The organism is Bradyrhizobium sp. INPA03-11B (genome assembly GCF_040446015.1).
Lineage (GTDB): Bacteria > Pseudomonadota > Alphaproteobacteria > Rhizobiales > Xanthobacteraceae > Bradyrhizobium > Bradyrhizobium macuxiense_A.
The window spans coordinates 1-57,123 of the sequence record NZ_JASGSR010000047.1; the positions used below are offsets into that span (position 1 = coordinate 1).

A 57,123-nucleotide genomic window follows, 5' to 3' on the forward strand; every position below is an offset into this window, starting at 1 on the left:
TGACGTGTCCCATCGTCCCCCCGAATCAATCTCAGCCGCCAAAATCCACCATCAGAGCGTGGTTTTTGCACGGCCTGCTTCGCCGGGACGACGACGAGGGGATAGCTGTCTAGCCCCTCGGCACCACCAGCGCGTCGACGATCGTGACGCCCTGCCCCTCCGGATGCACCAGCACCGGATTGACCTCAATCTCGGCGATCTCGCCTGCGTGCTGCGCCGCCAGCACTGAAATCTGCGAGATCAGCCGCGCCAGCGCCGCAACGTCAGCCGTCGGCGCGCCGCGGAAGCCGTGCAGCAGCGGCGCGGCTTTCAGCGTCTCCAGCATCGCGGCCGCCTCCTCCGGGCTCACCGGCGCCGGGCGATAGACCACATCCTTGAACAGCTCGGTCGTGATGCCGCCGAGCCCCACCATCACCATCGGCCCGAACGTCGCATCCAGCATGGTGCCGACGATGATCTCGACGCCTTTCCTGGCCATCGGCCCGACCAGCACGCCCTGGATCGCAGCATCCGGCCGCGCCTTCTGCACGGTCTCCAGGATGTCGCGATAGGCCGTGAACGCCGCGCCCTTGGCCGCGATGTTGACGCGGACGCCGCCGACCTCGCTCTTGTGCGTGATCGCGGGCGACTGGATCTTCATGACCAGCGGAAATCCGGCGCGCTCGATCGCTGCGTCGAGCCCGTCGCGATCTGTCACCAAGATCTCGTCGGGCAGCGCGATGCCGGCGGCGCGCAGCAGCGACTTGCTGTCATGTTCGGAGAGCGTCTTCGCCTTCAGATGCGCGGAGAGATCGTGCGCCGGCGGCGCCGATGCCGCCAGCTCGAGCGCGGGCTTGAAGCTGGCATAGTCCGCCAGCCGCCGCATCGCGACGACGACATGGGTCAATCCTGAGAGCACCACAACGCCCGATTTCGCCAGCTCCTGCCGCGCGTATTGCGACGGCAGCGTGTAGGAGTAGAACACCACCGGCTTGTTCTGCGCGGAGATCAGCGGCTTCAGCTCGGCCTCCTTGAACGGCATCCGCGTCTCGCTCGACAGCGATAGCACGACCAGCGTCGCATCTACTTCATCGGACGCATCGAACAGCTCGATGCTCTTCTGCAGGCCGCCGGAGGAAACGCCCTGCGCCGTGACGTCGACCGGATTGCCCGCGGCGCCGTAGGACGGCATCCATTGCTTGATCTGGCTCTGGATATCGGCGGAAAGCTCCGGCACGCGCAGGCCCTGCATCGACACGGTGTCGGCGCCCCAGATGCCGGCGCCGCCGGACACCGTCAGCACCGCGACCCGATCGCCCTTCGGCAGGGGATTGGTGGTCAACACGGCGGCAATCGTCACCGCTTCGTCGAGATCGTTGGAGACGATGAAGCCGTATTTCGCGAACACCGCATCATAGGCCGCCGACCAGCCCGCCATGCTCGCGGTGTGCGAGGCTGCCGCGCGTTCGCCGGCGCCGGAGCGGCCCACTTTCGTGACGATGACGGGCTTCCTGAGTTCCGCCGCGCGCTTCGCCGCCGCCAGGCACTTGTCGACGTCACGAATGCCTTCGATGAACAGCAGGATCACGTCGGTCGAGGCATCCTGCACCATGTAGTCGAGGAATTCGCCGGCGCCGAGATCGCTCTCATTGCCGGCGCTGACGACATAGCTGAGCGCGACGCCGAGCGCCTTGGCGCGATGATAGATCGCAAAGCCGATGCCACCGCTCTGCGCGACGATGCCGATCCGCCGTTTGCTCGCGACCAGATCGGGCACATCCGGCTTGACGTCGACGGTCGGGCTGAAGGTCGCGGCCACCTTCTGCACCTGGCTGTAGAAGCCTTCCGCGTTCGGACCGGAGATTCGCATCCCGGTCCGCTTCGCCAACGCCACGATCGCATCCTGCATGTCCGCGCTGTCGCCGCCCTCCTCGGCAAAGCCTGAGGAGATGATGACCGCGTTCTTCACGCCGGCCGCCGCGCACTGTTCCAGCGCCGGCAGCACCGCACGCGCGGGAATCACGATGACGGCGAGGTCGATCGGCGCGCCGATCTCGGCGATCGACCTGAAGCATTTCAAGCCGTCGATCTCGTCATAGTTCGGATTGATCGGGTAGAGCGCGCCCGGATAGCCGTTCTTGCGCAGCATCGCGAGCAGCCGCCCGGGAATCTTCTCGTGATCGCGCGAGGCGCCGATCAGCGCGATGCTCTTTGGGGCGAAGAAGGAATCGAGCGGATGCGGCATGGGCGTTTCCGGTTGTTGTTATTGTGAGCCACGGTATTGGATCGTTGGGGCGAGCTCAATCGTTCATCCCGCAAGTCAATCGTTCACCGTCATCCTGAGGTGCGAGCGGAGCGAGCCTCGAAGGATGGACGGCCACCAGCCGGGCTGCGCATCCTTCGAGGCTCGCCGAAGAGGCTCGCACCTCAGGATGACGGGTTGGGGAGATGTTTGTGTCTACGTAGCCCGGTGGAGCGCAGCGCAATCCGGGGACAGTCCATCCGCGGAGAGCGCAGTCCCGGATTTCGCTTCGCTTCATCCGGGCTACGAGAGCTAGGCGGTAAGACGAAACGTCACGCCGCAAAGCCGGAACTCACCGCCATCAACCGCGCAGCCCCTGGCTTTTGCGGCATCCAGCACCTTGGCCCTGTCGGCGACCTTGAACGTCAAACCGCTCATGATCTCGCTGTCGCCCTTGACGAAGCGGAAGCTGCTGTTGGGCAGCTTCACCACGGTGCCGTCGGCGGGCACGCCAACGATCGTTCCCCAATGCGCCGCCAACGCCTCGGGCTCGGGGCTCTGCATCTCGACCTCGGTCAGCGCCAAAGTCGTGTCCTTGCGGATCGACTTCTGCCAGTCCGGGCCGGCGGGCGGATATGGCCCGAGGATGTCGTCGCTGCCGTCGGTGTGGTTGAACTCGATGAAGGCGGCGCGGCAGTCGCGCGGATGCAGTTGCACGCCGTGATACGGCGCATGCGTGATCACGTTCGCGGTGCGCACGCCCATCGCATTGGCCTTGGCGCCGCGCGCGTCGGGATCCTCGCAGCAGAAGATCGCCATGTAGCCGCCGCGGCCGCCGGTCTTCTCGATGAAGCGGCCGGCCGCGGTGCCCGGCCCCGGCTGGAACGGCGCGACGACTTCCAGCAGGATGGTATCGACCGGCAGCAGCGCGTTCTCGAGGCCATATTTGGCGACATTGCCGTCGCGATAGCAGACGTCGAGGCCCATGATCGCGGAGATATCAGCGATCACGGGCTTGAGCTGCGGCGCCACCAGGCAGATCTGGCGCAGCCGCATGTAATCGGCCATGTGATTGGTCACGGCTTACTGACCCTGGAAGGTGGGCTTGCGCTTCTCGACGAACGCCTTGGCCGCTTCCTTGTGGTCGGTGGTCTCGCCGGCGCGGGTGTGGTGGATCGCCTCGCCGTCGAAGCAGGCCTCCAGCGTCATGGTCTCGGCATTGTTGATGTTGCGCTTGATGTAGCCGAGCGCCACCGACGGTCCTTGCGCCAGCGAGCGCGCGAGCTCCAGCGTCTCGGCCTCGACGTCGGCATCGGGCACCACCTTGGAGACCATGCCGAGGTGGTAGGCCTCCTGCGCCGACAGCACCGGCGACATCATGTAGAGCTCGCGCGCTTTCGCGCTGCCGAGCATCTTGGTCAGGAAATAAGTGCCGCCGTAGTCGCCGGAGAAGCCGACCTTGGCAAAGGCTGTCGTGATCTTGCAGGAGGCGCTGGCGACGCGGAGATCGCAGGACAGCGCGATCGAGAGACCTGCGCCGGCCGCAGCACCATCGAGCTGCGCCACCACGGGCTTCGGCATCGTGTGCAGGATGCGCGAGACCTCCATGCCACGGCGCAGATTGGCCATCTTGGCCTCGAACGGCAACGGCGCGCGGCCCTCTGCCATCGACTTGACGTCGCCGCCGACGCAGAAGGTGCCGCCGGCACCCCGGATCAGCACCGCACGCACCTCGGTATCGTCCTGCGCCCGCCGCGCCGCCTCGACGAGGCCGCGCGTCATGTCGGGATTGAGCGCATTGCGCCGATCCGGGCGGTTCATGGTGATGGTGAGCAGACCCTTGTCGAGGGATTGGAGAACCATCTGATTGTCGCTCATGGCGTTTTGCCTTTCGTTGTTTGTTGGTTGTTGCCTCGTCGTTCCGGGATGGTGCGCAAGCACCAGACCCGGAACCTCGAGATCCCGGGTTCGATGCTAACGCATCGCCCCGGGATGACTGCGTGACTTCGTCACTTCTTCACCAGCGGGCAGCGCGACTCCGACAGCGGCTGGAACGCCTGGTCGCCCGGCACGGTCGCGAGCAGCTTGTAGTCGTCCCAGCGGCCTTTCGATTCCGAGGGCTTCTTGACCTCGAACAGATACATGTCGTGCACCATGCGGCCGTCCTCGCGAATCCGGCCGTTCTTGGCGAACATGTCGTTGATCGGGGTCTCCTTCATCACTTTCATGACGGCGGCGGCATCCGTGGTGCCGGCCGCCTGCACCGCCTGCAGATAATGCATCACCGAGGAATAGACACCGGCCTGCGCCGAGGTCGGCACCCGCTTGGTCCGCTCCATGAAGCGCTTTGAGAACGCGCGGGTGTCGTCATTGAGGTCCCAATAGAACGCTTCCGCCAGCAGCAAGCCCTGCGCGGTCTCGAGCCCGACGCTGTCGATGTCGGTCACGAAAGCCAAGAGCGGCGAGATCTTCTGGCCGCCTTTGGTGATGCCGAACTCGGCGCCCTGCTTGATCGCGTTGATGGTGTCGCCGCCGGCATTGGCAAGCCCGATCACCTTGGCCTTCGAGGCCTGCGCCTGCAGCAGGAAGGACGAGAAATCCGAGGTATTGATCGGATGGCGCACGCTGCCGAGCACCTTGCCGCCCGACTTCACCACGACATTGCTGGTGTCCTTTTCGAGGTCCTGGCCGAACGCATAGTCCGCGGTCAGGAAGAACCAGGTGTCGAGACCGGATTTCACGGCAGCAAGGCCGGTCACATTGGCCTGCGCGAAGGTGTCGAACACGTAGTGCACGGTGTAGGGGCCGCAGGCCTCGTTGGAGAGACGGATCGAGCCCGGGCCGTTAAACATGATGATCTTGCCGCGCGCCTTGGCGATCTCGGCCGCGGCGAGCGCCGTTGCCGACGCCGCGACGTCGAAGATCATCTCGACGCCCTGGTTGTCGATCATGTCGCGGGCGATGTTGGCGGAAAGGTCGGCCTTGTTGAGATGGTCGCCGACCACGATCTCAATCTTGCGGCCGAGCACGGTGCCGCCGAAATCCTCCGCCGCCATCTTTGCTGCGGTTTCGCTGCCGGAGCCGGTGATGTCGGCATAGAGGCTCGACATATCGAGGATGCCGCCGAGCTTCAGCGGAGGCTTGTCCTGCGCCAGCGACGCATTCGCCGAGATCGCAAACACACAGGCCAACACGCCGGCCAAAACCCGTCTCATTCAAATCCTCCCTCGAAGGCCGTGCCGCATTCCATCGCCGCCGGTCCGTTTCACGCGCGCGGGATCATGCCGCATGCCATGCACAGCGGCAAGCCGCGGAGCTGACACGTGTTTTCCGCTGAACGGAATGGTCAATATGTGCGAAGATCGGTTCATGCAGATTTTATCGATGCAGATTCTACCGAGGCTGGCTCGCAGCACCCTCCTCGCGTGCACGACGTTGCTTGCTTGCGGCGCAAGCCATGCAGCGGGATGCAATTTCGAGATTCAGGGCGAAGGCCGCGTCGCCGCGGTGGTCGATGCGCGCAGCCTGCGGCTCGACGACGGCCGTGAGGTCAGGCTCGCCGGCATCGAGGTGGCGGACAAGGCGAAGGCCACCGCAACTCTGTCGGCACTGCTGGTCGGTCGCGACGTGACACTACACGGACAAGACGACACGCCGGACCGCTATGGCCGGCAGCCGGCCTACGCATTCCTCCAAGGCGGCGAGACGCCGGTACAGAGCGAACTGCTGCGCCAGGGCCTCGCGCTGGTGTCGTCCGAGATCGCCGACAAGGACTGCGCCGCGGCGCTGATGGCGGCGGAAAGAGAGGCGCGGACCGCCCGATCGGGAACCTGGGCGGAGGCCACGGTCATAAAAAACGCTGAAAGTCCGGACGATATTTTGGCCGGGATCGGGCGTTTTACGGTGGTCGAGGGCAGGGTTTTGTCCGTGCGTCAAGCGGGCGCGACGACCTACCTGAATTTCGGCCGGAACTGGACTAGGGACTTTGCTCTGACTATTTCAAGGCGCATAGTCCCTGCGTTCGAGGCGGCCGGGCTTTCGCCCAAGTCTCTGGAAAATCGCAGGATTCGTGTCCGAGGCTGGGTGGAAGCACGACGTGGGCCGCGAATCGAGTTGCTCCGGGTGGGGCAGATTGAACTGCTCGGCGGGAACTAGGGGGCCTTTGGCCACACCCCGGCCGATTCATGAGACAATTTGTGAGTTTTTGACGTGATTGAGCGCGCAGGACGGCGTGAAGATGGGACTGGCCGCCGTCTTTCGGCAGCGCCTGTGCTCGTCTGCGCGGCCCTGACGCTGTCGGCCTGCGGCAATGTCGGCCGATTCGAGCAGGTCACGCCCACTGCAACAGCGGCGCCGGTGAAGCCGAATCGGGTGGTGCAGCAGACCCCCAACAGCGAGCGCGAGCACGAGCGGATCCTGTCGTCCTATGGCGGCGCCTATGACGACCCCAAGCTCGAGGCCCTGATCAGCAAGACCGTCGAGCGGCTGGTCGCCGCCTCCGAACGGCCCGACCAGGCCTACAAGGTCACGATCCTCAATTCCGGCGCGGTGAACGCCTTCGCGCTGCCGACCGGCCAGCTCTACGTCACGCGCGGCCTGATCGCGCTCGCCAGCGACACCTCCGAGCTCTCCTCGGTGCTGAGCCACGAGATGGCGCATGTGCTGGCCAAGCACGCTGCGATGCGCGAGGACCAGGCGCGCCAGGCGGCGGTGGTGACGCGCGTCGTCACCGACATGAGCACCGATCCCGATCTCACGGCGCTGGCGCTCGCCAAGACCAAGCTGACGATGGCGAGCTTCTCGCGGCAGCAGGAGTTCGAAGCCGACGGCATCGGCGTCGGGATCGCCGCGCGCGCGCATTTCGATCCCTATGGCGCGTCGCGCTTCCTGACCGCGATGGAGCGCAACGCCGCGCTCAAGATCGGCAAGACCGCGCTCGATCCGCGCGCGCAGGACTTCACCTCGTCGCATCCGGCAACGCCCGAGCGCATCAACAATGCGCAGACCACCGCGCGGCAATATTCGTCGCCCGAGAGCAACGAGCGCGACCGCGAGACCTATCTCGCCGCGATCGACAACATCGTCTATGGCGAGGATCCCAGCGAAGGCTTCGTGCGCGGCCGCAGATTTCTGCATCCCAAGCTCGGCTTCACCTTCACCGCACCTGATAATTTCACGCTCGACAACACCGCGCAGGCGGTGATCGGCGTGCGCGAGGGCGGCAGCCAGGCGATGCGCTTCGACGTGGTGCGGGTTCCGGCCGAACAGACGCTCGGCGACTATCTGAACTCCGGCTGGATGGAAGGCGTCGAGAGATCCTCGACCGAGGACCTCAACATCAACGGCTTTCCGGCAGCCTCGGCCACCGCGCATGGCGACCAGTGGCAGTTCAAGGTCTACGCACTGCGCTTCGGCAGCGACGTCTACCGCTTCATCTTCGCCGCCAAGCAGAAATCCACCGAGAGCGAGCGCAACGCGCGCGAGACCGTCAATTCATTCCGTCGCCTGACCCTCGACGAGATCCAGGCCGCGCGCCCGCTGCGCATCAAGGTCATCAACGTGCAGCCCGGCGACACCGTCGAATCGCTGTCACACCGCATGGCCGGCGTCGATCATCCAGCCGAGCGCTTCCGGGTGCTCAACGGCCTCGACGCCCACGCCCAGGTGAAGCCGCGCGACCGCGTCAAGATCGTGGTGGATTGAGGCTGCACGCACCCTCACCACTGTCGTCCCGGCGAAAGCCGGGACCCATAACCACAATTATCGATTGATGGAAAAAGCTGGGGCCACGGCGCGTTCGAACAACGCAACCCTGTGGTTATGGGTCCCGGCCTTCGCCGGGACGACGGGTGGAGAAGGTTGGTACCCTACTTCGCCTTCTCCTTGAGGAAGGCGATGATGTCGGCCCGATCCTTCGGATCCTGAACCTCGTAGAACATCTTGGTGCCCGGAACCATCGCGTCGGGACCGGTCAGCCATTTGTCGAGATTGGCCTCGGTCCACACGATCTTGGAGTCCTTCAGCGCCGGCGAGTAATTATAGCCCGCGACCGAGCCGGCGAGGCGGCCGACGACCCCCTTGTGCATCGGCCCGACGTCGTTCTTCTCGATCGAATGGCAATCGCCGCAGCCCTGGTACAGGGTGGCGCCACGCGCGGCATCGCCCGCCGCACGGGCGCTGTTCAGGGCGAGCAGGATCGCGATCGCCGCCATTGCGGCTGTTTTGGCGTGCCGCGGCGCCAGGACGCCTGCGATCGAACGGATGGTCATTCCCGGGGTCTCCTGTTGGTCACCGCAACAGGAGCAGCCTGACCGGCGATCTATTCCCGGAAATTCCGCGGGTTCCCAATTGTGCTGGACGCGAGCCGGATCGATCGCTGAGAATGGCAGTTGTTGCTGAAGTTTATTCCCGCCCGCGTGGAATATCCGCGCGGCCCCGCCGATCTCGATTCGCAGCTGCCACCTCCGCAGCGGCGCCAGGCTATTGGAGCATCCCCAGTGTTTCGCAATCGGCTCGGCGCCGTCGCTCGACTTGCCGGACTCGCGTGCATGCTGCTCGCTGCGCTCACAGCCGCAGCAGCCACCACCGCCGCACGCGCGGACGGCTGCCCCAAGCCGAGCGACGAAATTGCGACCGACCGGCCCGACGTCACCAATTCAAGTATCGTCGTGCCGGTCGGGAGCCTGCAGAGCGAGAACGGCGTCAACCTGACCGGCCGCGACGCCGGCCGCAGCATCGACGGCAGCAACAGCCGCTGGCGGCTCGGGATTGCGCCCTGCCTCGAGGTTCTGGTCGACCTGCCGACCTGGTTCGGCAGCGTGAAATCGCCCGGCGTCTCGGGCTTCTCCGACGTCGCGCCCGCGATCAAATGGCAAATCAGCCCGCTGCCGGGGAAGATCGACCTGTCGATCACCGCCGGCGTCGCGCTGCCGACCGGCGCGGCTGCGATCGCCGGGCGCGGCGCGCAGCCCTACATCCAGCTGCCATGGTCATGGGAGTTGCATGACGGCTGGGGCGTCAGCGGCATGTTCACGGAGTTCTTCCGCCCCGCCGAACTGACCGGCCAGCACATGTCGGAAGCGACGTTCGTGATCGAGAAGAAGCTGACCGAGCGGATCAGCATGTTCACCGAATATGTCGGCGACTGTCCCGACGGCGCGCGGCCGACCCAGCTGATCAACTCCGGCGGCGTCTACCGGATCACGCCGACCCAGCAGGTCGACCTCCACGTCGCGTTCGGGCTCAACCGCAACTCGCCGAACTACATCGTCGGCCTGGGCTATTCGTTCCGCGTCGACGGGCTGTTTCGGTAGCGAGGGTCCGTAGCCCGGATGGAGCGTAGCGCAATCCGGGGAGGACTATCCGCGGTGAAAGCGGTCCCGGATTTCGCTTCGCTGCATTCGGGCTACAAGAGAGACGAGAGGCGCGAGATCAGCCTTCCGCTTCGCGCAGGCCGCTCAGCCACAGCGCCAGCAGCGTCCACACCGCGCCCGACAACAGATACGCACCGGCCGAGATCAGGCCGAAATGCGTCGCCAGCAAGAGCGCGGCGAGCGGCGCGAAGCCGGCGCCGAACAGCCAGGCGAAATCCGAGGTCAGCGCCGAGGCGGTGTAGCGATAGGTCCGCGCGAAGTTCGAAGCGATCGCGCCCGACGACTGGCCGAACGACAGGCCGAGCAGCACGAAGCCGAGCACCATGTACACCGTTTCGCCGAACGCACCGGCATCGAGCAGCTGCGGGGCGAAGCCGCTGTAGACCGCGATCGCGACCGCCGAGCCCAGCAGCAGCGGCTTGCGCCCGACGCGGTCGGCGATCATGCCGGAGGCGATGATCGCGGCGACGCCGACCATGGCGCCGATCATCTCGATGATGAGGAAGCGCACCGGGCTTTCCTTGGTGAACAGGAACACCCAGGACAGCGGAAACACCGTGACCATGTGGAACAGGGCGAAGCTCGCCAGCGGCGCAAACGCGCCGAGCAGGATGTTGCGGCCCTCCTGCGCGATGGTCTCGCCGACCCGCGCCGGCTCGAGGTCGCGGCTCTCGAACAGCTCGGAATACTCGTCGGTCGCCACCATGCGCAGCCGCGCGAACAGCGCCACCACGTTGATGGCGAAGGCGACGAAGAACGGATAGCGCCAGCCCCAGTCGAAGAAATCATCCGCCGAGAGGTTGCCGGCGAAGAACGCGAACAGCGCGCTCGCCACGATCAGCCCGAGCGGCGCGCCGAGCTGCGGCACCATCGCGTACCAGCCGCGCTTGTTGGCCGGCGAATTCATCGCGAGCAGCGAGGCGAGCCCGTCCCACGCGCCGCCCCAGGCGATGCCTTGCAGCACGCGCGCGGCAGCGAGCAGCCAGATCGCCGCAACGCCGATCGTGTCGTAGCCGGGAAGGAAGGCGAGCGCGACCGTTGCGGTGCCGAGCAAGAACAGCGCGATAACGAGCTTGGCGCCCTTGCCGTGGCGACGGTCGACGGCCATGAAGATGACGGTGCCGAGCGGCCGCGCGGCAAACGCCAGCGCGAAGATGCCGAACGAATAGAGCGTGCCGGTCAGTTCATTGACGAACGGAAACACCAGCTTCGGGAACACGATCACCGAGGCGATCGCATAGACGAAGAAGTCGAAGAACTCCGACGTGCGTCCGATGATGACGCCGATCGCGATTTCGCCGGGTTTCGCCTGCCCGTGACCTGACGCGGTCGGGGTGCCGTGAGCCATTGCTGGGGCCTGTGCCATCGCCGGAGAACCGTCCTTTGGAGCATGACCCGGAAAAGTGGAAACCGGTTTTCCGAACCGCATGCTCAAGCAAGAGATGAGGCCACGGGCACTTTGCCACGCGGTCCACCTCACCTTCTGAGCTTCTATCCCGCAGTGCAACATTGGACAAATTGTCCAATGTCAACTTTGCTGCATCGCAGCTACCCCTTGGCGGAACTCATAAAATTCCAGTGGGGTGAGCCGTGCGCGCCTTGAAATTATTGGCCTTATTGCCGTTCGCGGCCCTTCTTGGCGGGTGCGATTTCGTCGTCCTGGCCCCTGCCGGCGACGTCGCCGTCCAGCAGCGCGACCTCGTCGTGATCTCCACCGTCCTAATGCTCATCATCGTGCTTCCGGTGATGGCGCTGACCGTCTTCTTCGCCTGGCGCTACCGCCAGTCCAACACCCAGGCCCCCTATGAGCCGGAGTGGGATCACTCCACCCAGCTCGAGCTCGTGATCTGGTCGGCGCCGCTGCTGATCATCATCTGCTTGGGTGCGCTGACCTGGATGGGCACCCACCTGCTCGATCCCTACCGCTCGCTCGGCCGCATCGCCGCCGACAAGCCGATCGAAAGCAAGGACGCCCCGCTCAATGTCGAGGTGGTCGCGCTCGACTGGAAGTGGCTGTTCATCTACCCGGATTACGGCGTCGCCGCCGTCAACGAGCTCGCGGCTCCCGTCGACCGCCCGATCCGCTTCCGCATCACGGCGTCGTCCGTGATGAACTCGTTCTACGTCCCCGCCCTTGCCGGCCAGATCTACGCGATGCCCGGGATGGAGACCAAGCTGCACGCGGTCGCCAACAAGGCGGGCACCTTCCGCGGCTTCTCCGCCAATTACAGCGGCGCCGGCTTCTCCGGCATGCACTTCGAGTTCAAGAGCCTGTCGAACGCCGATTTCGACAAGTGGATCGGCACCGCCAAGACCAGCGCCAACATGCTCGGCCGCACCGACTATCTGCAGCTCGAGCGTCCGAGCCAGAACGATCCGGTCCGGCTCTACCGCTCGGTCGATCGCGATCTCTACAAGGCGATCCTCAACATGTGCGTCGAGCCCGGCAAGATGTGCATGAGCGAGATGATGGCAATCGACGCCAAGGGCGGCCTCGGCCGCGAAGGCTTCAACAACACGCTGCCGCTCACTTACGACAAATACGCCCGCCGCGGCGCGCCGCTCGGCACGGAGCCGACCTTCGTCGCCGGCATCTGCTCGATGGATGAGATCAAGGACGCGCCGTCGCGCGAGGTCACGGCGCCGCTCGATTTGACGCCGCTGCGCGGCTTCGGGCTGAAACGCCCGCCGTTCTCGCCCGCGTCATCGACGTCCTTGCTGCTCGGCCAGCGTCCGAAATCAGAGTCCTGAGGAGGACCGCATGAATCCCGATCTCGTCAAGATGATCTTCGGCCGCCTCAATCTGGAAGCGCTGCCGCTGCATGAGCCGATCCTGGTCGGCACCTTCGCGGTGGTGGCGACCGGCGGCCTCGCGCTGTTCGCCATCGTCACCTACTTCCGGCTCTGGAGCTATCTGTGGCGCGAGTGGTTCACCACCGTGGACCACAAGCGCATCGGCATCATGTACATGATCCTCGGCATCGTGATGCTGCTGCGTGGCTTCGCGGACGCGCTGATGATGCGCCTGCAACAGGCGATCGCCTTTGGCGGCTCCGACGGCTACCTGCCGGCGCATCACTACGACCAGATCTTCACCGCCCACGGCGTGATCATGATCTTCTTCGTGGCAATGCCGCTGGTGACCGGCCTGATGAACTACGTGGTGCCGCTGCAGATCGGCGCCCGCGACGTCTCCTTCCCCTTCCTCAACAATTTCAGCTTCTGGATGACGGTCGGCGGCGCCGTGCTGGTGATGATGTCGCTGTTCGTCGGCGAATTCGCCCGCACCGGCTGGCTCGCCTACCCGCCGCTCTCGAACATCGGCTACAGTCCAGACGTCGGCGTCGACTACTACATATGGGGACTACAGGTCGCCGGCGTCGGCACCACGCTATCGGGCATCAACCTGATCTGCACCATCGTCAAGCTGCGCGCGCCGGGCATGACGATGATGAAGATGCCGGTGTTCACCTGGACCTCGCTCTGCACCAACGTCCTGATCGTCGCCTCCTTCCCGGTCCTGACCGCTGTGCTGGCGCTGCTGTCGCTCGACCGTTACGTCGGCACCAACTTCTTCACGAACGACTTCGGCGGCAACCCGATGATGTACGTGAACCTGATCTGGATCTGGGGCCATCCCGAGGTCTACATCCTGGTGCTGCCGGCCTTCGGCATTTTCTCCGAGGTGACCGCGACGTTCTCCGGCAAGCGGCTGTTCGGCTACACCTCGATGGTCTACGCCACGGTCGTCATCACCATCCTGTCCTACCTGGTCTGGCTGCACCACTTCTTCACGATGGGCTCCGGCGCCAGCGTGAACTCGTTCTTCGGCATCACCACCATGATCATCTCGATCCCGACGGGCGCGAAGATGTTCAACTGGCTGTTCACGATGTATCGCGGCCGCATCCGCTTCGAGCTACCGATGATGTGGACGGTGGCGTTCATGCTGACCTTCGTGATCGGCGGCATGACCGGCGTGCTGCTCGCGGTGCCGCCGGCCGATTTCGTGCTGCATAACAGCCTGTTCCTGATCGCGCATTTCCACAACGTGATCATCGGCGGCGTGCTGTTCGGTCTGTTCGCCGGCATCAACTACTGGTTCCCGAAGGCGTTCGGGTTCAGGCTCGATCCGTTCTGGGGCAAGCTGTCGTTCTGGTTCTGGGTCGTCGGCTTCTACTTCGCCTTCATGCCGCTCTACGTGCTCGGCCTGATGGGCGTGACGAGGCGGCTCCGCGTGTTCGACGATCCGTCCTTGCAGATCTGGTTCATCATCGCGGGCTTCGGTGCCTTCCTGATCCTGCTCGGCATCGGCGCGATGCTGGTGCAGTTCGCGGTCAGCATCCTCAAACGCGAGCAGCTGAAGGACACCACCGGCGATCCCTGGAACGCGCGCACGCTGGAATGGGCGACCTCGTCGCCGCCGCCGGACTACAACTTCGCGTTCACGCCCGTCGTCTACGACAACGACGCCTGGTGGGACATGAAGCGCCGCGGCTACAAGCGTCCGCTGACCGGCTTCAGGCCGATCCACATGCCGTCCAACACCGGCACCGGCATCATCCTCGCCGGCCTCGCCACCGCGATGGGGTTCGGCCTGATCTGGTACATCTGGTGGCTCGCCGCCGTCAGCTTCGTTGCGCTGCTCGCGGTCGCGATCGGCCACACCTTCAACTATCACCGCGACTTCCACATCCCGGCGGATGAGGTGGTGCGGACCGAAGATGCGCGGACGCGCGTTCTCGCCGCGGGAGCCCAGACATGAGCGTAGCAACCAGCCAAATCTCCATCCAAGGCTCCGAGCCGATCTTCCACGTCATCGACGAGCACGATCATCCGGAAGGCGCCAGCACCATGCTGGGCTTCTGGATCTACCTGATGAGCGACTGCCTCATCTTCGCGATGCTGTTTGCGACCTATGGCGTGCTCGGCGGCAACTATGCCGCCGGCCCGGCGCCGAAGGACCTGTTCGACCTCAAGCTGGTCGCGCTCAACACCACGATGCTGCTGCTCTCCTCGATCACCTATGGCTTTGCCATGCTGACGATGGAGAAGTCGAAGATCGGCCAGACGCAGCTCTGGCTCGCGATCACCGGACTGTTCGGCCTCGCCTTCCTCGGCATCGAGCTCACCGAGTTCGCCCACATGATCCATGAGGGCGCGACGCCGCAGCGCAGCGCCTTCCTGTCGTCGTTCTTCACGCTGGTCGGCACCCACGGCCTGCACGTCACCTTCGGCCTGGTCTGGCTGGTGACGCTGATGGTGCAGACCGCGCGCTTCGGCCTGACCACAGCCAACCGGCGCCGACTGATGTGCCTCTCGATGTTCTGGCACTTCCTCGACGTGGTCTGGATCGGCGTCTTCACCTTCGTCTACCTCCTGGGAATGCTGCGATGACAACAGACTCTCACGCCGAATCTCAGATCTTGCACTCCGACGGCGGTCACGGCCATGATGACCATGGCGGCGCCGCCCACGGCTCGCTGAAGAGCTATCTGATCGGCTTCGGCCTCTCGGTGATCCTCACCGCGGTGCCGTTCTGGCTGGTGATGACGGGAACCATCGCCGACAAGGCGGTCACCGCACTGATCGTGCTGGTGCTCGCAGCGGTGCAGATCGTCGTGCACATGGTGTACTTCCTGCACATGAACACCCGGTCCGAGAACGGCTGGACCATGATGGCGATGATCTTCACCGTGGTCATGGTGGTGATCGCGCTGACCGGCTCGCTGTGGGTCATGCATCATCTCAACATCAACATGATGCCGATGCACGACATGAGCCAGATGCCGTGACGATGCGGTCTGCCAGACCATCGCTTGTGCTGCTCACGCTCGGCATGCTGGGCGTGGTGCTGCTGAGCGCACTCGGCGTCTGGCAGGTCGAACGCAGGGTCTGGAAGCTGGCGCTGATCGAACGGGTCGAGCAGCGCATGCATGCGGCCCCGGTCGCACCGCCGCCGCCCTCGTCATGGCCTGAAGTCAGCGCAGCGAGCGATGAGTACCGCCGCGTCACCGTCGACGGCACCTTTCTGAACACCGACGAGACGGTGGTGCAGGCCGTGACGAACGAAGGCCCCGGCTTCTGGGTGCTGACGCCGCTGCGCATGGCCGACGGAACCACTGTGTTGGTCAATCGCGGCTTTGTTCCGCCTGACCGGCGCGAACCCGCGACCCGGCGCGACGGCGAGCCGCAAGGCACCGTCAGCGTGACCGGGCTGCTGCGGATGTCGGAGCCCAAGGGTGGCTTCCTGCGCAGCAACGACGCTTCGGCCGGCCGCTGGTATTCCCGCGACGTCGCCGCGATCGCCGCCGCGCGCGGATTGTCGCACACCGCCCCCTTCTTCATTGACGCCGATGCGACGCCAAACCCTGGCGGCTACCCCGTCGGCGGGCTCACGATCGTGCGGTTTCCGAACAACCACCTGATTTACGCGCTGACATGGTTCGCGCTGGCCCTTATGCTGGCGGGCGCGCTCCTGCGCATCGCCAGCGCCAGGAGCCGCGCCGGCGCCTCCGATCCAAGGTGGAGTTCAAGGCGCGCCGCCGTGCGCCGCCTGATCGGCGCAGCCCGCAATCTGTCTCGCGACACAGGCCCAGATGCTCGAGCGCACATCGGATCTGCATGAGGAGAACGCCGCGACCGGCACGGCCGTGATGCCGTCCGCCGTGAACGCGGCTGCCGGCATGCCGTACGATCTCGCAGCGCCCGCCGACATCGCGACCAATCGCAAGAACATGGCCCTGCTGGTCCAGCTGCGCTGGATTGCCGTGATCGGCCAGATCGTCACCATCGGCTTTGTGCAGTTCTGGATGGGCGTAGCCTTGCCGCTGCTGCCTTTGGCGGCCGTGATCTCCGGCCTCGTTGCGCTCAATGTCGTCAGCCTCTTGTGGCTGCGCTACCGCGCCGACATCAACAACCGCGAGCTCCTGGTCGCGCTGGCGCTCGACGTCGCGGCGCTGACCGCCCTGCTCTATCTCAGCGGCGGCGCCACCAATCCCTTCACGTCGCTCTATCTGCTGCAGGTGACGCTTGGCGCGGTGCTGCTCGATGCGCCATCCACCTGGTCGCTGGTGGCGCTGGTCTGCATGAACTTCGCCTGGCTGACCAGCTATTACCGGCCGCTGGAGCTGCCGCAGCAGGGCTTTGCCGACGCGTTCAATCTGTATATCGCCGGCACCTTCATCGGCCTTGTCCTCGACGCCGTGCTGCTCGTGGTGTTCATGACCCGGATCAACCGCAATCTGCGCGACCGCGACCTGCGCCTCGCGGCGCTGCGCCAGCACGCCGCCGAGCAGGACCACATCGTCCGGATCGGCCTTCTGGCCTCCGGCGCCGCGCATGAGCTCGGCACGCCGCTCGCCTCGCTCTCGGTCATCCTGGGCGACTGGCGCCGGATGCCCGCGCTCGCCTCCGATCCCGAGCTGTCGCAGGACCTCGGCGAGATGGAGATCTCGGTGCAGCGCTGCAAGTCGATCGTCACGGGCATCCTGCTGTCGGCCGGCGAAGCCCGCGGCGAAGGCTCCTCGCCGACCACGGTGGCGGCGTTCCTGACCGCGCTGGTCGAGGAATGGCGAACCACGCGGCCGTCGGCCACGCTGTATTTCCGCAACGCCTTCGGCACTGACCTTGCGATCGTCTCCGACATCGCGCTCAAGCAGGCGATCTTCAACGTGCTCGACAATGCCGCCGAGGTCTCGCGCGACTGGATCGAGCTGATGGCCGAGCGCAATGCCGACACGCTGCTGCTGTCGGTGACCGATCGCGGCCCCGGCTTCTCGCGCGAGATGCTGGCGCATATCGGCAAGCCGTATCAGTCCACCAAGGGTAGCCCCGGCAGCGGCCTCGGCCTGTTCCTGGTCGTCAATGTCGTGCGCAAGCTCGGCGGCGTGGTGACGGCGCGCAACCGGCCGGACATCGGCGCCGCGGTCAGGCTCGAGCTGCCGCTCTCGACGCTCGCGATCGGAGACCATCTTGACGGATGAACGCCAGCTTCTGATCGTCGAGGACGATTCAGGCTTTGCCCGCACCCTGAAGCGCTCGTTCGAACGCCGCGGCTACGATGTCGCGGTGTCGGCCTCGCTCGACGAGGTCCGCGCGCTGCTCGAGCAGCAATCGCCCGGCTATGCCGTCGTCGACCTGAAGCTCGCCGGCGGCGCGTCGGGCCTCGCCTGCGTCGAAGCACTGCACGCGCATGACCCCGAAATGCTGATCGTGGTGCTGACCGGATTCGCCAGCATCGCGACCGCGGTCGAGGCCATCAAGCTCGGCGCCTGCCATTACCTCGCAAAACCGTCGAACACCGACGACATCGAGGCCGCATTCCTTAAAGCGCAAGGCAACGCCGCCATCGAGGTCGGCGCGCGGCCGACCTCGATCAAGACGCTGGAATGGGAGCGCATCCACCAGACCCTGATGGAGACCGACTTCAACATCTCCGAAGCCGCCCGCCGCCTCGGCATGCACCGCCGGACATTGGCGCGGAAGCTCGAGAAGCAGCGGGTGAAGTAGCCACTTAGCCGGATTTCGGGGGGGAGCCCGGTCAGGTGGCAAGGTCCTGCCGGATGTTCGCGACGCGGGGCCCTCTTGGGCATTCAAAACGGCTGCCGAAGGGTATATAAGCGGACCTTCGATAAGCATGAGCGGATGGTGGGGAGGATATTCATGCCCACGTCTGTTTCGCTGGATGTTAACGGCCGCTTGGTCACGATCGAAGTCGATGACCCAGGCATGCCGCTGCTCTATGCACTGCGAGACAATCTTGAATTGAAGGGCCCCCGCTTCGGCTGCGGACTGGGCCAGTGCGGAGCCTGCGCCGTCCTGTCGGATGGCGAACCGGTGCTCTCGTGCGAGACGCCGCTCACCAAGGTCGCAAACAAGAAGATCGTGACGCTCGAGGGGCTCGGCAGCCTGGAGCGGCCGTCTCCTGTTCAGCAAGCCTTTATCGACGAACAGGCCGCGCAGTGCGGCTTTTGTCTCAACGGCATGATCGTTCGAACGACTGCGCTGCTCGCGAAAACCAAGAACCCGACCGTTCCACAGATCAAGAAGGCGCTCGCCGACAATCTTTGCCGTTGCGGCACGCATCTTCGCATCATTCGGGCAGTCCAGCGGGCGGCCCGTAACGCGTGAGACCAGGGAGACAGAGATGCTGGACTTCGTCTCCACCCGTCGCGGCATATTGAAGACCGGCGGCGTGCTGGTCGTCACCTTTGCGCTTGCGGCAAAGCCATATTCCACTTTGGCGCGAAACAAGGCCCCGAAGACCGTTGCATCCGACGAGGTCGACGGATTTCTGTCTATCGATGCCGATGGCCACATCACGGTTTACTCCGGAAAAGTAGACCTCGGGACCGGATTGCGGACTGCACTAACGCAGATCGCGGCAGAAGAGCTCAATGTGCCTATCGACCGAGTAAGGCTCATCCAGGGCGACACCGCGCTGACGCCGGACGAAGGCGTAACTGCGGCCAGCCTCTCGATTCAAAAAGGAGGGATGCAGATTCGGCAGGCCGCAGCGACTGCGCGCAAAGCGCTCGCCGAGATCGCCGCGAAGCGCTTCGGGGTGCCGACGACCGAGCTTCGCATCGAGGACGGCATAATCGAGGGTAACGGCATGAGCGTGTCTTATGCCGGGCTTATCGGCGACGGTACATTCTCGCTGAAGATCGACAACAATGCACCCACGAAGAACCCGGCGACGTACAAGGTCGTCGGGAAGTCACTGGCGCGCCTCGATATTCCAGAAAAGGCGACCGGACGCTTCAGCTTCATGCACGATTTCCGCGTTGCCGGAATGCTGCATGGCCGCGTGGTGCGCCCGTTGGCAATTGGCGCCAGCCTTGAAAGTGTCGACGAGTCCTCGGTGAGCGACGTTCCGGGCCTTCTAAAGGTTGTACGCAAGGGCAATTTCCTTGGCGTGGTCGCGACAACCGAATGGGGCGCCATCCAGGCCGCACGTAAGCTGAAGGCGACGTGGTCGAACTGGGAAGGGCTGCCGGACCGGGCGCGCCTCTGGGACTACGTTCGCGCCACTCCGATCAAAAGCGATGTGGCGACCTCCAACTCCGGCGATAGTGCCAAGGCGCTGAGTGACGCGCCGAAACGCATCTCAGCCACCTACGATTTCGCCATCCAGACACACGGCTCAATCGGCCCATCTTGCGCCGTCGTCGAGATCGACGACGGGAAAATTACGTGCTGGAGCGCGTCTCAGGCGACGCATTCTCTAAGGCGCCAACTCGCGGCAATGATGGACGTGCCACTCGACGATGTGCATTGCCTCTATATCGAAGGTTCGGGCTGCTACGGCCGCAATGGGCACGAAGACGCGGCCGGCGACGCCGCGCTTCTCTCGCGCGCGATGGGTGGCCGACCCGTGCGCGTTCAGTGGATGCGCGCTGACGAGCATGGTTGGGATCCAAAAGGTCCACCAACACTGGCTAACCTTCGCGCCGGAGTCGATGCCGAAGGCAGGATTACCGCCTGGGAGTCGGACTTCTTCGTTCCTCAGGATGGATTTGGGCCGGTGCCACTCATCGCAGCCACGCTCGCGGCCGGTGCGCCTCCCGCTCCAATAACGACGCCGTACCGCGCCGACAGCCCCAATATGATGGCCTCCAACTCGGCGATCCCCTACAATTTTCCGAACATCAGGACTGTCGCGCATCTCCTCGCCGAGACACCATTCCGCTGGTCCTGGGTCCGATCGCCAGGGCGCCTGCAAAACACTTTCGCCAACGAATGCTTTGTCGATGAGCTCGCTGCCTTTATTGGTGCGGACCCACTCGAGCTTCGTCTCAGCCATCTGAAAGACCCTCGTGGTGCCGAGCTACTGAGGCGTCTTGGCACTCTGGCTCGGTGGGAGACACGCCTCTCGCCACGGAGCGCCGCCCAGAGCGATGTCATGGTCGGACGAGGCATCAGCTACGCCAAGGACCTCCCGTCGCCCACTTATGTCGGCGCAGTAGCCGAAATCGAAGTCGATCGGAGAAGCGGGGACATCCGCGTGCAGCGCTTTTTCGTCGTGCATGATTGTGGACAGATCATCAACCCCGACGGCGTCAAGAACCAGATCGAGGGAAACATCATCCAAACCGTCAGCCGCGCGCTGAAAGAGGAAATCCTTTTTGACCGCTCGGCGGTCACAAGCCTGCATTGGGCAACCTATCCGATCCTGACGTTTCCCGAAGTACCGGACGTCATCATCGAACTTGTCGACCGTCCGACCGAGCAACCCTCGGGAGCGGGTGAGGCCGCAGCCGCGGTCGTGCCATCTGCGATCTCGAACGCGGTATTTGACGCGATCGGCGTCCGGTTGCGCTCGGTTCCGTTTACGCCAGCGAAGGTTCTGGCCGCGATTGAGGGCGCTGACCAGTAATTTTGTTTAGCTATTGCGAGATGAAGGAATGGTTCGGTCGAGGCATTCGTGGGTGACAGCGACGATAGCCCTCGTACTTGTGGGCGCGATCCCCGTGTCGGTGATTTGCGCGGCTCCGGAACGAGAGGATCTGAACGACGATCTGCTAATAGGCCAAAGCCTGGCCGATATGCTGCTCGCCGGCGAAACCGTCATCTCCCGCGAGCAGGATCGAATCAATGATCCAAAGCTCGGTGAGAAGGGCCTTGGCGGCGCCGCGCTGATCGAACGAGCGCGCGAAATCTATCGCAAGGCAACCGGCGTCGATCCATCAACGATCGATCCAAACACCCGCCATGGCCGTTTGCTGCGCGTTCAAATGGACGCGATCGTCGAGGTCATGGACGCGAATCAGACGACGATCAACGCGAAGGGAACAGGGTTCAAGGGTTTCATCCCGGCGGTGTTCGCGCGTCTTGTTAACGAGGCATTCGCCCGCAGAGCAAAGGGGGAGGCTGAGGTGAAGGTGACGGGTCCGCCCGATCGCGTGCGCAACAGAAAGGCGCGCCCGGACATTTGGGAGACCACCATCATCAAATCAAAACTGCTCACACCAAGCTGGCCGCACGACCAGGCCTATTCGGCTGCCGTCGAAACGGACGGACGTCCGGCCTTCCGGGTCATGGTGCCGCAATACTACGATGAGACCTGCCTGGCCTGCCATGGTTCACCGAAGGGCGAAGTCGACATAACAGGCTATCCGAAAGAAGGCGCGAAACTGGATGAACTGGGCGGCGTCATTAGCATCATTCTGTACCGATAGTCCGGAACGTCGGAACACGAGGCTCGCGACGATGGCACGCGTGAATATCCGAACCCGGATTATTCTTCTATCGGGCACGTTGCTCCTCGTCATTCTGGCGACCAATATCTATCTCACGCGCAAGCTGGCAAACGATTCGGCGGTCGTCGCTGAAGTGGCCGATCTGATCGACACGATCGACTCGGCGAATGCAGCACGCGTCACCTTCGGAGAGCTTCGGTATTGGCTGACCGACCTCGCCGTCAGCATGCTGATGCGCTCGGAACGGAATGCGGCAGAAGCTCGAAGCCGCATGGAACGTTATCTTGATCAGCTCGCCGTGAGAAAACCGGATCGCATAGCCTCGGTTCGTACCGAACTCGCGCTGTTCGAGAAATTCGCCGCCGACGCCGTCGAGGAGTACACTGCCGATCGCCGAGTGATGGGCAATTCGCTCCTGGCTCAAGCTCGACAGCACAGCACAGTCATTGATGAGCGCCTCAAATCAATCGTAACCGAATTGACCAGCGAGGCGGCGGTGGCCCGCGATCGTGCGGTTGCGGACGTCGCCACGGCCACCAGGGTTACACAAGGCGTCGTGGCAGCGGTCGTCATCGTGGGAGTGCTTCTGACCTTCTTCCTGCTGCGCTCGGTCACGCTTCCGCTCCGGCGGCTCGTCGTGGCGATCAACGGCCTTAACGCCGGGGACGTCGCAGTACCAATTCCTGCCGCGGGCCGTGACGAGATCGGGGCGATGGCCCGAACGCTCGCCATATTCCGCGACACTCTTACAGAGCGCGACCGGCTGACGACCGAACGGGAGCACGAGCGCAAGACGCTCGCGGCGGCAATCGCAACCATCTCCGACGGATTCGTGCTCTATGATGCCGACGACCGCATCGTGGTGTGCAACGAACGGGTGCGCGAGATCTATCCTCAGCGCGCAGACCTGTTCCAGCCCGGAACGAGCTTCCGCGAAATCCTCGAGGCGGCCGTTACACGCTCTGTGGCCGATTTGAATGGCCGCACTCCCGAGGAGTGGATCGAGGAACGCCAGAGGCAGCATTCCGAACCCTTCAGCGTCGCCGAGCATTCGTATCGGAACGATCGCTGGGTGCGAGTGACCCAGCGCCGGACCCATGATGGCGGCACGGTCGTGGTCTACACCGATATCGCCGAGCTGAAGCGCCGCCAAATTGAGCTCGAGCAGGCGCGCGAGGAAGCAGAGGCGGCAAACCGAACAAAGAGTCAGTTCCTCGCGAATATGAGCCACGAACTTCGAACGCCGCTCAACGCGATCATCGGAATCGCCGAGATACTTCATGAAGAAGCGCAGGACGAGCGCGACGAAGCCCTTTCCGAGCCCGTCGGACGTATCGTGCGGGCGGGCAAGCATCTCCTCACGTTGATCAATGATATCCTCGACCTGTCGAAGATCGAGGCCGGCAAGCTCGATTTATATCCCGAGGAGATCGACGTCATGGCCCTCATTGGCGAACTGACCAAGACAACCCAGCCGATCGCGGACAAGAACAACAACAAGTTCATAGTCGACTGTCCCACGGATATCGGAGCGATGCAGGCGGATTCGACCCGGGTGCGTCAAGTACTTCTGAATTTGCTCAGCAACGCGTGCAAGTTCACGGAGAATGGTGAGATCCGCTTTACGGTAAACCGCGAAGCCAACGGATCCGCCACGTCGCTGGTCTTCACCGTGGCCGACAGTGGAATTGGGATGACGGAGGAACAGCTTGGCCGCCTGTTCCAGGAATTCTCCCAGGCCGACGGTTCGACGACACGCAAGTACGGCGGGACCGGGCTGGGTTTAGCGATCAGCCAACATCTGTGTCGGGCGATGGGCGGAGAAATCACTGTGCAGAGCGCGCTCGGTCGCGGCGCAGCCTTCACTGTCCGTCTACCTGCTCAGGCGCTTCAGGGGACGCCGCTGCGCGTGGAGATGTCAACAGCGGCGCCTGGCGGCTCACCGATTCGCATCATGGACGGCGCTGCTCCGCGGGTGCTCGTCATCGATGACGATCTCAATGTCCTCGATGTCATGCGCCGCTTCCTCAGCAAGGAGGGCTTTGACGTCTTGACCGCTCAAGGAGGGCGCGAAGGCCTCGCGCTCGCGCGCAAGGTTCACCCGTCGCTGATCACTCTGGACGTTCTAATGCCCGAGTTCGACGGCTGGGGCGTGCTCCGTGAACTCAAATCAACCCCCGAGCTCGCACCGGTTCCGGTGATCATGTTGACCATCGTCGATGAGCGCAGCAAGGGCTATGCGCTCGGCGCAAGCGAGTACATCACTAAACCGATCGACTGGACGCGGCTCAGGGCGGTCTTGCATCATCTGAACGCCGGCCCATCGAGAAAGGATATTCTTGTCGTTGAGGATGATGAGAAGACCAGACGGCTGTTGGCGTCGACGCTTGCCGACGAAGGCTGGCACGTTATCGAAGCTGAGGACGGTGGAGAGGGCCTCAGACGACTTCAGGAACGCAGACCAAACCTGATCCTGCTCGATCTCATGATGCCGGAGATGGCCGGATTTCAATTCCTCGAGCTGCTCCGAGGTGATGCGGCATTCAGCAATATTCCAGTCGTCGGAATGACGGCCACCGACCTCAGCGAAGCGGAACGCCGCCGGCTCAATAGCGGGATTGTGGATTTCGTGTCCAAGGCAGCCTGCGACCGCGACGAGCTGCTGGCTAGAATCCGGGACTTCGTCAGGCACAACGTCTCCATCGAGGTCACGCAACAGGGGGCCGAACGCGATGGTTAAGATCCTGTACATCGAAGACAACGAAGACAACGTCTATATGATGTCGCGGCGGTTGCAGCGAAAGGGCCACGAAGTCCTCATCGCGCGCGACGGTGCAGAAGGTCTGCTGCAAGCCAAGAACCTGGGGCCGGCTCTCATTCTTGTGGACCTCGGACTACCGGTCATCGATGGCTGGGAGGTTACGCGGCAGTTGCGCAGGACACCGGAAACCGCGGCTCTGCCTATTATTGCGCTGTCTGCCCACGCCATGCCGGAAGATCGCGAGCGAGCATTCGCGGCCGGATGTGACGACTTCATTGCAAAACCGGTCGATTTTCCGCGCTTGATCGATCGAATCGGTGTTCTGCTGACGAAGAAGCCCAGGACATGAGTGAGCCGCCCTCTGTGATTCTCGTCGTGGACGATAACGAGGACAACCGTTATCTGCTCATGCGTCGATTGCGGCGCCTGGGCTATCAGGCCGTGCTGACCGCTGGCGACGGGGTTGAGGCCCTCGCAACGGTTTCAAAGCAGCCCGTGGATCTCGTGCTCCTCGATGTCCTCATGCCCGGGATGAATGGTCATCAGGTACTACAGCAGCTAAAGGCGTGCCCGGCGTCACGGGAGATCCGCGTGATCATGATTTCCGCCGTGGACGAGATTGAAAGCGTGGTTCGCGGCATCGAACTTGGCGCCGACGACTATCTTCTGAAGCCCTTCAATCCCGTGGTTCTAGGCGCTCGTGTTGGCGCATGTCTTGAAAAAAAACGCCTGCGCGACCGGGAGGCATACTACCTTGAAGAAATCCAGCGCGAGAGGAGCCGCGCCGACGAGTTGTTGCAAGCCATCCTGCCGCCGAGCGCGGTGGCGGAGCTGATGGCAACCAACGAGGTCAAGCCTCGCCGCATGGATGACGTCACGGTGCTTTTCAGCGACATCGTCGGGTTCACGCAGTATTGCGATTGTCATCCAGCGGAACAGGTCGTGACTGAGCTTCGCACTCTCGTGGACGCGTTCGAGGACATCGTCGAAGTGCACGCTATGGAGAAGATAAAAACCATCGGAGATGCATTCCTTGCCACCGCAGGGCTTCTGCATCCCGTGGAGAACGGCGTGCTGGCCGCGGTGCGGTGTGCTGGAGCGATGATTGAGACTTCGCTGAAGCTCAAGCCCGGCTGGGCGCTCCGTATCGGGATTCATACTGGTCCCGTGGTCGCCGGGATCATAGGCCGGCGCCAATATGCGTTTGATCTGTGGGGAGATACCGTCAATACCGCCGCCCGTATCACCACTCACGCGGAAGTCGGATCGATCCTGATGAGCGCTACCGCATGGAGACGCATTCGGCACTGCTGCACCGGCCGAAGCCGCGGATTGGTGGAGCTCAAGGGGAAGGGGGCGGTTGAACTGTTCGAATGCCATGGCCTTCAAGACCCCGCGAGCACGATACGATAAAGATATCGGCTGACGCGACTGACGATCCGAGTGAGAAAAATCACGTTTCGATTGCCGGCTGAGCCCCGTAAATACCGAGCCGCTGATGGCAGCAAGCGCGAACAGTCCCTCCTGCTGGGTGCGCGCTATCGCGAGTTCGCCATCGACATGCGGTCATTGATCGCGACCGTCGACGCCCCTGCGTAGATTTGCCTAAGTCGATCTGCCGCACCGCGGTCGCGGAACAAATCGGCGCGCTATGACGATTGCCGGGTCAACATTTGTCCGCATGCGCCGAAGCTGTGTCGCGGCCGTACAACATCGTGAATGTTCCGTCGCCTGGAACGGAGATAGCGGCTCCAACCAATCGACGAGTTCCGGGATCGTAAGCTTACCGGAGCTGGCAGTATTGTTGTTGCACTGACACTCAATTTTCCCGGCGACAGGCTGCAGCGCGCAACGCCTGCGGCCTATTCGTTGCTCGCGCTTCGCAATGAGCTGCCGCGGATGCACAGGCTTGCGGAGTCGGTAGGTGAAGCGCGACGACGCAGGCCCAAACAAAAAGCCCGGTCTTGCGACCGGGCTTTTGTTTTCAATCCGTCGAATCCTTTCAGGCGGCTTCGTCCTCGACAGCGGTGTCGTCGCCATCGGTATCGGCATCCTCGCCGTCCGCATCGCCCTCGCCTTCACCCTCGGCTTCCGCCTTGGCGCCGCGGCGCGGGCTCTTGGCGAGCTGGCCTTCGATCTCCTTGATCGCCTCGGTCTCGGTCGAGTGCTGCACGACAGCGATCTCGCGCGACAGGCGGTCGAGCGCCGCTTCGTACAGCTGGCGTTCGCTGTAGGACTGCTCGGGCTGCGACTCCGAACGATAGAGGTCGCGGACCACCTCGGCGATCGCGACGATGTCGCCCGAGTTGATCTTCGCTTCGTATTCCTGGGCGCGGCGCGACCACATGGTGCGCTTGACGCGGGCACGGCCCTTCAGCGTCTCCAGCGCCTTCTTGACCAGCGCCGGCTCCGACAGCTTGCGCATGCCGACATTGGCGACCTTCGCCGTCGGGACGCGCAGCGTCATCTTGTCCTTCATGAAATTGATCACGAACAGCTCGAGCTTGGCGCCCGCGATCTCCTGCTCCTCGATCGCCAGGATCTGGCCGACGCCGTGAGCGGGATAGACGACGAATTCGTTGGCCTTGAAGCCCTGGCGCTGGGTCACGACCTTCTTCTCTTCCGGACGCGACGGGGCGGCCGGCTTGGCGGCAACCTTCGGAGCAGCGGCGGGGACGGCAGCCTTCGGGGCGGCCGGCTTCGGCGCCGCAGCAGTCTTGGGGGCGACCTTCGCAGCAGCGGGCTTCGCAGCTGCCGCTTTCGCGACAGTCTTGGCAGTCTTTTCTGGCATCACGCTTCTTTTGTTCTTTGAGGACTTTGCAGCCGCCGCCTTCTTCGCACCCTTCACGGACGCCTTGGCACGGCCCTTGGTTGCGCTGCGAGCAACGACAGCGGCTTTTTTCGTCGTCTTTGAAGCACTCTTTTTACGCGTTTTCTGTGACACAGCCTGCGCGCGGAAACTGCCACGCCCCTGTTCGATGTTTGCGGGAACCTCGACGCCACAAGGTACGCATGGCAGGGGGTTCTTGGCCTGTAATGTGCTCAATATAGCACATTTTCCGCAAAAATCAATGGTTTACGCCCGATTCCGGGCATAACGGGGGCCGCTCAGGTCATATGTCCGTCATTAGGGTTAAATCGGCGGCTGGACGGAGGCCGCGACGGGCCGGAGCCTGCCCTTATCGGGGTAGTCCCCGGTAACTGCTGACGAATCAGTCGCCGCTACCCGGATTCGCGGAAAAATATTTCTCGAACTTGCCTTCCTTGCCCTCCCACTCCTTGGCGTCTTCGGGCGAGTCCTTCTTCTGGGTGATGTTCGGCCAGCTCTTGGCGTAGTCGCGGTTGACCTCGAGCCACTTTTCCAGGCCCGGCTCGGTGTCCGGCTTGATCGCGTCCGCCGGGCATTCCGGCTCGCACACGCCGCAATCGATGCATTCGTCCGGATGGATGACCAGCATGTTCTCGCCCTCGTAGAAGCAATCGACGGGGCAGACCTCGACGCAGTCGGTATATTTGCACTTGATGCAGGCTTCAGTGACGACGTAGGTCATCCAAAACTCCGAAACGATCCACTTTTTCTGGGGTTGCGTAGCGCAGGAATACCGGAGCCGCAAGGGAAGCCGGCTCCGAAAAACACCTGCGTTCTGGCGACCCTGCCAGCCGGTTTTGTTGGGAGCATGATCCTATCGCCAGTCCGGCCCCACACATCCGGATCATGCTCCGGTCGAAATAACAAACGTGAGATAACTACTCCTTACCGGCTTGCAAATCGCCGGCCTGCAAATCCTCGTACAGCTCGCGCGCCGAGCCGGCATCGCCGCGCCGCTCGGCAAAGCCGATCACCTTGAGCACCCGGACGCTGTTGTCGAGCGCGACGGTGATGACATCGCCCGCCTTCACCGCATGGCCCGGCGATTTCTCGCGCGTGCCGTTGAGGCGGACATGACCTGAAGCGACGAGTTCAGCCGCGCTGGTGCGAGCCTTCACCACCCGCGCGTGCCACAGCCATTTGTCGAGCCGCTGTCGATCCAAGCTTCAGACCAAGGGTTGGACTATTCCTTCCGGCCGGCGAGCTGCTCCTTCAGGGCAGCGAGCTTGGCGAATGGCGAGTTCGGATCGATCGGCCGGTCGCGCTCGCGCGGTGCGCTCGAGGCATAGGGCCGATGCGACGGACCGCCCTCGCGCTTGTCGCGACCGCCCTTGCCGAAATCGCGGCCGCCGCGGTCACGGTCACCGCGCTCGCCCTTGCGATCGCCGCCACCGCCGAACTTGTTGTCGCGACGCCGCTCGTTGTTGTCGCGGTCGCGACCCTTGCCCTCAAAGCGCTCGCGGCGCTGGCCGCGGTCGTCACGATTATCCTGGCGATTGTCGCGCGCCGGTGCGCCGTCGGCAGGAGCGGCTGCGGCTGCAGTCGCATCGGCCGGCGCGCCGGGACGCGGCGTGCGGAAATCCTGGTGGCGGCGCGGACGGCGATGATGCTCGCGCTTCTCGCCCTCGCCGCCGCCTTCGCTGGCCTGCGCACCCTCGGCGGGCTTGCCCTGATGGCGGCCGCGGTTGCGATCGTGGCCGCGATGATGCGGACGGCGCTCGTCGGATCGGCCGCCGGGACGCCAGACTTCGACCAGCTGCGGCTCGGCCGGCGTCTCGGCAGCCGCGGGAGCGGCTTCGGCGGCTGCAGCATCGACGCTCGCGGCCTCCGCAGGCGCTTCGACGGCGGCCTCGGACGTCATCTCCGCCGCTGCAGCTTCCGCGGCAGGCGCGGGCTCGGCTGCGGGCGCCTCTGGAGCGGGTTCTGCGGCGACAGCGGCAGGCTCCGCGGCAACCTCAGCCACGGGCTCGGGCCTGGTCTCGACGACCACGGGCGTCGCTTCGCTGGACACCACCTCGGCAAAGCCGACATCGGGCAGCAGCGCGGCGGATGGTGCGGGATCGCCAGACACCAGCTGATCGACAGCAGCTTCCGGCGCGTCGGCCACGACCTCGGGAGAGGCGTCGACCGGCGCATCCACGGCGGCGTCAGACGCCGCCTCGACGGGCGTCTCGGCGGCAACCGTCTCGGTTGTCTCGGCGGGCACGGTCTCGACCGGCGCGGCCTCGACAGGCTTCGGCGGCAGCGGCGGACGGCGGTCCATGCGGTAGCCAAGCGCGCGCAGGATCGAGGCGAAGTCCTCGCCTGCGGAGCCGGTCAGCGAGGTCATCGCCTGGGTGACGACAAAGCCGCGGCCGTCGAACGCGCCCGCGGGCTTCTCGCCCGGCGAGGTCTCGCGCCAGGCCAATGCGGGGCGGATCAGATCGGCCAGCCGCTCCAGGATATCGACGCGCACCGCGCGCTCGCCGCACTGGCGATAGCCGAGCACGCGATAGCCATCGCGCGGCAACGTCTTGTCGACCGGGAACGACGTGCGGCCGCTGGAGGCCAGATGCTGCACATTCGACAGCGCAGCCATATCGACATTGCTCTGCTTCTCGGCCCACAGCAGCGAGGCCAGCGAGCGCGCCGCGGGCTTCAGCAGCTGCGGGAAATAGATGTGGTAGGCGCCGAACCGCACGCCGTATTTGCGCAGCGCCGCGCGCGAGGGCTGGTCGAGATCCTTCATCTCGGCCGCGATCTTGGTGCGCTCGAGCACGCCGAGCGCCTCGACCAGCTGGAAGGCGATGCCGCGGGCGATGCCCTGCAGATCCTCGGCCTTGGACAGTTCGAACAGCGGCCCGAGCAGCTTCTCGATATGCGTCTTGAGCCAGAGGTCGAGCCTCGTCTGCACGGCCTCGCGCGAGGCGCCGGTCAGCCGCTCGTCGGAAATGATCCGCAGCCGCGGATGCAGCGCGTCGTCGGCGGCGACCAGCTTGGCGACCGCATCGCCGGTCCAGCGGATGGTGCCGTCGGAGGTCAGCACGAACTGCTCGTCGGGGGCCGCACCCAGTTTCTCGGCGCGCGCATCGATCTCGCGCGCCAGCACCTGCTGGGCAGCGGCTTGCAGCGCCTTGGCGTCGCTGCCGGCCTCGGCCGCATCAGGTGCGAAGGTGAAACCATCGAGCCGGCCGATCACATGGCCTTCCACGATCACTTCACCGGTCTTGCCAATTTCCGTATTCAAAACTGAGTTCTCCCGCAGGCGGCGCATCAATACACTGGTCCGCCTGTCAACGAAACGCTCCGTGAGCCGTTCATGCAGCGCATCGGATAATTTATTTTCGAGCTCGCGCGTGATCCCCTGCCAATGGTCTGGGTCGTAGAGCCAGTCCGGCCGGTTGGCAACGAAGGTCCAGGTCCGGATCTGCGCGATCCGGCCTGATAGCGTGTCGATATCGCCGTCGGTCCGGTTGGCCTGGTCGACCTGGGCGGCAAACCATGCGTCAGGGATACGACCCTTTTGCATCAGGAAGCCATACAGCGTGGTCACGAGTTCGGCATGGGCGGCCGGCGACAGCTTCCGGTAGTCCGGAACCTGGCAGGCCTCCCACAGCCGCTCCACGGCCTTAGGCCCATGCGCCCATTGCCGCACCTCGGCGTCGCGCGCGACATGCTCGAGCACGCGCAGGTCCTCGGCGACCGGGGCCCGCGTCAGTGCCTCATGATTGGGCGACAGCGCCAGCGACACCTGGAGCGCGCCGAGCGAGGAGAAATCGAGCTTGGCGTTGCGCCATTGCAGCATCTTGACGCTGTCGAAGGTGTGGTTCTGCAGCGCATTGACGAGCTCCGGCTCGAACGGCGCGCAGCGTCCCGTTGTACCGAACGTGCCGTTGCGCGTGGCGCGCCCGGCGCGGCCCGCGATCTGGGCGAATTCGGCCGGCGTCAGCCGGCGGAACTGGTAGCCGTCATACTTGCGGTCGGAGGCGAAGGCGACGTGATCGACGTCGAGATTGAGCCCCATGCCGACCGCGTCGGTGGCGACGAGGTAATCGACGTCGCCGTTCTGGAACATGGCGACCTGCGCATTGCGCGTGCGCGGCGAGAGCGAGCCCAGCACCACGGCCGCGCCACCATGCTGGCGGCGGATCAGCTCGGCGATCGCGTAGACTTCGTCCGCGGAGAACGCGACGATTGCGGTGCGTCGCGGCTGCCGCGTGATCTTGCGGTCGCCGGCGAATTCGAGCTGCGACAGCCTTGGCCGCGTGATGATCGAGGCGCCCGGCAACAGCCGCTCGATCATGGGGCGCATCGTCGCAGCGCCGAGCAGCAGCGTCTCATCGCGGCCGCGGCGATTGAGGATGCGGTCGGTGAAGACATGCCCGCGCTCGAGATCGGCTGCGATCTGGATCTCGTCGACCGCGAGAAAGGACACATCGAGATCGCGCGGCATCGCTTCAACGGTGGAGACCCAGAAACGCGGCGCCTTCGGCTTGATCTTCTCCTCACCGGTCACCAGCGCGACATTGTCGACACCCGCGCGGTCGGCGATCTTGTTGTAGACCTCGCGCGCCAAGAGCCGCAGCGGCAGGCCGATCAAGCCGGACGAATGCGCCAGCATGCGCTCGATGGCGAGATGCGTCTTGCCGGTGTTGGTCGGCCCCAGCACCGCGGTGACGCCTGCACCGGGCGCGCGGTCATTTCCGAACGAAGTTGAGAAAGCCATATTTTGCAGGTGTTTCTTGAACTGTTGGCGAAACGCTCAACCCGTCATCCTGAGGAGCGCGAAGCGCGTCTCGAAGGATGAACGGCCGAGATCGCGCCGTTTGCGGCGATCTTGATGAGACAGCGGGGCCGTCGACCCTTCGAGACGGCCGCTCCGCGGCCTCCTCAGGGTGACGGGAAAGACGGGCTTCACTCCTGCACGCATCCTTTCACAAAATCTGTCTCACAATGCGACGCTTTCCGCGCCGCCCTTAAGCTTCAGAACGAGTCTAGAACGAATCGCGGCCGAATCGCTGACTCCATTCCAGGCTCGAAACGTTCACCGCAACATCTCGGGTAGGCTGACGGCGGCGACACTAGATCAAGTTTGAGAGGGCTCCACAAGCAGAGGATATGCGGACTGAATTCCTTAAGTTCCAGGGGTGGCCGAGTCGAATCAGAACCGGGCAAGAGTCAACTGGATTCCATGACGTTTGTTGCATGCCCGAAGTCGCTCAATACCCGTCATTCCGGGGCGCGCGCAGCGCGAACCCGGAATCTCGAGATTCCGGGTTCGATGCTTACGCATCGCCCCGGAATGACGGCGTGAGCTACTGCGTCTTCGCGACGCGCGGCGGCGCGGCTGTGGTGACGAACGAGGTGGCTTCCAGCATGGCCTGGCCGAGCGGGGTCGGGATCGTCATGCGGAACGGCACCAGGAGGCGGGTGCCTGCGATCGGCACGAAGGCGATCTCGATGTTGCGCTGGGCGGCGAGGTATTTGATCACGGGGCGATCCGGGATGTAGCCCGAGATCGGCACGAAATAGAGCGCGCAGACCAGCGCCGGGCCGTGATAGCCGCGCTCGGCCTTGACGATCTCGACCCGCTTGAAATCGAGCTTGAGGTCGTAGCGCATGCGGCCGTCGAACACGCCGGCGCCGGTGCGGCAGACGTCCGGGCTCATCAATTCGGCATTGCCGGGCGCGCGCAGGAACGAGCCGGTCATCGGATCGAACACGTTCTTCTTCTGCGCCTCGGTCACCGGCAGGCGGTCGGCATCGACCGGCGGCTCCGGCTCGATCGCGGATTCCTTGATGCCGCCATTGGCGAGCACCATCCGGATCGTCTCTGACTTCTTCGAAGTGGTGGTGGTCGCGGTATAGGAGGCGGCCGCCAGCGCGCCGTTGACGACGCGGCCCTGCGAGGCGCCCGAGCCGGTGCCGCCGGAAAACGCCTTCAAGAGGCCCGCGGTGCCGCCCTGGGCTGCGGCCGAGAAGGTGTCGTCGCCGATTTCGATGGTCCAGCTGCCCTTGCCGACCGGGATACCGGCCAAGGTCGCCTCATACTGGGCGTCGAGCCGCCCCTGCGCGCTGGCGCGCTCGGCACAAAACAGCAGCAAGGCACCCGCGCACAGGCCGAGGAGCCGGCCGAGCGGGGGCAAAATGGCAATGGCGGTGGTCACTTAACCTACCTGACGGTCCTGCTATCGGCGCTCTGTTCGCTGTCCATCGGGACGTTCAATTCGGCCGGACAACGTGCGCATCTCTTATGGAACCAAGACTTGCAGCCGAATACGCCCTTTATATGGTTGCCATTTCAGCTGTTAAGTGGCTGGAACGGCTTATGAACAAAGCGTTTTCAAGCGAAGTGGCCTTCCCGGTTCGCGTAAAGAAAACGCGTCAAAAAACAACGGCGTAGGAACCCCGGAAACGAGGCGTGCGGGGCAGAAAACCTTGACGCTTGGGCGATCTCCCCCTATACACCCGCGGTTCCTGGAAAATGGACGCGAATTCAAAACCCCCGCGCGGGCCGTGCGAATGCACGCCTGACAGAGAGGCGGGGATGGAAAAGGATTTTGTAAGATGTCCCGGCGCTGCGAACTGACGGCCAAGGGCCCCCAGACGGGCCACAAGGTGAGCCACTCGAACATCAAGACCAAGCGGCGCTTCCTGCCGAACCTGGCCAACGTGACCTTCATCTCGGATGCGCTCGGCCGCAACGTGCGCCTGCGCGTCTCGACCAACGCGCTGAAGAGCGTCGACCACAATGGCGGCCTCGATGCCTATTTGCTCAAGGCCAAGGCCGACGTGCTCTCGCCCCGCGCCCTCGAACTGAAGCGCGCGATCGAGAAGAAGGTCGGCAAGCCGGCCCCAGTGAAGAAGGCGAGCTGAGCGAAGCTGCGAGAGCGGAATTCGCGGGAAGAGAGTTTTGAACGGCCGGGTCGGATGACCCGGCCGTTTTTGTTTTGGGCTTCGGCAGCGAACTCCTCGGCAGCAAGAATCTGGTGCTTCCCGTTCTTCCCGCCGGGATCCACGCGTTTAGTCTGCATGCCGATACGCCGAGCAAAGGCGAGCAATCTCTAGACAGGAGACGGCCGGATGCGATGCGAGACCATGATATCTGCCAGCACGTGGCCCTGCGAACGCAACTCGTTGCGGATCGCGTCATGTATCGGATGGATTTCTTTGGGATCAGAAATCGTCATGATGAGGCAGAAGGATACACCTTCGACCGGAAGTGAAGCGCCCGCCCGTGTCTGCGCATCGATCACGAGTTTCCAGTTCGAACTTGAACCTCGGCCTCTCGGCATGTTTGCCGTATAGCGTTTGATGGGACTCCACTTTAGCCCCGTCTTCAGTAGGTATTGCTCGGTCTTATTCATACCTTGGGGAACACCGCTTCCGTCCTGAGTAAGTTGGCTCGCCCACTGGATGTCGCCGCTAATTGGATCGACTTCCTCCTGGAACAAGTGGGCCTCAAGCTGGGCGCGCAATGCCTCATCCTTGTGAGCGGCATCGATTGGAGAAGTATAGGCTAACGTAAGGTCTATCCTGCCCGAGCAGGCTCCTACTTCTGAGACAAGCGCCGATGGCCAGGAAAACGGAAACTGCAGAATCTTGCGGCGGGGAAGCCGTTCATTAAACACGAGCGTTATTGCGTAGGGCTCGTCACTTAAGAGTTCGTCTGTAACTGGCGGTTGGCCAAATCCAACAAAATCACGAGAAATGTGTCGCAACGTTCTGTGCGAGAGCTCTTTTCCTCGACTTGCTCTGTGAACCGGTAGAGCGAGCAATAGCTCTCGCGATTGGCTATGCTCTAAGCGATGGTCCAAAGTTGCGACAGTCGCGGCGACGTTTGGCGCGGCAAAGCTTGTACCGCAGTTCTCCGTAGCCTCGCCCGCAGGAGAAAGAGAGATGAGACCGGTTCGATTTCCTCGTCCAACGCCGGCACCTCCGTAATGTGCAAGATCCGGCTTTCGAGCGCCTCCCACCCCCGGCCCTCGTCGAGTGTAAGTGGTAGGAAGTCCAGTTTCATGCCCGCGGATGCCGGGTGGATTGATGGCACCTACCGTTATTCCCAACAGATGCTCTGACGGCGGCGAAATCTGCTGATCATTTGCGCCAAACCCCGCGAGCATTGTCACTGCGGCCGTTGCATCCTTCGGCCAAGCTGGTCGACAGCTTGCTGGCGCCAGATTGCCTGCCGATATGACCAGGATGATGTCGTTGGCGCGGGCTATGCGATCAAGCCTGTCCGCCCAAGCTGTGTAGCCGGAGCGGCTGGCGTATCGTGAAATGCCGAAGCTGAAATTGAAGACGCGCACGCTGAAGTCACGTTTTGCGGCTTTGATTTTCTCATCGAGAAGGTCAAAAAAGAAATCTGCATCCTGGCCGTAGTACGAGTTACGAAGCTCTCGGCGCGGAAAGATGTCGATGTCAAAGAATTTGCAGCCGCTTGCTTCGAGGGCCTTAGAGATATCCGGATTCAGATGAGACCCGGCTACGACCAATCCAGCGATAAAGGTCCCATGGGTCTCGTCTCGATCAATGACGGGAACGAGACCCGCATCACCAACGCACCATGCCGCCAACTCAGGAATGTCTGCGATGCCACCATCAATGATCCCAACGACCGGATAGCGCTGCTGTGGGGACGGACTAACGAGAGTAGGCCGAGAGTTTCCCGACGCATAGCCCGCCGGGGCGGCTTCCATTAGAGGTGGAAGGTCTATATGCCGCACCAAAGCTTGCGCCGATAGAGCCTCTAAGAACTGTCGATGGCTCTCGATATCCAAATTGCGCTCGGAATGCGTAGCACCAACTGATGTCGTGCTGGACACCAGTCCAGCCCCCGCTTCGTTAAACGGCAGGACAATCTCTTTGCCGGCCTTTTCTTTTGGTAGTTGAACCGAGATCGCGAGCATTGGCTCCCCGTGCTCGGGTAGTGTTTCAGAAGGCAGAAAGCTCCGTGTGATAACGCCAAAGGGAAGTTCCGAGAGAGCTGTTTCAAGGCCTGCGATTAGCGAGCGCAGCGCGGAGGGAGCGAGTTGCGGCTGTGGCCGAAACAACTCCACAACGTATCCTCCGACGATACCAGGCTGTCCAAGCCACTCGACTGCTTCTTCCGCTGTGAAGGAGACCCGATCATTACTGTCATAAAGACTGATCTCTGAAATACCACCCACCTCGCTCCGATAGCCTGATACCCGTGGCTCTAGCTTGCCAGTTTTTCGGTTAGGAGCCATCCGGACAGTTAGCTCAGCCTTTTCCTCGATGATTGATTCCAAATCGTCTAACGCGCGCGGTGTTACCTGAAAGAGGATTTCGCCAATTCGTTCGGTGCCGACAAAAGCAAAACCATGCGCTTCCGTAAACAAAGTGCCCAGAGGCCGGTAGCTCTTAGCGAGCGCATCTTCGCGCATTTGAACCCGCATAAAGGCCGCGGGCTCATGCCGCTCCTTCATTGCCGAGCTTATGCTTCTGAGGCGCTTCCTAATCTTGTCCTTCTGCGCGGCAAACCCACGATCGTTGCCGGCATAGAAATCATGCCTACCTCGAGGAGGACGAACCTCTTGCGACTCGATGAATTTCTTCGTGTCCAAGAAGACTTGAACGGGACGAAGGTCTCTACGTTCGACCACGATCAGCCTCCGTCATCAGAGGGACTTGATCGCGCTTCTGGGAGCGCGATATTGAACTTTGGGAGACACCTAAGAGATTGCCTGCTTCTTTTTGCGTGAAGCCGAAATCCAACAATGTTCTTGCCATCGAATCCGTCTCACCCAAAAGGACTGTACGAACGTCGGATGAGAACAGGCGAGCATTGAGCAGCGCTTGATGTCTAAGCGCTTCGAGAAGCTTTCGTGATCTTGCTTCACTGTTTCGAGTGTGTTTTTGCGACGGGGAGCTGCTCATCACCATAAATCGCTTCCCCGCCGCAATGAGAGTCTCGACGTCGGCGCCGCTCATTCCTTCAGTCGCCCACAGCAGCAATTTGCGCTCGTGCTCTTGGAGACTAAGGGGGCGAACAAACTTATCGAGCAGGTTGATGCGCGTCTGTCCATCGGGGAGCGGGATCTGAATTCTCGCGTCAAATCGGCGCCACACGGCTGTATCTAGCATGTGTTCGTGATTGGTTGCGGCCAGTGTAAAACCATGACCGTTGCGCCGGTCGATTGATTGAAGAAGTGTATTTACGACGCGCTTGATCTCGCCGACCTCTTGCGCATCATCCCTCGCCTTCGCAATCGCATCGAATTCGTCGAGAAAGAGGACGCATTTGTATCTGTTGGCAAAGTCGAACAGCGCGCCAATGTTGCGAGCGGTCGTACCTAAGAAGGAAGAAACAAGACCGTCGAGGCGCGCTTCAACGCACGGTAGGCCAAGACGTTTCGCGAGGTAATACGCAAGTTTGGTCTTGCCGACGCCCGGGGGCCCATAGATGAGACAACGGGTATTAGGTCGCGCCCCAATTCGATTGAGTTCATCAGCGCGCTCCCATTCTCGCAAAAGGTCTTCGATTGCCGCCGAGAGGGTGGCGGCAAGTATAGGAGCGTCGAGCTCTATGGCGTCCGGAAAACGAATGTTTGCTAGAGGCGCTCCAGTCTCCTTGTCGTGGGGGAGCGGCGTCGAGGTCGTCAGGGTCTCCCCCGGAAGGTGCTTTCTCGCGGCCTCAGCCGTCGCTCGCATCTCATCGAACGCCATCGGCGACATGGTAGCTCTCTTCGCATCCCGATTGAGGAGGCGGGTTAGCTTCGATGCCTGCTCCTTCTCGGAAGCCTGACCACGAGCAAGCGTGTCTCGCAGCCGCTCAAGCTGTTGGACTGCACGAGGCCCGCCGCCGTCCACGGCCATCCTTGCTAGGGTTAGCACGATATCAAAGTGGTCCATTGATATCCATCTTTTCGCATCAGTATGCAGAATTTCGGTTTAAAATACGCCATTCAGAATAAATATGCAATATACTCAAGCAACAGCAATAGGTGAAAGGCCACGCTTCAATCTTCGAATTTCCTCAGCAATTTCAACGCGACGCACCGTATCCAGTCCTCGCAAAGAAAATATCCCCCTCCCCCAGCCGCGCGTCCTGCCTCCTTTGAGAAGAGCGTATCGCGATCGTCGCGGACGTTGGGTGCGGCATGCGGCGGACGCGAGCGGTGTGCGAGACGAGCGCGCCGCGAGGATGCGTCCGGCCACCCTCTCCCGCTGTCTGACAGGTGAATCGATCTGACGGGTGCGCGCGATGGCGCGGTGGATTTTTCTTTGCGCGATTACGCATGAAGTAAAATCATCCATCGCATCGCATGGAGAGAGACGATTTTACGCCTACGCCTTTCGCTAAAGCTTCCGCCTTCGCCAGAGGCTTCGGCAGACAAGACAGCACGTCCGCCAAAATGCGCACGACAAGTCTCGTAATGACGGCTGCCGCAAATGACAGCGATGTCATCGTTCGTCACAGCGCGAATCTCCGCCGATTGCGCGGTTCGTGCGTGAAGAAACGCTTAACGCACGCGCCTTAACCGACATAAAAACCCTATAAACAAAGGCAAAAGCGGCTTCTCGCGCGTCCGTTAATCACAACATCACTCCGCATCATCACGAGCGCATGAGGCGCATGCAAAACGCCACGATCTCTTCCAGATATTAGTGTGCAAACAAGCCGTCCGACACGATTGCGATTCGACGCGGCCAAGCTGCGCGGCTCGAAAACCGTGAGGGACATCACGGCCGGTACAACTGATTGTGAGGCATGTGCGCCGCACTCTTGGGAAGAAGCCTGGCCGTTCTTATGTCACGTCCAAAGAACGATCCCGATAAAGGAATTGATCAATGCAAGTTCGCGCAGCCGATACGCGCGGAAGACTGGTGCCTGCGCTCGCAACCGCCGCCGTGGCGGTGCTGGCGACCGCCGCCCTCGTCGTCCTCGAATTCAACCCGCCCCGCAATGTGCTGAAGGGCGAGCCCGGCATGATCACCTCCGCCGCCGCCAACCGCGCCGGCGCCACCGTGCTGCCGACCGATCCGGTGACCACCGGCAGCGTGCGCTACCGCTGATCTTTCCATCATCGTCGTCCCGGCGGAGGCCGGGACCCATTACCCCGGCTGTCTGTTTGGTGCGACGCTGGGGCGGCATTCCGCTTAACGGCAAATATTCGTGGTTATGGGTCCCGGCTCCCGTGCGCAATTGCGCACTAGGCCGGGACGACGGCGGTAATTGCGGCCCGCCGCATTTTCGCATTCCTGCCCCGGCGCCTCGTCGCAAGCCTGCCTCCCCCGACCTGCGTAAGCTCTCCCTCGCGAACAAAACAAAAAAGCCACAGGGAGGCTCACGATGATCTGGAAGGCCATCACGGCAGCGCTCACGCTTGCGCTCGCATCACAAGTGCACGCCGCCGAGAAGAAATATGGCGCGGGTGCCAGCGACACCGAGATCAAGCTCGGACAGACCTCGCCATTCTCGGGCGCGGCGTCGGCCTACAGCGTGATCGCGAAGACGCAGGCCGCCTACTTCAGGATGATCAACGACAAGGGCGGCGTGAACGGGCGCAAGATCAACCTGATCACGCTCGACGACGGCTACTCGCCGCCGAAGACGGTGGAGCAGACCCGCAAGCTGGTGGAGCAGGAGGAGGTCGCCGCGATCCTCAATCCGCTGGGCACGCCGACCGGCCTTGCCGTGCGCAAATATCTCAACGACAAGAAAGTGCCGCAGCTGTTCGTCGGCGCCGGCGCCACGCTATGGGGCGATTACGCGCATTATCCGTGGACGATCGGCTTCCAGCCGTCGTACCAGGCCGAGACCGCGGTCTACGCCAAATATGTGCTGACCCAGAAGCCCGACGCGAAGATCGCGCTGTTCTACCAGAACGACGACGCCGGCAAGGATTACGGCAACGGCTTCAAGAAGGGGCTTGGGCCGGAGAACACCGCGAAGATGGTGGTGGCGGAAACGACCTATGAATCGACTGACCCAACCGTCGACAGCCAGATCGTGAAGCTGAAAGCCTCCGGCGCCAACGTGCTGTTCATGCATGCGATCCCCAAGCAGGCGGCGCAGGCGATCAAGAAGATCGGCGAGATCGGCTGGAAGCCGGACCTGTTCTTCCTTGCGGCGACCTCGACCTCGGTGTCCTCGGTGCTGAAGCCGGCCGGCTTCGAATACTCCAAGGACATCATTTCGTCCTACTCGCTGAAGGATCCGAACGATCCGCAATGGAAGGCGGATGCGGACGTGATCGCCTGGCAGGACTTCATGAAGAGCTATTTTCCGGACGGCAATCTGCAGGACCAGCTGATCGTCTACGGCTATGTGGTGGCGGAGGCGACGGTGCAGGTGCTCAAGCAATGCGGCGACGACCTCACCCATGAGAACATCATGAAGCAGGCCGCCAACCTCGACATCGCGCTGCCGATGTTCCTGCCCGGCATCAAGGTGAAGACCTCGCCGACCGACTACTTCCCGGTGGAGGCGATGCGGCTGCAGAAATTCAACGGCGAGACCTGGCAGCTGTTCGGCGACACGATCGGCAATGATTGAGGGGGAGAGACAAGGGAAGTTGTAGAACGCGAAACCATCCACATCGTCGTCCCGGCGCAGGCTGGGACCCATTACCACAGGACGTAGGGATGGCGCGAGCTGGGGCCACAGCGGCGCACCACAACTGCGCCCTGTGGTTATGGGTCCCGGCTCGCGCTTCGCTTGGCCGGGACGACGGGGAGAAATTAGACTCTCTCCTCCACTCTATTTCGGAATATTAGAAATCTATCCGTGAGTTGCCCGACGTGTCAAGTCGCCTGGTCGGACGCCTGCCCCCGCCGGCCCCTTTGCATGGGGTTGTTTTCGATATTTTGGCAACGCGCCGCGAGTCCAGATGAGGGTGAGGGAGGAGTTACACTCCCCTCTCCAACAACACCTTGAAATCCGCCCGCGCGCGCTGCGCCTCGGCGCGTGCGGCGTCCGAGGCATCGCCGAGGCCGAAATAGCCGTGAATGAGGCCCTCGCCTGTGTGATACGTCACCGGCACGCCGGCCGCCTGCAACGCCTTGGCGTAGGCGTGGCCCTCATCGCGCAGCGGATCGAACCATGCTGTCGTGACGACCGCCGGCGCGGCACCCTTGAGGCTCGCCGCGCGCAGCGGCGAGACGCGCCAGTCGGCGCCCTGCGCAGGGTTCGCGAGATAGTGCCCGCAGAACCATTCCATCACCGCGCGCGACAGGAAGTAGCCCTCCGCATTCTCGGCGCGCGACGGGAATTTGGCGTTCTCCGCCGGATCGGCGAAATTGCCGACCACGTCGGTGACGGGATAGACCAGTAGCTGCCCGGCGAGCGTGATGCCGGTGTCGCGGCAGGCAAGCGCCGTGGTCGCGGCGAGATTGCCGCCCGCGGAATCGCCGGCGACACCGACGCGCGAGAGATCGCCGCCGAATTCGCCGATGCGCGCGACCACATCGCGGACCGCGGCGAACGCATCCTCGAACGCGCCGGGAAACCGCGTCTCCGGCGGTCGGCGGTAATCGACCGAGATCACCACCGCGCCGGTCTCGATCACGAGGTTGCGGGCCTGGCGATCATGGGTCTCGAGATCGCCGGCGACCCAGCCGCCGCCATGGAAGAAGATCACGGTCGGCGCCGTGCCGCGGCCGTTGCGATAGAGCCGCGCGGCGAGCTTGCCGCCGGCGCCCTGCACCTCGATGTCGCTGAAAACATCGACCGGCGGCGGCGGCACCGCCTTGCGCGCCTCCGCCAGTGCGCGCAGCGAATCGCGCGCGCTCTGCGGCGTCATGGTGGCGGGGTCGCGCAGCGGCAGCAGCGGGATGATGTTGGCAATGATGGCATCGAGCGGGAGCGGCATGGGAGTCCTTCAGGTGAGGTGGAGAGGATTGCGGCTACCTGTCTTGCCTCGCCCCGCTCGCGGGGAGAGGCCGGCGCGCAGCGACGGGTGAGGGGGAGTCTCCGCGAGTCGGATACGCGGAAAGAGCCCCTCACCCCAACCCTCTCCCCGCAAGAGCGGGGCGAGGGAGAAGGAAGCGGCAGTTGAAAATGACTTCGTCACGACTCTGCCTTCGAAAGCGTGCCGGCCTCGATCGCCGCGATCTGCAGCGCGATGAAGCGGCTATAGATGCGGGCCTGCGAGAACGCGCCGCCGGTGAACCAGAGGCCGGGCTGTTGCGTGCGCGTCCACATGTTGCGCAGCTCCTGCGTCGCGTCGTCGAAGCCCCAGACCCGGCCGACCCGCGCGGCGACATCGTCGCCGAACAGTCGGCCGACGAGATGGTCGGGGCCCTTGTAGCCGGTCGCGAGCACGAACAGCTCGGCGGCGAGCGAGGCGCCGTCCTTCAGCGCGAGGCCAGTTGCGGTGAAATCAGCGATGTCGGCAGCCTGGATCAGGCGGATCTTGCCGTCGGCGATCAGCTCGGAGCAGCCGACGTTGAAGTAATAACCGCCGCCGCGCGAGCGGAATTTGAGCGGCCAGCCGGTGCCGTCCTCGCCGAATTCGAGGCGGAAGCCGGCGCGCTCCAGCCGCGACAACAGCGGCGCATCGAGCCGCTTCACCTCGTCGGTGATGATCTTGTGCGCGACCTTCATGACCGGCAGCGGCACGCCGGAATTGAGGATGTCGCGCACCTCGATCGGCGGGCCGCCGCCGAGATAGGTCTTGTCGTAGAGCTGCGCCGGCTCGACATTGACCACCATGGTCGGGCTGCGCTGCACCATGGTGACGTCAGCGCCGGCAGCATGCAGCTCCTGGCAGATGTCATGCGCGCTGGTGCCGGTGCCGAACACGACCACCGAGCGGCCTGCCCATTCGCGACCTGCTGCGAATTGGCTGGAATGCAGCACCTTGCCGCCGAAGCGCTCGATGCCGGGGATGGTCGGAATGTTCGGCGTGCCGCTGACGCTGGTTGCGAGCACAATGTGCTTCGGATGCAGCGTGCGCGGACCATCGCTTCGTTGCAGCGTCACCTTCCAGCGTTGCGCCGTGTCGTCATAGCGCGCGCCTTCGAACGACGTCTCGGTCCAGAAGTCGAGCTCCATGATATCGACATAGCTTTCCAACCAGTTCGCGATCTTGTCCTTCGGGATGTAGTCCGGGAAGGTCGGCGGGAACGGCAGGTAACGAAACAGGTTGACCGGCGTCTTGTTGTGCAGCTTCAGGCCGCGATAGCGCAGCCGCCAATTGTCGCCGATGCGCTGCTCGCGATCGACGATCAGCGCGTCGAGGCCGATCCGCTTGCACTCGACGGCGGCCGCGATGCCGGCATGGCCGCCGCCGACGATCAGAACGTCAGGCTCGCGGTCGGCATAGGCGCGCGAGGCCTGGCGCTGCTCCAGCCAGTCGGGTGCGGCGAAATCGCGCGCATGGGATTGCTCCGCGGCTTGATCTCCGCGCGCGTCGCAGATGCGATTGAAATCGAGCATCGCCGAGAACGTCCATGCCGCGGAATATCCGCTCGCATCATGCAGCAGGCGGACCGCTCCGGTGCCCGGTCCATTCGACGTGTCGAAGGTGAAGACGGCCTCGATCACCTCGCATCCGGCCACTGCGGCGCGCCGCGGGTTCAAGGCACGGTCATCAAGGCGAAATCCGCGCGCGTTGACCGCGGCGGCGCGCTCCAGCAGCTCGGCAACGACGCGCTGTTGCCCGCTGAATGTCGCAAAATGCCAGGAGATGCCGAAGATATTGCGCCAGTGGCTCTCGGGCGCGAACAACGCGGAAAGAGCCTCAGCGGAGCGGCCGGCAAGCGCCGCATCGAGCGCGCCGATCCAGCGCTCGGCGATAAGCTCAGGCGCGTCCGCCGTAGCCGGGTTCAGTTTGTCCAGCATGATCGTGCTTTCTCGGGAGCAGTTGCCGTCTATCTGACAACATGCTCCCGAAAAGCACAACCATCATGCCAAGACTCATGCCAGGACTCATGCAACGTGTTGCTGCAGCGTCTCCGGCTCCGCCTCGCTCTCGTCGCCGGCGGGTTCGGCCTGCGCTGCGGGCGCGGCGGCGAGTTCCGCTGCTATTTCCTTGGCGAGCGCGGTCGCGCCGACATAGTCGGTCTTGCCGGTGCCGAGCAGCGGCACCTTGTCGACGACGCGGATGTCGGCGGGCACCGCGAGCTCGGAGGCGCCGACGCTCTTGGCCTGGCGCTGCATGGCGGCGCGGTCGGCATCCTTCTGCGTGGTGAGCAGCACGATGCGCTCGCCCTTGCGCTGATCGGGCAGCGTGACCGCAACCGACATCGCCTGCGGCCACAGCGCCGACGCCATCGTCTCGACCGCCGACAGCGAAACCATCTCGCCTGCGATCTTGGCAAAGCGCTTGGCACGGCCCTTGATCGCGATGAAGCCCTGCGCGTCGACGGTGACGATGTCGCCGGTGTCGTGCCAGCCTTCCGGCAGCGGCTCGAGCACGCCGGGATTTTCCGCACGGAGGTAACCGAGCATCACGTTCGGCCCCTTCACCGAAAGGCGTCCGCCTTCCTCGATGCCCGGGACCGGATCGAGGCGGTACTCCATCAGCGGCGAGATCCGGCCGACGGTACCCTGACGGTTCGCCATCGGCGTGTTCATCGCCAGCACCGGCGCGGTCTCGGTGACGCCGTAGCCCTCGAGGATGCGGATGCCGTAACGCTCCATGTAGACCTGCCGCGTGCGCTCCTTCACCGCTTCCGCACCGGCGATGACGAGCCGCAGCGTGCGGAAATCATAGGCGTGCGCCGAGCGGGCGTAGCCGGTGAGGAAGGTGTCGGTGCCGAACAGGATGGTCGCGCCGGTCTGGTAGATCAGCTCCGGCACGATCCGGTAATGCAGCGGCGACGGATACATGAAGATCGGAATGCCGCCGAGGATCGGCATCATCATGCCGCCGGTCAAACCAAACGAATGGAACACCGGCAGGACGTTGAACACCTTGTCGTTGGCATTGGCATCGACCCGCGCCAGCGCCTGCGCCGCGTTGGCGAGGATGTTGCGATGGGACAGCACGACACCCTTCGGCGTGCCTTCCGAACCCGAGGTGAACAGGATGACGGCGGGATCGTTGGCGTTGCGGACAACCCGCGGCGCGATGCCGGCGCGGAAGCCCGCGATCTTGTCGGTGAGGTTGATGCCGGCCCTGACGTCTTCGAGATAGATCACGCGCGCCTGTCCGGCCATTGCCGCGATCAGCTTGTCGAGCTTGCCCTTCTCGATAAAGGCCTGCGAGGTCAGCACGGTCTTGACCTGCGCCGCCTTCATCGCGGCCAGCACGTTGACTGGACCTGCCGAGAAGTTGAGCATCGCCGGCACGCGGCCGATGGTCTGCAGCGCCATGAACACGACGGCGACGCCGGCCGAATTCGGCAACAGCACGCCGACATTCTCGCCGACAACGGTGCCCTGCTCGAGCTTGCGGCTCAGCACCTGCGCGCCGAGGATCAGCTTGCGATAGGTCAGCTTGGTGCCGAGCGCGTCCTCGATGATCGGCTTGCCGGTGTCGCGGTCGCGATAGGCATGGCCGAGGCCCTCAAAGAGCGTCTGGTCGAGCATCGCGTTCTGGACCATGGCGTTGATCATGACGTCCTGCAGCGCGGCGCCGGCGGCGTTGCGGCGCGCCTTGCCCTTCAGCGCCTGATCGACCGGCAGCTTCACCGGCGGCAGGATCGAGATCGTCACCTTGGGGAACCAGGAGCGCTTGATCTCGCCGTTCTTGAGATAGCTGAGATGCGAACGCTGCGCACCCTCGATGCGGACCGGGACGACCACCGCGTCGGCCTTGTCGGCGATCATCGCAGTGCCGTCATAGACCTTCATCAGCGAGCCGGAGACCGTGATGCGGCCTTCGGGGAAGATCACGACCGGCTCGCCGGCGGCGACCAGCTTGATCAGGTCGCGCGCGGCCAGCGGCTTGGACGGATCCATCGTGTAGTGCTTGATCATCTTCAGGAACGGCTTGGCCCACCACGCCTTGGAGATGCCGGTGTCGACCGCGAAGCTGGCGTCGATCGGCAGCATGGCGTGCAGCAGCGGACCATCGACCAGGCTGACATGGTTGGGCGCGATCAGCATCCGGGTGCCGGCGGGCGGCAGGTTCTCCATACCCCGCACCTCGAGACGAAACAGCGCGCGGAACAGCAGCGCACCGAAATCGCGCACGCCCTCCTTGCCCCACTTGGTCAACACGAACCAGACGGTGCCGAAGCTCGCGATCGCAAGGCCGAAGAAGATCCAGGCGATCGGCAGGCCGGTAGCCTGCAGCGCGCCGACGAACACGGCGCCGGCGACCATGAAGCCCGCCTGCAGGATGTTGCCGGCGGCGATGATGCGGGCGCGCTCGGACGGCGCGGTCCAGGCCTGCACCGCGGCGAACGACGGCACCACGAACAGGCCGCCGCCGAAGGCGAACAGGAAGAAGTCGGCCAGCATGCGGAAGCCACCGAACGAGGTCGCGAACGCGGCCGCGGTGACGTCCTTGCCGAGCGAGGTGGTGGCGATCGCCCAGGCGAGGTCGAGGCCGACCACGCCCATCACGATGGCGCCGATCGGCACCAGTGCGAGATTTGGGCGGACATGACTGAGCTGCGCGGCGAACAGCGAGCCGGCGGCGATGCCGATCGCAAACACGGCGAGGCACAGCGTGACCACGCCCTCGGTACCGCCGACGCCTTCCTTGATCAGCGCGGGCAGCAGCGACAGCACGATCGCACCGACCATCCAGAACCAGGACACGATCACCATGCCGTCCCACAGCCGCGGCTCGGCATAGAGCGACTTCAGCAGGCGCACGGTCGAGGTCCAGGGATTCTTGGTGATCGGCAGATCCGGCGCGGAGGGCTGCGTCACCGGAATGCGCGACGCAAATCCCCACGACAGCACCGACAGGCCGACCACGGCGGCGCAGATCCAGCCCATGTGGCTGGCGCCGGCGACGAACATGCCGCCCGCGATGGTACCGATCAGGATCGCCATGAAGGTCGCACCCTCGACCAGCGCGTTGCCGGTCGCGAGTTCGGACACCGAGAGCTGGTCGGGCAGCACGGCATATTTCACCGGACCGAACAGCGCGGCCACGATGCCGAACAGCGCCAGCGCAATGAACAGCAGCGGGATCGAATGGGTGAAGAAGCCGGCCGCGGCAAAGGCCGCGGCGAAGATCTCGAAGAATTTCAGCCGGCGCGCGACGACGGACTTGATGTAGCGGTCGGCGAGCTCGCCGCCGAGCGCCGACAGCACGAAGAACGGCGCGATGAACACCGCACCCGCGAGCTGGACCAATGCCGGCCCCTGCTCATTGGCGACGCCATAGAGCAGCATGATGACCAGCGCGTTCTTCAGCACATTGTCGTTCAATGCCGAGCAGAACTGCGACCAGAACAGCGGCGCGAAGCGGCGGGACGTCATCAATTCCTTGATCATGACCGGTTCCTTGGGTTAGCGCGCACGGCGCTGGCAGGTCTGCGAATTCGGGTGGCGGAGAATGGTGGGCGTGGTGAAAATGACTGATATCCCGCAGCCTTTAGTCTTTTCCGCAATGGTTCGGTTCGAACCGGCGCGCATCCGCCGCACCGGGCCGGCGGGACATTGCGCGCTAGAGATGTACGAGACCTTATCCAGACCTGGGGTTGATCGATCTCGAGACGGGCCCGCGCGGGACATGGTGAGCGCTTTGTTGAGGTTTCGGCGACAATTGCGGGGTGAGCGCTTCAGGTCAGTTCACTCAGGCCGCCGAACGGCGACCATCGGCAGTTGCGTGACTTGCAGCGGCCGCCATGCTGTGCCGCCGGGCGCTTGGCGCGCCGCTGCTCCAGGACGCCTGCGACGTCGCAGGCGCGGGCGATCCGCTCGATCGGCGCCGTCGCCAGGGAGAGGATGGCGCGGCCAAAGCCCTTCACGAGCTCGATCGCGTCATCGACAAAGGTGGTGGTCAATTGAAGTGCTAGGGTCTGCATGTGAGCGGCCTCCTATGTCAACTTGAGCAACGCTCAAATTAGTAGCTCGAAAATGAACATTGTTCAAGAGGAATCGCGACGGGACCGGAAAAAACTTCAGCGGCGAAGTCTGCTGATCGAGATCGCGCGCCGGTATATCGCAACTAAAGGCTTGAGATCATTGAAGGTTCGTGATGTCGCCGAAGCCGCCGGCTGCTCCATCGGCAGCGTCTATAACGAGTTCGGCGACTTCGACGGCCTGATCCTGACCGTGAACCGGGAGACCGTTCAGGCCCTGACCGCGCGGCTCAAGGCCGTCCCGGCCGACGATCCCCTGCGCCAGCTGCACGGGCTCGCGGACGCTTATCTTGGCTTCGCGACCGAGCACGCCAATCTGCTGCGCTCGCTGTTCGAGCACCGGATGGAGGACGACCGGCCGTTTCCGGAAGATATCCTGGCGATGGTGATGGATGCGTTCGCGCTGATGCATGCGCCGCTGGTGCGGCTGCTGCCCGATCGCGATCCGACCGACGTGGCGCAGCTGTCGCGGATGATGTTCTCCGCGGTCCACGGCATCATCTCGCTGGGCCTCGAGGAGCGCATGGTCGCGGTGCCGCCGGAGCAGCTGCGCGAGCGGGTCGCGCAGTTCGTCGACACGCACCTCGCAGGATTGGGCGTCACGCGCAAGGCGTAGTCAGACGCGCGTGCGGACGATCGTGCCGGCGACTAGTTCGGCACGATGCCGTGATCCTGCGGTGCAAGCCAGCTCGCCAATTCCGCCAGAGGATGCCACATCCCGTTGGCAATCGACGGCACGACGGCAAGAACCGCGAAGACGGTCAGCGACACGCCGGCGACAAGCAACCATCGGGGAAGCGCAGCCAAGCGTGCTGCGACGCGCCAAGTCGACGCCCGGCGCGGAGCGTTGTGCGGTTCATGATCGTCGGAGGGCGGAATCGGTTCAGCATCGAGGCGATAGCCCCGTCGCGTCACCGTCTTGATGATGCGATGGTCGTCATCCCGCAGCTTCAGGCGCAGCTCGCGGATACATTGGACCAGTGAATCGTCAGAGACCGCGACGTTGCCCCAGACTGCCGCATGCAGATCCTGCTTGGAGATCAACCGACCGGCGTTGCTGGCGAGATGGCGGAGCACCGCGAATGACTTCGGCCTGAGATCAAGGTCGACGCCGTTCACGCGTACAACGCCGCGGGCGAGGTCCAATACAAATGAATCAAATGCCAAAACAGAATCAGTTGCCGGGTCCATAGAGGTCACTCCATGCCCACACAGACGGCACCAATCCGGCAAATTTAGCAGGAATTTCGTCGTTCTGTCACTTCTTGATCAGGACTTCCCCGCGGCGAAGCCGATAGTCGCGAACCGGCCCGACGTCATTTCCGGGCCCGCGGGAGGTTGACCATGTCAAGGACATCGTTTGCCGTGTTGGCCGGGGCTGTTCTGGCACTCGCGGCGATGCAATTGGGACCCGCCCGGGCGCAAGACGTCGTAAGGGTCGGGCTGGTGATGCCGTTGACCGGCGTGCTGGGGCCGGTCGGCAAGCAGGCGGTTGCCGGGGCGCGGCTCTACATGGCGCAACACGGCGATATGGTCGCCGGCCGCAAGATCGAATTGATCGTCCGGGACGATGCCAGCGTACCTGATAACGCCAAGCGCATTGCGCAGGAGCTGATCGTCAGCGACAAGGCCGCGATCCTCGGCGGCGGGCTGACGCCGAGCGTGCTGGCACTCGCGCCGCTGGTCACCGAGAGCAGGACGGCAACCGTCGTCATGATATCGGGCACATCGATCGTGACCGAAAGGTCGCCCTATTTCGTGCGCACCAGCTGGACGCATGCGCAGCAGGCCAGCGTGCTGGCGGACTGGGCGGCCAAAAACGGATCGAAGCGGGCCACCATCATCGCCTCCGACTGGGCACCCGGGCGTGAAGCCGCCGGGGTATTTTCGGCGAGCTTCACCGCGGCGGGCGGATCGGTCGTCGAAGCGCTGAAAGTGCCGCTGGTCAATCCCGACTTCGCGCCGTTCCTGCAGCGTGCGCGGGACGGCAATCCCGATACGCTGTTCATTTTCGTCCCGACAAGCCAGGCCGGTATCCTGGCCAAGCAATTTGTCGAGCGTGGGCTGGACAAGAGCGGGATCAAGCTGATCGGCCCCGGCGACCTCGCCGACGACGAGGACCTGCCGGGGATGAGCGATGCCATGATCGGCACGATCACGGCGGGGTTCTACTCCGCGGCGCATCCCTCCGATCTGAACCGCGACTATGTCGCGGCGTTCCGCAAGGCCAATGCCAACGTCCGCCCGAACTTCATCAGCGTCAGCGCCTATGACGGCATGCATCTGATCTACGCGGCGTTGAAAGCGACCGGCGGCAAGACCAATGGTGACGCGCTGATCGAAGCCATGAAGGGCATGGCCTGGGAAAGCCCGCGCGGGCCGATGTCGATCGACCCAATGACGCGCGACGTCATCCACGACATCTACATTCGCAAGGTCGAGAAGGTCGGCGGCGAGCTCTACGCCGTCGAGCACGAGACCTTCAAGGCGGTCAAGGACCCCAGCAAGATCGCAAATAAATGAGCCAGGCGGAGCGCGAGGCCGGCCTGGCCTCGCTCCGCCGCGTCAGACCCGGGTGCGGGCGATCGTGCCGGCGACGATCTGCATGGCGACGCCGAGCACCCAGCCCGCCATGATCGCCGCGGTCCAGGCGATGTCCGGCTCGCTGCGCAGCACCACGACGCCGACCGAGAAGAACGCGACCATCGTCGCGAGGAAGGTGCCGATCGCGCTGAGCAGCTCCGCCGCATCGATCTTGCGCGTCGAGGCGCCGTCCTTCGGGTGGAAGAGCTTTGGCGGCGTATCGATGCCGAGATAGAAGCCGATCGCGCCGCCCAGCATCATGATCAGCAGGAACGCCTGCGAGGTCAACGCCGACACGCTCGAGCCGACATGGATGGCGACGAACAGGCCGCTTGCTGCGCCCGCCAGGGCAAGGCCGAAGCGCTCCAGGACATGGGCAAATTTTCTGACGCGGCTGCGCATCGCTATGCCTCATCAATGAATTGCGCCGCCAATCAAGCTAGGCCTTTTCGACACGTCGCGAAAGTCGTCACGTCTCAAATGGCCGCGACCTCGTGACGCTTTTGTGCGCCAGTTCACACCTATCGCGGCATGGAATGAATATTGATCGATCCAAGGTAGCAATCGATCCGGCTGCTGCTACGCTGCGCCATCGGCTTCATTCATTTCAGCGGGCCTCCTTCAATGCCGAGTCCGAAGATCATTATCCTGTCCGACGGCACCGGTAACGCCGCCTCCAGCGTCTGGCGCACCAATGTCTGGCGGATATTCCAGTCGCTCGATTTGCAGGGCAACGCGCAGGCCGCCAAGTATGATGACGGCGTCGGCACGTCGTCCTTTGTCCCGCTTGCGCTGCTCGGCGGCGCCTTCGGCTACGGGCTCAAGCGCAACATCCTCGACGCCTACAAATTCATCTGCCGCAACTACGACCACCAGAACGGCTCGCAGATCTATCTGTTCGGATTCAGCCGCGGCGCATTCACGGTGCGCACACTTGCCGCCCTCATCCTCGATCAGGGGCTGATCGTCGCCGACACCGAGGCCGAACTGCACGACGGCGCGGTGAAGGCCTATCGCGCGTACCGGGCGGCGGGCTACCACTCGATCTGGCGCATCGAGGTGCTGTTCCGCGCACTGCGCGACTACATCCTCGTGCCGGTGCTGGACCGCCTCAAGGGCAACAAGCCCTATGCCGGGATTGCCCGGAAGCAGGTGCCATCGATTGAGTTCGTCGGCATCTGGGACACCGTCGCGGCCTACGGCTTGCCGATCGACGAGATGACGCGCGGCATCTCCAACTGGGTGTGGCCGCTCGAACTACCGAACCGGATTCTCAGCCCGCGGGTCAAGTGGGCGCGGCACGCGCTTGCGCTCGATGACGAGCGCACGACCTTTCATCCGGTGCTCTGGACCGAGCAGGAGCCGGGACAGCCCGCACCGGCGGTGCCGGCAACCATCGATGGCGAGCGCCTCGTCCAGGTGTGGTTCGTCGGCATGCATGCCAATGTCGGTGGCGGCTATCCGGACGATGCCGTCGCATTCGTGCCGCTGGCCTGGCTGGTCGACGAGGCCGTCAAGCGCGGGCTTGTGTTCAAGAGCGCACCGATTGCCGATCCCGATGCGATCAAGGCGATCAAGTCCTCAGAGGACAAGGATGGCCGGCTCTACGATTCGCGCGCAGGCCTCGGCGCCTATTACCGATACGGTCCGCGCAAGGTCGCCGACCTCTGCAACGATCCCTATGCCGGCGTCAGCGTGCCGATGCCGAAGATCCACGAGAGCGTGTTCGAGCGCATCGACAGCGGCGCCAATGCCTATGCCCCGATCGGGCTTCCGCCGAACTACGTGGTCGTCTCCCGCAGCGGCCAGATCAGACCGCTGGCCTCCAATACGTTCGAAACGCCCACCGGCGCACCGGCCCGCTATGCCGCGCAGGAGAAGCTGTGGAATTTCGTCTGGATGCGGCGGATCGCCTACTTCGCGACGCTGGCGGCGTCGCTGCATCTGGCGGCGTTCTGGCTGTTCCACAACCAGCACAAGGAGCATGAATTCAGCTCCTGGTTCAGGATGATCTCGGAGCTGGTGCGCTTCGTGGAATCCTTCCTGCCTGCTTCGCTTCATTGGTGGACCGACTGGTACGCCGGCAACCCGGAATGGTTTGCCGGCGGCATCATCGCCGTTTTCGTGCTGATGGGCGTCGGCAATTCGCTCAGCGCAACGATCAGCGACAGGATGCGGATCATCTGGCGTGACCGCGCGAGCCCGACGCCGCTCTCCGGGCTCATGCACGATGCGATCTATCGATTCCGCACCAGCACGATCTATCAGTGGATCCTCAATGTCGGGAAGCGGCATGTCGTGCCCTTCCTGCTCACAGCCTTGCTGGTCTGGTTCGGCGCGACGCTGCTCAGCCATTTCCTGTTCAATGCCGCGGACTCGATGGGCGCCTTCTGCAGCGGGACCGCGGCCGACAAGCTCGTCGCCGTCGACAAGGGCATCCCGCAGGATGCCACCGACTTCGACACCAGCACGATCTGTGCGCCGACCGGCCTCAAGGTCCGCACCGGATTCAAGTACGAGATCGCGATCACGATGTCGGAGCCATGGGAGGACGCCGGACGTGCGGTGACCCCGATCGGATACCGGACCTCGACCATCGAGGGCGCGAAGCAGTTGCGTGGCTATTTCACTATCTTCCTGCGGCGGATCTTGTTCCGGCCCTGGTTCAGGTTGATCGCGCGGGTCGGAGAGACCGGCGTCGATGAATATTTTCTGGACCCGCTGCCGGCGCCGAACACCGACCCGCAGGTCTACAAGGCAAGGTTCACCGCCGATCGCAGCGGCGAGATCTTCCTCTACGTCAACCAGGCCGTGATCGGCGTCCCCTGGATCACCAAATGGTTCTACGGCGATCACAAGGGCAAGGCGAAGGTCACGGTGCGCTTGATGTAGGCACGGCAGCTTCCGCGGATCGCGGCCCGTTCCAGATGAGCTGCCGGAGCCCGGAACGATCCAACACGCCCCCACGAATCCCGGCGAGCACGCGCCAGATTCATATCGACCGGATAATTCTCACGAGCGATTCGGAGGCATCACCACCTGAAGCGCAGCGATGCCTGGCTGAGCAAGCGCATCGGCAAGGGCTGGGCGGAAACCGAAACGCGGTTCTGGCTGGGTGCGACGTAATGCAGCCGGCCTTTTCCGACCGTCACCTTGAGGAGCCTGCGCAGCAGGCGTCTCGAAGGGCGACGCCACCAGCCGGGCCGTTCATCCTTCGAGACGCGCGTACCGCGCTCCTCCAGCGACAAAGGCAAAGCCTTTGCGCGGGGATGACGGGATGAAGAACGCGTAGCGTAGTAATCACGTAAGCGAAACGCCGACGCCGGCGTATGGCTTCTAATCATGACACGAGCGCGGGACGGCAGCGGTGCCGCCCCGCACTCGCCATTCGAGGCTACGCCGCGCGGCCGACCGAGGCGTCGAGATGCTTCAGCCGCGGCAGCACTTCCTGCTTCAAGAGCCGAAGCGAATTGTGCCAGGCCTCGGGCTTGTGCTTGTAGTCGAAGCCGAACACCAGGAGCACGCCGAAGCCGCCGACCTCCTGATAGATCTTCTCGATCTTCTCGGTGACGGTCGCGGGCGAGCCGACGATCCAGTTGTTGCGGGCGCAATATTCGACCGTGACGTCGCTGTCAGGCACGGCGGGTGAGGCTTTCAGATAATCCTTGAAACCGAAATGGCCGAGCAGCGGCAGGAAGTACTCGCCCATCATCCGGCCCATCATGTCGCCGGTCGAGAGCTTCCACGCCTCCGCGTCGGTGTCGGCGACAAACACCTCGCGCACCATCCGCCAGTCCTTGCGGCTCGGCTTGCGGCCGGTCTTGGCCGCGCCGGCTTCGACCGAGTCCCAGTGGCTGCCGACATAGGCCGGATTGAGGTTGAGGCTCATCGGAATGAAGCCGCGCTCGCCGGCGAGCTTCAGCGTATCCGAGTTCTTCGACAGGCCCGCGACGCCGATCGGCGGATGCGGTGCTTGCTGAGGCTTGATGTGAGGTTTGAGGAAATCGAACATCGTGTCCGGCTTGGTCACCGTCCAGAACTTGCCTTTATGGGTCCACGGGCCCGGCTCGGTCCACATCTTCAGGATGATCTCGAGCGCCTCGCGGGTCATGTCGCGGTTCTGCCCGGACATGCCGTCGACATTGAACATCGCCCAGTCGCTCGGCAGACCCGAGGCGGCGACGCCGAAGTTCAACCGGCCGTTCGAGATGTGATCGAGCATCGCGACGCGGTTGGCAAGCTCAGCCGGGTGATGATACGGCAGCAGGAAGCCACCGGGGCCGATGCGGATGTTCTTGGTCTGCAGCAGCGCCTGGGCGACCAACAGATCAGGCGACGGATGCGGCTCCCAAGGCGCGGTATGGTGCTCGCCAATCCAGGCTTCCTGATAGCCGAGTTCATCCAGCCAGCGCAGCGTCTGCAGGTCCCAGTCGTGGCCCTCCTTCAATCCGCACTCCGGCGGATGCGACGGCATCGCGAAGTATCCGAGTTCCATGGGTTTCCTCTCTTTGTTTCGATGCGTATCTTGCGCACGCGCTGCAGAGAGTAGCTGCCGAGGCTACGGCAGAACAATGGCTCAATGGATCACATCGTCATTCCGTGGCGATGCGCGGAGGTAGCCCGGATGGAGCGAAGCGCGATCCGGGCAGTTGAGCAGGCTGCGAGATCCCACGGATTGCGCTGCATCCGGGCTGCGGCTCTACCGCGCGCCGAACGTGGTCTTGCCGAACAGCGCCTTCTGGGTCGAGGGCTGCGAGCGCCAATATTGCGGCGGCGCGCTCACCTCGCCGCCGAGCTCGGCGGCGGCGTGCCAGCCCCAGCGCGGGTCGTAAAGCATGCCGCGGGCGAGCGCGATCATGTCGGCCTTGCCTGACGTGACGATCTCTTCGGCCTGCTTTGCTTCGGTGATCAGGCCGACCGCCATCGTGGTGACGCCGGTCGCCTCCCTCACCGCCTGCGCCGCCGGCACCTGATAGCCCGGCCCGAGCGGGATCTTCTGCAGCGGCGACACGCCTCCGGAAGAGACGTCCATCCAGTCGACGCCGCGCTTCTTCAGCTCCTTGGCAAATTCAACTGTCTGCGCAAGGTCCCAGGCACCCTCGACCCAGTCGGTCGCCGACACCCGCATGCCGATCGGCTTGTGATCCGGAAATACGGCGCGCACCGCATCAAACACTTCCAGCGGGAAGCGCATGCGGTTCTCGAGCGAACCGCCATAGCGGTCGGTGCGCTTGTTGGCGATCGGCGACAGGAACTGGTGCAGCAGATAACCGTGCGCGCCGTGCAGCTCGAGCGCGTCGATGCCGAGCCGGTCGGCGCGTTTCGCCGACGCGACAAAGGCCTCGCGGATGCGCTTCAGACCGGCGTCATCGAGCGCCAGAGGCGCGGCCTCGCTCTCCTTGTGCGGCACCGCCGAAGGCCCAACGGTCTGCCAGCCGCCTTCGGCAATCGGGATCAACTGCCCGCCTTCCCAGGGACGCTGACTGGAGGCCTTGCGGCCAGCATGCGCGAGCTGCATGGCGACCGCCGCCTTGGAATGCTTGCGCACCGAAGCCAGGATCGGCTTCAGCGCCGCCTCATTGGCATCGCTGTAGAGCCCGAGGCAGCCCGGCGTGATCCGCCCGATATCCTCGACATGGGTGGCCTCGATGCAGAACATCGCGGCGCCCGACAGCGCCAGCATGTTGATGTGGGTGAAGTGCCAGTCGGTGGCCGAGCCGTCGACGGCCGAGTACTGGCACATCGGCGAGACCATGATGCGATTGGAGAGTTTGAGGCTGCGCAGTTCGATCGGGGAAAACAGGGTGCTCATGCGAGGTAAATCCGGGATCGGGGAAAGGGCTCGGTTAAGATAGAGAGCGCGGCTGCGATCACCAACAGGCGAGAATGGCGGACCGGCCCGGACGCAGATCAGCAATGCGGATACGGCGTCCGTTCACCCTCCCCTGGAGGGGGAGGGTCGTATCGCATCGCGCGCAGCAAGATGCGATACGGGGTGGGGTGACAGTCCCTCCACTCGATCACTGTCCGTGTTGAGAGATCACCCCACCCCGTCTCACATTCCGCTGCGCTCCATATGAGCCGACCCTCCCCCTCCAGGGCAGGGGAATCGCATGTTGGCTTCGGCAAGTAGTTGCCAAATCGACAGAAAGGGATTCTGAAGGTGGCTCCTGATC

The 57,123-nt window shown here is 63.6% G+C and carries 43 protein-coding genes; 22 read left to right on the forward strand and 21 right to left on the reverse strand.

Annotation, left to right across the window (positions count from 1 at the left end; genetic code table 11):
* Positions 1-109: 109 nt before the first annotated feature.
* The 4 genes from QMZ05_RS20585 to QMZ05_RS20600 all read right to left on the reverse strand — a co-directional run bounded on the left by QMZ05_RS20585 (position 110) and on the right by QMZ05_RS20600 (position 5,436).
* Positions 110-2,224: an acetate--CoA ligase family protein gene (locus QMZ05_RS20585; protein WP_353702392.1), complete on the reverse strand. Its 2,115-nt coding sequence runs from the start codon at positions 2,222-2,224 to the stop codon at positions 110-112.
* A 309-nt stretch (positions 2,225-2,533) separates the two neighbouring features.
* A complete protein-coding gene (locus QMZ05_RS20590; protein ID WP_353702393.1) occupies positions 2,534-3,289 on the reverse strand; it encodes a hypothetical protein in 756 nt (251 codons plus the stop codon).
* Positions 3,290-3,304: 15 nt separating this feature from the next.
* A complete protein-coding gene (locus QMZ05_RS20595) occupies positions 3,305-4,099 on the reverse strand; it encodes an enoyl-CoA hydratase (protein WP_353702394.1) in 795 nt (264 codons plus the stop codon).
* Positions 4,100-4,230: 131 nt separating this feature from the next.
* Positions 4,231-5,436, reverse strand: coding sequence for an ABC transporter substrate-binding protein (locus QMZ05_RS20600; protein ID WP_353702395.1), 1,206 nt, complete (start codon positions 5,434-5,436; stop codon positions 4,231-4,233).
* Between the two features lie 154 nt (positions 5,437-5,590).
* On the opposite strand from QMZ05_RS20600, the gene QMZ05_RS20605 reads away from it, so the two are divergent.
* Entirely contained in the window at positions 5,591-6,376 is a 786-nt protein-coding gene (locus tag QMZ05_RS20605; RefSeq protein ID WP_353702396.1) for a thermonuclease family protein, read from the forward strand.
* Positions 6,377-6,490: 114 nt separating this feature from the next.
* Positions 6,491-7,924 carry a M48 family metalloprotease gene (locus QMZ05_RS20610; RefSeq protein ID WP_353702397.1) on the forward strand — a complete coding sequence of 478 codons (1,434 nt, stop codon included), beginning with the start codon at positions 6,491-6,493 and terminating at the stop codon, positions 7,922-7,924.
* Between the two features lie 164 nt (positions 7,925-8,088).
* Here the strand turns inward: QMZ05_RS20610 and QMZ05_RS20615 are convergent, their stop codons facing one another.
* Entirely contained in the window at positions 8,089-8,490 is a 402-nt protein-coding gene (locus QMZ05_RS20615; protein ID WP_050426474.1) for a c-type cytochrome, read from the reverse strand.
* 279 nt (positions 8,491-8,769) lie between these two features.
* Here QMZ05_RS20615 and QMZ05_RS20620 point away from each other — a divergent pair, with 279 nt between their 5' ends.
* The gene (locus tag QMZ05_RS20620) at positions 8,770-9,534 is read left to right on the forward strand and encodes a transporter (protein ID WP_353702398.1); all 765 of its coding nucleotides are present in this window, start codon (positions 8,770-8,772) and stop codon (positions 9,532-9,534) included.
* Between the two features lie 118 nt (positions 9,535-9,652).
* Here the strand turns inward: QMZ05_RS20620 and QMZ05_RS20625 are convergent, their stop codons facing one another.
* The gene (locus QMZ05_RS20625; protein ID WP_353702399.1) at positions 9,653-10,942 is read right to left on the reverse strand and encodes an MFS transporter; all 1,290 of its coding nucleotides are present in this window, start codon (positions 10,940-10,942) and stop codon (positions 9,653-9,655) included.
* Positions 10,943-11,184: 242 nt separating this feature from the next.
* Here QMZ05_RS20625 and cyoA point away from each other — a divergent pair, with 242 nt between their 5' ends.
* From cyoA to QMZ05_RS20690, 13 genes are all read left to right on the forward strand, one after another.
* Positions 11,185-12,345, forward strand: coding sequence for a ubiquinol oxidase subunit II (cyoA, locus tag QMZ05_RS20630; protein WP_353702400.1), 1,161 nt, complete (start codon positions 11,185-11,187; stop codon positions 12,343-12,345).
* A gap of 10 nt (positions 12,346-12,355) precedes the next feature.
* Positions 12,356-14,359, forward strand: coding sequence for a cytochrome o ubiquinol oxidase subunit I (gene cyoB / locus QMZ05_RS20635; RefSeq protein WP_353702401.1), 2,004 nt, complete (start codon positions 12,356-12,358; stop codon positions 14,357-14,359).
* Complete coding sequence (gene cyoC / locus QMZ05_RS20640) at positions 14,356-14,991, forward strand: cytochrome o ubiquinol oxidase subunit III (protein ID WP_353702402.1); 636 nt, start codon at positions 14,356-14,358, stop codon at positions 14,989-14,991. Before cyoB ends, cyoC begins: the two co-directional genes overlap by 4 nt.
* Positions 14,988-15,389: a cytochrome o ubiquinol oxidase subunit IV gene (cyoD, locus tag QMZ05_RS20645; RefSeq protein WP_353702403.1), complete on the forward strand. Its 402-nt coding sequence runs from the start codon at positions 14,988-14,990 to the stop codon at positions 15,387-15,389. The genes cyoC and cyoD overlap by 4 nt, the downstream gene beginning before the upstream one ends.
* A 2-nt stretch (positions 15,390-15,391) precedes the next feature.
* Positions 15,392-16,222 (forward strand): SURF1 family protein, encoded by an 831-nt coding sequence (locus QMZ05_RS20650; protein WP_353702428.1) that lies wholly within the window; start codon positions 15,392-15,394, stop codon positions 16,220-16,222.
* A gap of 28 nt (positions 16,223-16,250) precedes the next feature.
* The gene (locus QMZ05_RS20655; protein WP_353702429.1) at positions 16,251-17,579 is read left to right on the forward strand and encodes an ATP-binding protein; all 1,329 of its coding nucleotides are present in this window, start codon (positions 16,251-16,253) and stop codon (positions 17,577-17,579) included.
* A complete protein-coding gene (locus QMZ05_RS20660; protein WP_353702404.1) occupies positions 17,569-18,105 on the forward strand; it encodes a response regulator transcription factor in 537 nt (178 codons plus the stop codon). The genes QMZ05_RS20655 and QMZ05_RS20660 overlap by 11 nt, the downstream gene beginning before the upstream one ends.
* Before the next feature lie 153 nt (positions 18,106-18,258).
* Positions 18,259-18,726, forward strand: coding sequence for a (2Fe-2S)-binding protein (locus QMZ05_RS20665; protein WP_353702405.1), 468 nt, complete (start codon positions 18,259-18,261; stop codon positions 18,724-18,726).
* A gap of 16 nt (positions 18,727-18,742) precedes the next feature.
* On the forward strand, positions 18,743-20,974 hold the full coding sequence (locus tag QMZ05_RS20670; protein ID WP_353702406.1) for a molybdopterin cofactor-binding domain-containing protein: 2,232 nt from the start codon (positions 18,743-18,745) through the stop codon (positions 20,972-20,974).
* A gap of 52 nt (positions 20,975-21,026) precedes the next feature.
* Complete coding sequence (locus tag QMZ05_RS20675) at positions 21,027-21,776, forward strand: DUF3365 domain-containing protein (RefSeq protein WP_353702407.1); 750 nt, start codon at positions 21,027-21,029, stop codon at positions 21,774-21,776.
* Between the two features lie 40 nt (positions 21,777-21,816).
* A complete protein-coding gene (locus QMZ05_RS20680; protein ID WP_353702408.1) occupies positions 21,817-24,537 on the forward strand; it encodes a response regulator in 2,721 nt (906 codons plus the stop codon).
* Complete coding sequence (locus QMZ05_RS20685; protein ID WP_353702409.1) at positions 24,530-24,907, forward strand: response regulator; 378 nt, start codon at positions 24,530-24,532, stop codon at positions 24,905-24,907. Before QMZ05_RS20680 ends, QMZ05_RS20685 begins: the two co-directional genes overlap by 8 nt.
* Complete coding sequence (locus QMZ05_RS20690; protein ID WP_353702410.1) at positions 24,904-25,971, forward strand: adenylate/guanylate cyclase domain-containing protein; 1,068 nt, start codon at positions 24,904-24,906, stop codon at positions 25,969-25,971. The genes QMZ05_RS20685 and QMZ05_RS20690 overlap by 4 nt, the downstream gene beginning before the upstream one ends.
* Positions 25,972-26,560: 589 nt before the next feature.
* Here QMZ05_RS20690 and QMZ05_RS20695 read toward each other — a convergent pair.
* The 5 genes from QMZ05_RS20695 to QMZ05_RS20715 form a co-directional block, all read right to left on the reverse strand.
* Positions 26,561-27,502, reverse strand: coding sequence for a CarD family transcriptional regulator (locus QMZ05_RS20695; RefSeq protein WP_353702411.1), 942 nt, complete (start codon positions 27,500-27,502; stop codon positions 26,561-26,563).
* Positions 27,503-27,770: 268 nt separating this feature from the next.
* Positions 27,771-28,109 carry a ferredoxin FdxA gene (gene fdxA, locus QMZ05_RS20700; protein WP_029079620.1) on the reverse strand — a complete coding sequence of 113 codons (339 nt, stop codon included), beginning with the start codon at positions 28,107-28,109 and terminating at the stop codon, positions 27,771-27,773.
* Between the two features lie 196 nt (positions 28,110-28,305).
* On the reverse strand, positions 28,306-28,590 hold the full coding sequence (locus tag QMZ05_RS20705) for an RNA-binding S4 domain-containing protein (RefSeq protein WP_353702412.1): 285 nt from the start codon (positions 28,588-28,590) through the stop codon (positions 28,306-28,308).
* Between the two features lie 20 nt (positions 28,591-28,610).
* Positions 28,611-32,132, reverse strand: coding sequence for a helicase-related protein (locus QMZ05_RS20710; protein ID WP_353702413.1), 3,522 nt, complete (start codon positions 32,130-32,132; stop codon positions 28,611-28,613).
* Positions 32,133-32,721: 589 nt separating this feature from the next.
* Positions 32,722-33,525, reverse strand: a complete 804-nt coding sequence (locus QMZ05_RS20715) for a DUF3108 domain-containing protein (RefSeq protein WP_353702430.1) — start codon at positions 33,523-33,525, stop codon at positions 32,722-32,724.
* 448 nt (positions 33,526-33,973) lie between these two features.
* Here QMZ05_RS20715 and rpmB point away from each other — a divergent pair, with 448 nt between their 5' ends.
* Positions 33,974-34,282, forward strand: coding sequence for a 50S ribosomal protein L28 (gene rpmB / locus QMZ05_RS20720; RefSeq protein WP_050423898.1), 309 nt, complete (start codon positions 33,974-33,976; stop codon positions 34,280-34,282).
* Positions 34,283-34,470: 188 nt separating this feature from the next.
* Here rpmB and QMZ05_RS20725 read toward each other — a convergent pair whose 3' ends face one another.
* Both QMZ05_RS20725 and QMZ05_RS20730 read right to left on the reverse strand, forming a co-directional pair.
* The gene (locus QMZ05_RS20725; RefSeq protein WP_353702414.1) at positions 34,471-37,032 is read right to left on the reverse strand and encodes a S8 family peptidase; all 2,562 of its coding nucleotides are present in this window, start codon (positions 37,030-37,032) and stop codon (positions 34,471-34,473) included.
* Positions 37,019-38,281: an AAA family ATPase gene (locus QMZ05_RS20730; protein ID WP_353702415.1), complete on the reverse strand. Its 1,263-nt coding sequence runs from the start codon at positions 38,279-38,281 to the stop codon at positions 37,019-37,021. Before QMZ05_RS20730 ends, QMZ05_RS20725 begins: the two co-directional genes overlap by 14 nt.
* A 939-nt stretch (positions 38,282-39,220) precedes the next feature.
* Between QMZ05_RS20730 and QMZ05_RS20735 the strand changes: the two genes are divergently transcribed.
* Together QMZ05_RS20735 and QMZ05_RS20740 are read left to right on the forward strand one after the other, a co-directional pair.
* On the forward strand, positions 39,221-39,445 hold the full coding sequence (locus QMZ05_RS20735) for a hypothetical protein (protein WP_353702416.1): 225 nt from the start codon (positions 39,221-39,223) through the stop codon (positions 39,443-39,445).
* Positions 39,446-39,722: 277 nt separating this feature from the next.
* Positions 39,723-40,928 (forward strand): ABC transporter substrate-binding protein, encoded by a 1,206-nt coding sequence (locus QMZ05_RS20740; protein WP_353702417.1) that lies wholly within the window; start codon positions 39,723-39,725, stop codon positions 40,926-40,928.
* Between the two features lie 352 nt (positions 40,929-41,280).
* Here the strand turns inward: QMZ05_RS20740 and QMZ05_RS20745 are convergent, their stop codons facing one another.
* The 4 genes from QMZ05_RS20745 to QMZ05_RS20760 form a co-directional block, all read right to left on the reverse strand.
* Positions 41,281-42,243 carry an alpha/beta hydrolase gene (locus tag QMZ05_RS20745; protein WP_353702418.1) on the reverse strand — a complete coding sequence of 321 codons (963 nt, stop codon included), beginning with the start codon at positions 42,241-42,243 and terminating at the stop codon, positions 41,281-41,283.
* A gap of 197 nt (positions 42,244-42,440) precedes the next feature.
* Positions 42,441-44,216 (reverse strand): NAD(P)/FAD-dependent oxidoreductase, encoded by a 1,776-nt coding sequence (locus QMZ05_RS20750; protein ID WP_353702419.1) that lies wholly within the window; start codon positions 44,214-44,216, stop codon positions 42,441-42,443.
* A gap of 87 nt (positions 44,217-44,303) precedes the next feature.
* A complete protein-coding gene (locus QMZ05_RS20755; protein WP_353702420.1) occupies positions 44,304-47,774 on the reverse strand; it encodes an acyl-[ACP]--phospholipid O-acyltransferase in 3,471 nt (1,156 codons plus the stop codon).
* A gap of 287 nt (positions 47,775-48,061) precedes the next feature.
* Positions 48,062-48,307 (reverse strand): hypothetical protein, encoded by a 246-nt coding sequence (locus QMZ05_RS20760; protein WP_353702421.1) that lies wholly within the window; start codon positions 48,305-48,307, stop codon positions 48,062-48,064.
* Positions 48,308-48,359: 52 nt separating this feature from the next.
* On the opposite strand from QMZ05_RS20760, the gene QMZ05_RS20765 reads away from it, so the two are divergent.
* On the forward strand, positions 48,360-48,980 hold the full coding sequence (locus tag QMZ05_RS20765) for a TetR/AcrR family transcriptional regulator (RefSeq protein ID WP_353702422.1): 621 nt from the start codon (positions 48,360-48,362) through the stop codon (positions 48,978-48,980).
* Positions 48,981-49,012: 32 nt separating this feature from the next.
* Here QMZ05_RS20765 and QMZ05_RS20770 read toward each other — a convergent pair whose 3' ends face one another.
* Positions 49,013-49,555, reverse strand: coding sequence for a winged helix-turn-helix domain-containing protein (locus QMZ05_RS20770; protein WP_128971255.1), 543 nt, complete (start codon positions 49,553-49,555; stop codon positions 49,013-49,015).
* Positions 49,556-49,708: 153 nt separating this feature from the next.
* On the opposite strand from QMZ05_RS20770, the gene QMZ05_RS20775 reads away from it, so the two are divergent.
* Entirely contained in the window at positions 49,709-50,887 is a 1,179-nt protein-coding gene (locus QMZ05_RS20775; protein ID WP_353702423.1) for an ABC transporter substrate-binding protein, read from the forward strand.
* 42 nt (positions 50,888-50,929) lie between these two features.
* Here QMZ05_RS20775 and QMZ05_RS20780 read toward each other — a convergent pair whose 3' ends face one another.
* Positions 50,930-51,349, reverse strand: a complete 420-nt coding sequence (locus QMZ05_RS20780; RefSeq protein ID WP_353702424.1) for a hypothetical protein — start codon at positions 51,347-51,349, stop codon at positions 50,930-50,932.
* A 222-nt stretch (positions 51,350-51,571) separates the two neighbouring features.
* Between QMZ05_RS20780 and QMZ05_RS20785 the strand changes: the two genes are divergently transcribed.
* On the forward strand, positions 51,572-53,839 hold the full coding sequence (locus tag QMZ05_RS20785; protein ID WP_353702425.1) for a DUF2235 domain-containing protein: 2,268 nt from the start codon (positions 51,572-51,574) through the stop codon (positions 53,837-53,839).
* A 502-nt stretch (positions 53,840-54,341) separates the two neighbouring features.
* On the opposite strand, the gene QMZ05_RS20790 is transcribed toward QMZ05_RS20785, so the two are convergent.
* Together QMZ05_RS20790 and QMZ05_RS20795 are read right to left on the reverse strand one after the other, a co-directional pair.
* Entirely contained in the window at positions 54,342-55,442 is a 1,101-nt protein-coding gene (locus tag QMZ05_RS20790; RefSeq protein ID WP_353702426.1) for an LLM class flavin-dependent oxidoreductase, read from the reverse strand.
* 204 nt (positions 55,443-55,646) lie between these two features.
* The gene (locus QMZ05_RS20795; protein ID WP_353702427.1) at positions 55,647-56,759 is read right to left on the reverse strand and encodes an NADH:flavin oxidoreductase/NADH oxidase; all 1,113 of its coding nucleotides are present in this window, start codon (positions 56,757-56,759) and stop codon (positions 55,647-55,649) included.
* Positions 56,760-57,123: the final 364 nt, after the last annotated feature.

Coding starts and splice junctions, on each gene's coding strand:
- QMZ05_RS20585 (WP_353702392.1), bottom strand. CDS start 2,224: ATGCCGCATCCGCTCGATTCCTTCTTCGCCCCAAAGAGCATCGCGCTG.
- QMZ05_RS20590 (WP_353702393.1), bottom strand. CDS start 3,289: ATGGCCGATTACATGCGGCTGCGCCAGATCTGCCTGGTGGCGCCGCAG.
- QMZ05_RS20595 (WP_353702394.1), bottom strand. CDS start 4,099: ATGAGCGACAATCAGATGGTTCTCCAATCCCTCGACAAGGGTCTGCTC.
- QMZ05_RS20600 (WP_353702395.1), bottom strand. CDS start 5,436: ATGAGACGGGTTTTGGCCGGCGTGTTGGCCTGTGTGTTTGCGATCTCG.
- QMZ05_RS20605 (WP_353702396.1), top strand. CDS start 5,591: ATGCAGATTTTATCGATGCAGATTCTACCGAGGCTGGCTCGCAGCACC.
- QMZ05_RS20615 (WP_050426474.1), bottom strand. CDS start 8,490: ATGACCATCCGTTCGATCGCAGGCGTCCTGGCGCCGCGGCACGCCAAA.
- QMZ05_RS20620 (WP_353702398.1), top strand. CDS start 8,770: ATGCTGCTCGCTGCGCTCACAGCCGCAGCAGCCACCACCGCCGCACGC.
- QMZ05_RS20625 (WP_353702399.1), bottom strand. CDS start 10,942: ATGGCTCACGGCACCCCGACCGCGTCAGGTCACGGGCAGGCGAAACCC.
- cyoB (WP_353702401.1), top strand. CDS start 12,356: ATGAATCCCGATCTCGTCAAGATGATCTTCGGCCGCCTCAATCTGGAA.
- cyoC (WP_353702402.1), top strand. CDS start 14,356: ATGAGCGTAGCAACCAGCCAAATCTCCATCCAAGGCTCCGAGCCGATC.
- cyoD (WP_353702403.1), top strand. CDS start 14,988: ATGACAACAGACTCTCACGCCGAATCTCAGATCTTGCACTCCGACGGC.
- QMZ05_RS20650 (WP_353702428.1), top strand. CDS start 15,392: ATGCGGTCTGCCAGACCATCGCTTGTGCTGCTCACGCTCGGCATGCTG.
- QMZ05_RS20655 (WP_353702429.1), top strand. CDS start 16,251: ATGCCGTCCGCCGTGAACGCGGCTGCCGGCATGCCGTACGATCTCGCA.
- QMZ05_RS20665 (WP_353702405.1), top strand. CDS start 18,259: ATGCCCACGTCTGTTTCGCTGGATGTTAACGGCCGCTTGGTCACGATC.
- QMZ05_RS20670 (WP_353702406.1), top strand. CDS start 18,743: ATGCTGGACTTCGTCTCCACCCGTCGCGGCATATTGAAGACCGGCGGC.
- QMZ05_RS20685 (WP_353702409.1), top strand. CDS start 24,530: ATGGTTAAGATCCTGTACATCGAAGACAACGAAGACAACGTCTATATG.
- QMZ05_RS20690 (WP_353702410.1), top strand. CDS start 24,904: ATGAGTGAGCCGCCCTCTGTGATTCTCGTCGTGGACGATAACGAGGAC.
- fdxA (WP_029079620.1), bottom strand. CDS start 28,109: ATGACCTACGTCGTCACTGAAGCCTGCATCAAGTGCAAATATACCGAC.
- QMZ05_RS20710 (WP_353702413.1), bottom strand. CDS start 32,132: ATGGCTTTCTCAACTTCGTTCGGAAATGACCGCGCGCCCGGTGCAGGC.
- rpmB (WP_050423898.1), top strand. CDS start 33,974: ATGTCCCGGCGCTGCGAACTGACGGCCAAGGGCCCCCAGACGGGCCAC.
- QMZ05_RS20730 (WP_353702415.1), bottom strand. CDS start 38,281: ATGGACCACTTTGATATCGTGCTAACCCTAGCAAGGATGGCCGTGGAC.
- QMZ05_RS20735 (WP_353702416.1), top strand. CDS start 39,221: ATGCAAGTTCGCGCAGCCGATACGCGCGGAAGACTGGTGCCTGCGCTC.
- QMZ05_RS20740 (WP_353702417.1), top strand. CDS start 39,723: ATGATCTGGAAGGCCATCACGGCAGCGCTCACGCTTGCGCTCGCATCA.
- QMZ05_RS20745 (WP_353702418.1), bottom strand. CDS start 42,243: ATGCCGCTCCCGCTCGATGCCATCATTGCCAACATCATCCCGCTGCTG.
- QMZ05_RS20750 (WP_353702419.1), bottom strand. CDS start 44,216: ATGCTGGACAAACTGAACCCGGCTACGGCGGACGCGCCTGAGCTTATC.
- QMZ05_RS20755 (WP_353702420.1), bottom strand. CDS start 47,774: ATGATCAAGGAATTGATGACGTCCCGCCGCTTCGCGCCGCTGTTCTGG.
- QMZ05_RS20760 (WP_353702421.1), bottom strand. CDS start 48,307: ATGCAGACCCTAGCACTTCAATTGACCACCACCTTTGTCGATGACGCG.
- QMZ05_RS20765 (WP_353702422.1), top strand. CDS start 48,360: ATGAACATTGTTCAAGAGGAATCGCGACGGGACCGGAAAAAACTTCAG.
- QMZ05_RS20770 (WP_128971255.1), bottom strand. CDS start 49,555: ATGGACCCGGCAACTGATTCTGTTTTGGCATTTGATTCATTTGTATTG.
- QMZ05_RS20775 (WP_353702423.1), top strand. CDS start 49,709: ATGTCAAGGACATCGTTTGCCGTGTTGGCCGGGGCTGTTCTGGCACTC.
- QMZ05_RS20780 (WP_353702424.1), bottom strand. CDS start 51,349: ATGCGCAGCCGCGTCAGAAAATTTGCCCATGTCCTGGAGCGCTTCGGC.
- QMZ05_RS20785 (WP_353702425.1), top strand. CDS start 51,572: ATGCCGAGTCCGAAGATCATTATCCTGTCCGACGGCACCGGTAACGCC.
- QMZ05_RS20790 (WP_353702426.1), bottom strand. CDS start 55,442: ATGGAACTCGGATACTTCGCGATGCCGTCGCATCCGCCGGAGTGCGGA.
- QMZ05_RS20795 (WP_353702427.1), bottom strand. CDS start 56,759: ATGAGCACCCTGTTTTCCCCGATCGAACTGCGCAGCCTCAAACTCTCC.